The 55,429-nt window shown below is 33.8% G+C and carries 67 protein-coding genes and 4 pseudogenes (1 of these 71 cut by a window edge); 55 read left to right on the top strand and 16 right to left on the bottom strand.

Annotation, left to right across the window (positions count from 1 at the left end; all coding sequences use genetic code 11):
* The 4 genes from ACFWDE_RS12680 to ACFWDE_RS12665 all read right to left on the bottom strand — a co-directional run.
* Positions 1-151, bottom strand: the start of a protein-coding gene (locus ACFWDE_RS12680; protein WP_002200237.1) for a hypothetical protein. Its footprint begins 302 nt before the window's first position; 151 of the gene's 453 nt are visible here — the first part of the coding sequence; it begins with the start codon at positions 149-151; the stop codon falls past the left edge of the window.
* 136 nt (positions 152-287) lie between these two features.
* A complete protein-coding gene (locus ACFWDE_RS12675) occupies positions 288-644 on the bottom strand; it encodes a hypothetical protein (protein WP_000606233.1) in 357 nt (118 codons plus the stop codon).
* Between the two features lie 129 nt (positions 645-773).
* Entirely contained in the window at positions 774-1,397 is a 624-nt protein-coding gene (locus ACFWDE_RS12670) for a hypothetical protein (RefSeq protein ID WP_002085083.1), read from the bottom strand.
* Positions 1,398-2,094: 697 nt separating this feature from the next.
* Positions 2,095-2,256: a hypothetical protein gene (locus ACFWDE_RS12665; protein WP_087947399.1), complete on the bottom strand. Its 162-nt coding sequence runs from the start codon at positions 2,254-2,256 to the stop codon at positions 2,095-2,097.
* A 315-nt stretch (positions 2,257-2,571) separates the two neighbouring features.
* Between ACFWDE_RS12665 and recQ the strand changes: the two genes are divergently transcribed.
* The 5 genes and pseudogenes from recQ (at position 2,572) to ACFWDE_RS12640 (ending at position 8,611) form a co-directional block, all read left to right on the top strand.
* Positions 2,572-4,689 (top strand): DNA helicase RecQ, encoded by a 2,118-nt coding sequence (gene recQ, locus ACFWDE_RS12660; protein WP_377892668.1) that lies wholly within the window; start codon positions 2,572-2,574, stop codon positions 4,687-4,689.
* A 25-nt stretch (positions 4,690-4,714) separates the two neighbouring features.
* A complete protein-coding gene (locus ACFWDE_RS12655) occupies positions 4,715-5,098 on the top strand; it encodes a gamma-glutamylcyclotransferase family protein (RefSeq protein ID WP_377892667.1) in 384 nt (127 codons plus the stop codon).
* A gap of 133 nt (positions 5,099-5,231) precedes the next feature.
* Positions 5,232-5,543 (top strand): annotated as a pseudogene (locus ACFWDE_RS12650) (methyltransferase); the annotation flags it as partial.
* Positions 5,544-6,019: 476 nt separating this feature from the next.
* Positions 6,020-6,295 (top strand): hypothetical protein, encoded by a 276-nt coding sequence (locus tag ACFWDE_RS12645; protein WP_377892665.1) that lies wholly within the window; start codon positions 6,020-6,022, stop codon positions 6,293-6,295.
* A gap of 240 nt (positions 6,296-6,535) precedes the next feature.
* A complete protein-coding gene (locus ACFWDE_RS12640) occupies positions 6,536-8,611 on the top strand; it encodes a HelD family protein (RefSeq protein WP_377892664.1) in 2,076 nt (691 codons plus the stop codon).
* 66 nt (positions 8,612-8,677) lie between these two features.
* Here the strand turns inward: ACFWDE_RS12640 and ACFWDE_RS12635 are convergent, their stop codons facing one another.
* The gene (locus tag ACFWDE_RS12635) at positions 8,678-9,364 is read right to left on the bottom strand and encodes a hypothetical protein (RefSeq protein WP_377892692.1); all 687 of its coding nucleotides are present in this window, start codon (positions 9,362-9,364) and stop codon (positions 8,678-8,680) included.
* 120 nt (positions 9,365-9,484) lie between these two features.
* The gene (locus ACFWDE_RS12630; protein WP_377892663.1) at positions 9,485-9,901 is read right to left on the bottom strand and encodes a hypothetical protein; all 417 of its coding nucleotides are present in this window, start codon (positions 9,899-9,901) and stop codon (positions 9,485-9,487) included.
* 82 nt (positions 9,902-9,983) lie between these two features.
* On the opposite strand from ACFWDE_RS12630, the gene ACFWDE_RS12625 reads away from it, so the two are divergent.
* From ACFWDE_RS12625 to ACFWDE_RS12560, 14 genes are all read left to right on the top strand, one after another.
* Positions 9,984-10,316 carry a DUF952 domain-containing protein gene (locus tag ACFWDE_RS12625; protein ID WP_377892662.1) on the top strand — a complete coding sequence of 111 codons (333 nt, stop codon included), beginning with the start codon at positions 9,984-9,986 and terminating at the stop codon, positions 10,314-10,316.
* Positions 10,317-10,451: 135 nt separating this feature from the next.
* A complete protein-coding gene (locus tag ACFWDE_RS12620) occupies positions 10,452-10,799 on the top strand; it encodes a PadR family transcriptional regulator (RefSeq protein WP_377892661.1) in 348 nt (115 codons plus the stop codon).
* Positions 10,786-11,787: an HAAS signaling domain-containing protein gene (locus tag ACFWDE_RS12615; protein WP_377892659.1), complete on the top strand. Its 1,002-nt coding sequence runs from the start codon at positions 10,786-10,788 to the stop codon at positions 11,785-11,787. The genes ACFWDE_RS12620 and ACFWDE_RS12615 overlap by 14 nt, the downstream gene beginning before the upstream one ends.
* A gap of 80 nt (positions 11,788-11,867) precedes the next feature.
* The gene (locus ACFWDE_RS12610) at positions 11,868-12,380 is read left to right on the top strand and encodes a GNAT family N-acetyltransferase (RefSeq protein WP_377892658.1); all 513 of its coding nucleotides are present in this window, start codon (positions 11,868-11,870) and stop codon (positions 12,378-12,380) included.
* A gap of 156 nt (positions 12,381-12,536) precedes the next feature.
* Positions 12,537-13,313 (top strand): serine hydrolase, encoded by a 777-nt coding sequence (locus tag ACFWDE_RS12605; RefSeq protein ID WP_377892656.1) that lies wholly within the window; start codon positions 12,537-12,539, stop codon positions 13,311-13,313.
* Positions 13,310-13,681, top strand: a complete 372-nt coding sequence (locus ACFWDE_RS12600) for a hypothetical protein (protein ID WP_377892655.1) — start codon at positions 13,310-13,312, stop codon at positions 13,679-13,681. The genes ACFWDE_RS12605 and ACFWDE_RS12600 overlap by 4 nt, the downstream gene beginning before the upstream one ends.
* Positions 13,682-13,715: 34 nt before the next feature.
* Entirely contained in the window at positions 13,716-14,132 is a 417-nt protein-coding gene (locus ACFWDE_RS12595) for a GNAT family N-acetyltransferase (protein ID WP_016095582.1), read from the top strand.
* A gap of 36 nt (positions 14,133-14,168) precedes the next feature.
* Positions 14,169-14,573 (top strand): GNAT family N-acetyltransferase, encoded by a 405-nt coding sequence (locus tag ACFWDE_RS12590; RefSeq protein ID WP_377892654.1) that lies wholly within the window; start codon positions 14,169-14,171, stop codon positions 14,571-14,573.
* A 14-nt stretch (positions 14,574-14,587) separates the two neighbouring features.
* A complete protein-coding gene (locus ACFWDE_RS12585; RefSeq protein ID WP_377892653.1) occupies positions 14,588-14,941 on the top strand; it encodes an MmcQ/YjbR family DNA-binding protein in 354 nt (117 codons plus the stop codon).
* Between the two features lie 92 nt (positions 14,942-15,033).
* Positions 15,034-15,420, top strand: a complete 387-nt coding sequence (locus ACFWDE_RS12580; RefSeq protein WP_377892652.1) for a ribosomal maturation YjgA family protein — start codon at positions 15,034-15,036, stop codon at positions 15,418-15,420.
* Positions 15,421-15,444: 24 nt separating this feature from the next.
* Positions 15,445-16,374, top strand: coding sequence for a phosphotransferase enzyme family protein (locus ACFWDE_RS12575; RefSeq protein WP_377892651.1), 930 nt, complete (start codon positions 15,445-15,447; stop codon positions 16,372-16,374).
* Positions 16,371-16,868 (top strand): DNA topology modulation protein, encoded by a 498-nt coding sequence (locus ACFWDE_RS12570; protein ID WP_377892650.1) that lies wholly within the window; start codon positions 16,371-16,373, stop codon positions 16,866-16,868. The genes ACFWDE_RS12575 and ACFWDE_RS12570 overlap by 4 nt, the downstream gene beginning before the upstream one ends.
* Before the next feature lie 101 nt (positions 16,869-16,969).
* Positions 16,970-17,614 (top strand): formylglycine-generating enzyme family protein, encoded by a 645-nt coding sequence (locus ACFWDE_RS12565; protein ID WP_377892690.1) that lies wholly within the window; start codon positions 16,970-16,972, stop codon positions 17,612-17,614.
* A gap of 92 nt (positions 17,615-17,706) precedes the next feature.
* Positions 17,707-18,903, top strand: a complete 1,197-nt coding sequence (locus ACFWDE_RS12560; RefSeq protein ID WP_377892649.1) for a macrolide family glycosyltransferase — start codon at positions 17,707-17,709, stop codon at positions 18,901-18,903.
* Positions 18,904-19,889: 986 nt separating this feature from the next.
* On the opposite strand, the gene ACFWDE_RS12555 is transcribed toward ACFWDE_RS12560, so the two are convergent.
* From ACFWDE_RS12555 to ACFWDE_RS12545, 3 genes are all read right to left on the bottom strand, one after another.
* Positions 19,890-20,324 (bottom strand): GNAT family N-acetyltransferase, encoded by a 435-nt coding sequence (locus ACFWDE_RS12555; protein WP_377892647.1) that lies wholly within the window; start codon positions 20,322-20,324, stop codon positions 19,890-19,892.
* Between the two features lie 105 nt (positions 20,325-20,429).
* Positions 20,430-21,092, bottom strand: coding sequence for a ribose 5-phosphate isomerase A (gene rpiA / locus ACFWDE_RS12550; protein ID WP_377892645.1), 663 nt, complete (start codon positions 21,090-21,092; stop codon positions 20,430-20,432).
* Positions 21,093-21,096: 4 nt separating this feature from the next.
* The gene (locus ACFWDE_RS12545; protein WP_002147392.1) at positions 21,097-21,417 is read right to left on the bottom strand and encodes a 2Fe-2S iron-sulfur cluster-binding protein; all 321 of its coding nucleotides are present in this window, start codon (positions 21,415-21,417) and stop codon (positions 21,097-21,099) included.
* 143 nt (positions 21,418-21,560) lie between these two features.
* Here ACFWDE_RS12545 and ACFWDE_RS12540 point away from each other — a divergent pair, with 143 nt between their 5' ends.
* Both ACFWDE_RS12540 and clpP read left to right on the top strand, forming a co-directional pair.
* Positions 21,561-22,247, top strand: a complete 687-nt coding sequence (locus ACFWDE_RS12540; protein WP_377892643.1) for an RNA polymerase subunit sigma-70 — start codon at positions 21,561-21,563, stop codon at positions 22,245-22,247.
* Positions 22,248-22,267: 20 nt separating this feature from the next.
* Complete coding sequence (gene clpP, locus ACFWDE_RS12535; protein ID WP_002147396.1) at positions 22,268-22,849, top strand: ATP-dependent Clp endopeptidase proteolytic subunit ClpP; 582 nt, start codon at positions 22,268-22,270, stop codon at positions 22,847-22,849.
* A gap of 46 nt (positions 22,850-22,895) precedes the next feature.
* On the opposite strand, the gene ACFWDE_RS12530 is transcribed toward clpP, so the two are convergent.
* Complete coding sequence (locus ACFWDE_RS12530) at positions 22,896-23,753, bottom strand: glycine betaine ABC transporter substrate-binding protein (RefSeq protein ID WP_377865454.1); 858 nt, start codon at positions 23,751-23,753, stop codon at positions 22,896-22,898.
* A 171-nt stretch (positions 23,754-23,924) separates the two neighbouring features.
* Between ACFWDE_RS12530 and ACFWDE_RS12525 the strand changes: the two are divergent.
* Positions 23,925-25,130: pseudogene (locus tag ACFWDE_RS12525) on the top strand (quaternary amine ABC transporter ATP-binding protein).
* Positions 25,123-25,959, top strand: coding sequence for an ABC transporter permease (locus ACFWDE_RS12520; RefSeq protein WP_377892642.1), 837 nt, complete (start codon positions 25,123-25,125; stop codon positions 25,957-25,959). Before ACFWDE_RS12525 ends, ACFWDE_RS12520 begins: the two are co-directional and overlap by 8 nt.
* A gap of 49 nt (positions 25,960-26,008) precedes the next feature.
* On the opposite strand, the pseudogene ACFWDE_RS12515 reads toward ACFWDE_RS12520, so the two are convergent.
* Positions 26,009-26,176 (bottom strand): annotated as a pseudogene (locus ACFWDE_RS12515) (hypothetical protein); the annotation flags it as partial.
* A 195-nt stretch (positions 26,177-26,371) separates the two neighbouring features.
* Here ACFWDE_RS12515 and ACFWDE_RS12510 point away from each other — a divergent pair.
* From ACFWDE_RS12510 to ACFWDE_RS12485, 6 genes are all read left to right on the top strand, one after another.
* Positions 26,372-26,542: a glycine zipper domain-containing protein gene (locus ACFWDE_RS12510; protein WP_377892641.1), complete on the top strand. Its 171-nt coding sequence runs from the start codon at positions 26,372-26,374 to the stop codon at positions 26,540-26,542.
* A 97-nt stretch (positions 26,543-26,639) separates the two neighbouring features.
* Entirely contained in the window at positions 26,640-27,131 is a 492-nt protein-coding gene (locus ACFWDE_RS12505) for an HIT family protein (RefSeq protein WP_377892640.1), read from the top strand.
* Complete coding sequence (locus ACFWDE_RS12500; RefSeq protein ID WP_377892639.1) at positions 27,115-27,951, top strand: PP2C family serine/threonine-protein phosphatase; 837 nt, start codon at positions 27,115-27,117, stop codon at positions 27,949-27,951. Before ACFWDE_RS12505 ends, ACFWDE_RS12500 begins: the two co-directional genes overlap by 17 nt.
* Before the next feature lie 14 nt (positions 27,952-27,965).
* Positions 27,966-28,331: a DUF4181 domain-containing protein gene (locus ACFWDE_RS12495; protein ID WP_377892689.1), complete on the top strand. Its 366-nt coding sequence runs from the start codon at positions 27,966-27,968 to the stop codon at positions 28,329-28,331.
* A gap of 61 nt (positions 28,332-28,392) precedes the next feature.
* Positions 28,393-28,830 carry an NUDIX domain-containing protein gene (locus ACFWDE_RS12490; protein ID WP_377892688.1) on the top strand — a complete coding sequence of 146 codons (438 nt, stop codon included), beginning with the start codon at positions 28,393-28,395 and terminating at the stop codon, positions 28,828-28,830.
* Positions 28,831-28,853: 23 nt separating this feature from the next.
* Positions 28,854-29,237, top strand: a complete 384-nt coding sequence (locus ACFWDE_RS12485; RefSeq protein ID WP_377892638.1) for a DUF4181 domain-containing protein — start codon at positions 28,854-28,856, stop codon at positions 29,235-29,237.
* A gap of 94 nt (positions 29,238-29,331) precedes the next feature.
* Here the strand turns inward: ACFWDE_RS12485 and ACFWDE_RS12480 are convergent, their stop codons facing one another.
* Positions 29,332-30,177 (bottom strand): oxidoreductase, encoded by an 846-nt coding sequence (locus tag ACFWDE_RS12480; RefSeq protein ID WP_377892637.1) that lies wholly within the window; start codon positions 30,175-30,177, stop codon positions 29,332-29,334.
* A 136-nt stretch (positions 30,178-30,313) separates the two neighbouring features.
* On the opposite strand from ACFWDE_RS12480, the gene ACFWDE_RS12475 reads away from it, so the two are divergent.
* The 8 genes and pseudogenes from ACFWDE_RS12475 to ACFWDE_RS12440 all read left to right on the top strand — a co-directional run.
* Positions 30,314-31,273 carry a helix-turn-helix domain-containing protein gene (locus ACFWDE_RS12475; RefSeq protein ID WP_377892636.1) on the top strand — a complete coding sequence of 320 codons (960 nt, stop codon included), beginning with the start codon at positions 30,314-30,316 and terminating at the stop codon, positions 31,271-31,273.
* 123 nt (positions 31,274-31,396) lie between these two features.
* Positions 31,397-32,593, top strand: coding sequence for an MFS transporter (locus ACFWDE_RS12470; RefSeq protein WP_377892635.1), 1,197 nt, complete (start codon positions 31,397-31,399; stop codon positions 32,591-32,593).
* 41 nt (positions 32,594-32,634) lie between these two features.
* Positions 32,635-33,114, top strand: coding sequence for a DinB family protein (locus tag ACFWDE_RS12465; protein ID WP_377892633.1), 480 nt, complete (start codon positions 32,635-32,637; stop codon positions 33,112-33,114).
* A gap of 169 nt (positions 33,115-33,283) precedes the next feature.
* Positions 33,284-34,282, top strand: a complete 999-nt coding sequence (gene acoA / locus ACFWDE_RS12460; RefSeq protein WP_289403999.1) for an acetoin:2,6-dichlorophenolindophenol oxidoreductase subunit alpha — start codon at positions 33,284-33,286, stop codon at positions 34,280-34,282.
* A 17-nt stretch (positions 34,283-34,299) separates the two neighbouring features.
* Entirely contained in the window at positions 34,300-35,334 is a 1,035-nt protein-coding gene (gene acoB, locus ACFWDE_RS12455) for an acetoin:2,6-dichlorophenolindophenol oxidoreductase subunit beta (RefSeq protein ID WP_377892632.1), read from the top strand.
* 27 nt (positions 35,335-35,361) lie between these two features.
* On the top strand, positions 35,362-36,561 hold the full coding sequence (locus tag ACFWDE_RS12450; protein WP_377892630.1) for a dihydrolipoamide acetyltransferase family protein: 1,200 nt from the start codon (positions 35,362-35,364) through the stop codon (positions 36,559-36,561).
* A 15-nt stretch (positions 36,562-36,576) separates the two neighbouring features.
* Complete coding sequence (gene lpdA, locus ACFWDE_RS12445; protein WP_377892628.1) at positions 36,577-37,956, top strand: dihydrolipoyl dehydrogenase; 1,380 nt, start codon at positions 36,577-36,579, stop codon at positions 37,954-37,956.
* Positions 37,957-38,026: 70 nt separating this feature from the next.
* Positions 38,027-38,227 (top strand): annotated as a pseudogene (locus ACFWDE_RS12440) (DUF4085 family protein); the annotation flags it as partial.
* Between the two features lie 97 nt (positions 38,228-38,324).
* On the opposite strand, the gene ACFWDE_RS12435 reads toward ACFWDE_RS12440, so the two are convergent.
* Positions 38,325-38,816, bottom strand: coding sequence for a hypothetical protein (locus ACFWDE_RS12435; RefSeq protein WP_377892627.1), 492 nt, complete (start codon positions 38,814-38,816; stop codon positions 38,325-38,327).
* Positions 38,817-39,067: 251 nt separating this feature from the next.
* Here ACFWDE_RS12435 and ACFWDE_RS12430 point away from each other — a divergent pair, with 251 nt between their 5' ends.
* The 7 genes from ACFWDE_RS12430 (at position 39,068) to ACFWDE_RS12400 (ending at position 44,245) form a co-directional block, all read left to right on the top strand.
* Complete coding sequence (locus tag ACFWDE_RS12430) at positions 39,068-39,835, top strand: DeoR/GlpR family DNA-binding transcription regulator (RefSeq protein WP_377892625.1); 768 nt, start codon at positions 39,068-39,070, stop codon at positions 39,833-39,835.
* A 15-nt stretch (positions 39,836-39,850) separates the two neighbouring features.
* The gene (locus tag ACFWDE_RS12425; protein WP_377892623.1) at positions 39,851-40,447 is read left to right on the top strand and encodes a GNAT family N-acetyltransferase; all 597 of its coding nucleotides are present in this window, start codon (positions 39,851-39,853) and stop codon (positions 40,445-40,447) included.
* Positions 40,420-40,761, top strand: a complete 342-nt coding sequence (locus ACFWDE_RS12420; RefSeq protein WP_377892622.1) for an NIPSNAP family protein — start codon at positions 40,420-40,422, stop codon at positions 40,759-40,761. The genes ACFWDE_RS12425 and ACFWDE_RS12420 overlap by 28 nt, the downstream gene beginning before the upstream one ends.
* A gap of 310 nt (positions 40,762-41,071) precedes the next feature.
* On the top strand, positions 41,072-42,922 hold the full coding sequence (locus ACFWDE_RS12415) for a sigma-54-dependent Fis family transcriptional regulator (protein WP_377892620.1): 1,851 nt from the start codon (positions 41,072-41,074) through the stop codon (positions 42,920-42,922).
* A 115-nt stretch (positions 42,923-43,037) separates the two neighbouring features.
* A complete protein-coding gene (locus ACFWDE_RS12410) occupies positions 43,038-43,283 on the top strand; it encodes a DUF3977 family protein (protein WP_377892618.1) in 246 nt (81 codons plus the stop codon).
* A 21-nt stretch (positions 43,284-43,304) separates the two neighbouring features.
* Positions 43,305-43,544, top strand: a complete 240-nt coding sequence (locus ACFWDE_RS12405) for a DUF3953 domain-containing protein (protein WP_377892617.1) — start codon at positions 43,305-43,307, stop codon at positions 43,542-43,544.
* Positions 43,545-43,807: 263 nt separating this feature from the next.
* The gene (locus ACFWDE_RS12400) at positions 43,808-44,245 is read left to right on the top strand and encodes an NUDIX domain-containing protein (protein ID WP_377892615.1); all 438 of its coding nucleotides are present in this window, start codon (positions 43,808-43,810) and stop codon (positions 44,243-44,245) included.
* A 36-nt stretch (positions 44,246-44,281) separates the two neighbouring features.
* Here ACFWDE_RS12400 and ACFWDE_RS12395 read toward each other — a convergent pair whose 3' ends face one another.
* Positions 44,282-44,893: a TetR/AcrR family transcriptional regulator gene (locus ACFWDE_RS12395; protein WP_377892614.1), complete on the bottom strand. Its 612-nt coding sequence runs from the start codon at positions 44,891-44,893 to the stop codon at positions 44,282-44,284.
* Positions 44,894-45,052: 159 nt separating this feature from the next.
* Between ACFWDE_RS12395 and kynU the strand changes: the two genes are divergently transcribed.
* Genes kynU through kynA form a run of 3 tightly spaced genes read left to right on the top strand, consistent with a single transcriptional unit; the run spans position 45,053 to position 47,842 of the window.
* Positions 45,053-46,339 (top strand): kynureninase, encoded by a 1,287-nt coding sequence (gene kynU, locus ACFWDE_RS12390; RefSeq protein WP_377892612.1) that lies wholly within the window; start codon positions 45,053-45,055, stop codon positions 46,337-46,339.
* 2 nt (positions 46,340-46,341) lie between these two features.
* Positions 46,342-46,971, top strand: coding sequence for an arylformamidase (gene kynB, locus ACFWDE_RS12385; RefSeq protein WP_377892610.1), 630 nt, complete (start codon positions 46,342-46,344; stop codon positions 46,969-46,971).
* A gap of 31 nt (positions 46,972-47,002) precedes the next feature.
* Positions 47,003-47,842, top strand: a complete 840-nt coding sequence (kynA, locus tag ACFWDE_RS12380; protein WP_377892608.1) for a tryptophan 2,3-dioxygenase — start codon at positions 47,003-47,005, stop codon at positions 47,840-47,842.
* 32 nt (positions 47,843-47,874) lie between these two features.
* On the opposite strand, the gene ACFWDE_RS12375 is transcribed toward kynA, so the two are convergent.
* Positions 47,875-48,546: a hypothetical protein gene (locus ACFWDE_RS12375; RefSeq protein ID WP_377892606.1), complete on the bottom strand. Its 672-nt coding sequence runs from the start codon at positions 48,544-48,546 to the stop codon at positions 47,875-47,877.
* 129 nt (positions 48,547-48,675) lie between these two features.
* Between ACFWDE_RS12375 and ACFWDE_RS12370 the strand changes: the two genes are divergently transcribed.
* Positions 48,676-49,593, top strand: coding sequence for a serine hydrolase domain-containing protein (locus ACFWDE_RS12370; protein ID WP_377892604.1), 918 nt, complete (start codon positions 48,676-48,678; stop codon positions 49,591-49,593).
* 20 nt (positions 49,594-49,613) lie between these two features.
* Positions 49,614-50,237 carry a Pr6Pr family membrane protein gene (locus ACFWDE_RS12365; protein ID WP_377892602.1) on the top strand — a complete coding sequence of 208 codons (624 nt, stop codon included), beginning with the start codon at positions 49,614-49,616 and terminating at the stop codon, positions 50,235-50,237.
* 66 nt (positions 50,238-50,303) lie between these two features.
* Here ACFWDE_RS12365 and ACFWDE_RS12360 read toward each other — a convergent pair whose 3' ends face one another.
* Positions 50,304-50,636 carry a DUF3889 domain-containing protein gene (locus tag ACFWDE_RS12360; RefSeq protein WP_377892600.1) on the bottom strand — a complete coding sequence of 111 codons (333 nt, stop codon included), beginning with the start codon at positions 50,634-50,636 and terminating at the stop codon, positions 50,304-50,306.
* Positions 50,637-50,780: 144 nt separating this feature from the next.
* On the opposite strand from ACFWDE_RS12360, the gene sleB reads away from it, so the two are divergent.
* The 6 genes from sleB to ACFWDE_RS12330 all read left to right on the top strand — a co-directional run bounded on the left by sleB (position 50,781) and on the right by ACFWDE_RS12330 (position 55,219).
* Positions 50,781-51,560: a spore cortex-lytic enzyme gene (gene sleB, locus ACFWDE_RS12355; protein ID WP_377892599.1), complete on the top strand. Its 780-nt coding sequence runs from the start codon at positions 50,781-50,783 to the stop codon at positions 51,558-51,560.
* Between the two features lie 15 nt (positions 51,561-51,575).
* The gene (gene ypeB / locus ACFWDE_RS12350) at positions 51,576-52,916 is read left to right on the top strand and encodes a germination protein YpeB (RefSeq protein ID WP_377892598.1); all 1,341 of its coding nucleotides are present in this window, start codon (positions 51,576-51,578) and stop codon (positions 52,914-52,916) included.
* Positions 52,917-52,942: 26 nt separating this feature from the next.
* Positions 52,943-53,539: a YhcN/YlaJ family sporulation lipoprotein gene (locus tag ACFWDE_RS12345; RefSeq protein WP_002085166.1), complete on the top strand. Its 597-nt coding sequence runs from the start codon at positions 52,943-52,945 to the stop codon at positions 53,537-53,539.
* 104 nt (positions 53,540-53,643) lie between these two features.
* Positions 53,644-54,000 (top strand): hypothetical protein, encoded by a 357-nt coding sequence (locus ACFWDE_RS12340; RefSeq protein ID WP_105584878.1) that lies wholly within the window; start codon positions 53,644-53,646, stop codon positions 53,998-54,000.
* Positions 54,001-54,027: 27 nt separating this feature from the next.
* Complete coding sequence (locus ACFWDE_RS12335) at positions 54,028-54,525, top strand: GNAT family N-acetyltransferase (protein WP_377892596.1); 498 nt, start codon at positions 54,028-54,030, stop codon at positions 54,523-54,525.
* 157 nt (positions 54,526-54,682) lie between these two features.
* On the top strand, positions 54,683-55,219 hold the full coding sequence (locus ACFWDE_RS12330; protein WP_377892594.1) for a DUF1697 domain-containing protein: 537 nt from the start codon (positions 54,683-54,685) through the stop codon (positions 55,217-55,219).
* Positions 55,220-55,429 lie beyond the last annotated feature (210 nt).

The raw sequence follows: 55,429 nt of genomic DNA, 5'->3' as shown, positions 1-55,429 counted from the left end.
CTTCAACTGAATTTTTCTTTTCTTGAAGAAATCCGTTTTCATAAAGTAATTTTGTATATCCAAGCCATGCGATTAAAACTAGCATGAAAAACATACCAGACATTTTTAGTGTTCGAAGCCGTTTACTAACAATTGTTTCTGAGTATTTCATTCGGTCTAATCCTCCAATGTTTTTAATTTAAATTATGCCTGGGTACATACATTTAGAAGAGGATGAAAGGTAACGAGTTCTTGATTCAAAAAAGAAAACATCAAAAATTAGATGCTTTCTTTTTGAATGATTATTGTTATCTGTTAGTTACTTGTTTCATAAGAGGTCTTATTTCTTTAACAGGTGGTTTTTTATCATAGGCATCAACGTAAGAAAAGTAATAATTTAAGTTTCTAAGAAGTCCTTTTCCTATTTTAGCGCTTAAGAAGGGGAATACTTGTCCAGTATAATCATCGAGAGATTTACAGTAGTATTTTTCGTCTAAATATATACTGTATTTACATGTTAGTTCTACTAATGAGTTACCTTCATCATCAAATACTTCCTTAGAATCAATAATGTCTATTAATGCGAATTTTTCATTCAGATAAACTTTCTTCTTTTTCTCGTGTTTATTTGTGAGGATAAATACGAGACCAATGGCGTTAATCAAACTATTTCCTCCTATAAAAAACGGATATTAATAAAATATATCGATATACGTTAAATGTAAAGAGGAGTGGTGAAATATCATTGACAGAAAACTAAATAAGCCGATTTGTTTTTTCAAATCGGCTTATTTTTATTGAAATACTTGCGGAAATTGTTTTACGATTGCGTCTGTTATCATGTCGGCCATTTCTAATGCTTCTTTTTCAATTTTATCGTATAGTTTTACACTGGCATCATAATCTTTATTTAGGAAGGCAAGTGCTTCCGCTTTCGTTAACGCTAAATGCTCATAAAACATTTTTCTAAATTCTTCTTTTTCTATATATGGATTGATACTAGTTAGAAACTCAACAATTTCGTCTCCATTAGCGTACCATTTCTTTTCTATAGCGGCCGCTGCGTTTTGATCACCAGCTTTTGCGGCTTTAACAAGATCAGCAGCGATTGTTAAGTGGTCTTTAATTAATGCACTATATTTTTTTACTGCATTTTCTCCGTAGAATGGTTCAAGTGATAGCCCCATGTGTGTTGCATTTTGTAGAAGACGTCCAACGGTAACGTTTACGTCCGGCAAGTTAAAGATGATGCCTATAATGGCTAATCGTGTCCAAGCAACGTGTTGTTCCCATAAAGAACGCATATATCCTTTTAGAAAGTTTTCGTTTTTACTAACTCGGTAATTTCTTACAAATGAATCGAAGTTTCCATTAGTGATATGATAAGGGGAGTAATACGATTGCCAATAAGTATACATAAATAGTTACACTCCTTTGAACATGTATATCTCACAATATGATAAACGTTATTTTTAAGTTACGTGTCCAAGAGTTTTTTTGAGAGTTGGAAAAGGAGAAAGTTGAAGGGGAATGAAAAATATACTTATGATATATATAAATCAAAAGAATTTTAAAATAATAGAGGTCCTGCAAGGGAAATTGCAGGACCTCTAAAGGGTATTGCCGAGATGTCGGACTCGACTACGTAATATTAACATAAAATTCTTTCGAAAAAACCTGGTAAATGTGTCCAAATGAGAAGGGTACTTTTTAATAAAGTTAAAGGGATCTGCTTCCCGCGGCAGACCCCTTTAACTAGATAATGTTGATGAGCAAAAACTCATCTAGAGTACTTTTATAGTAACAAATGAAATTCACTTTGTGTATTGAGAAAAAATGAATTGCTTGTATGAATGTAGCGGATTTATATTTTTCCTTTTGGAATTATAATCATTTGTGAAGAGCGGAATAGGGTTCTAAAATAGAGAAAAGACTTTTCAGCCAGGATACCATAGATTGCAATATGTAAGGATAAAAAAGACCTGCTAATTTAAGCAGGTCAACATAAGGGGTTTATCTAACAGATTATTATATATGGTAACAACTGTATTGTAGTAAGTCTATAAGTTATATGTTGAGAAAATTTGTTTGAATGATGTATATTTGGCACATGTATTAACGTTTAAAAAGTTGAGAAAGGAAATTCATAAGCTTGCTATAAGAAAATAAGGGCTGATACTTATAAAATGATTCATATTTCCACGCATCATTATTAGAAAATTGGAGTTTTTCATTTGACTCTTTAGGCTTGATGGAACTATTGTAACTACGTTTCATAATTTAACCTCCTCAAATTCACATGTATACGATTAGTAATATTCTATGAAGGTAAATAAAATGAATATCTATATTGAAATTCTTTCTTTATGGGTACTAGATTTGTGTTTTAAATGTTGTAAAACATAGAAAGTAACTTAAAACATCGATATTAATTAATATCCAAAATGAAGAGAAACTTAGAATAATGAAAAAGGATGGTGAGAATCAGTTTGAGGATAGATTATATAACTCTGTCATTCAGCACTTTCATGACGCAAAAGTGATGATATAATAGGAATAGATGAAAGATAAAGAAAAGCAGGTGACTCTTTTTTGTTTACAAAAGCACAAGAACTTTTAGCGTCTTATTTCGGTTATTCGTCATTCCGAAGAGGACAAGATGAAACAATTAAAAATGTATTAGATGGGAAAGATACAGTTTGTATTATGCCAACGGGCGGTGGTAAGTCAATTTGCTATCAAATTCCCGCATTAGTATTCGAAGGAACGACATTAGTTATATCACCTTTGATTTCACTTATGAAAGATCAAGTAGATACATTAATACAAAACGGTATTTCCGCTACATATATTAATAGTTCTATTTCTATTACAGAAGCGAATCAACGAATTCAATTGGCGAAACAAGGACATTACAAATTGCTTTACGTGGCGCCTGAGCGTCTTGATTCTATGGAGTTTGTTGACCAACTTATCGATATGAAAATTCCAATGATTGCGATTGATGAGGCGCACTGTATTTCGCAGTGGGGTCATGATTTCCGTCCAAGTTATTTACATATACATCGCATATTAGATTATCTTCCAGAAAAACCGCTCGTTTTAGCTTTAACGGCAACGGCAACACCACAAGTACGTGATGATATTTGTAGCACGCTTGAAATTAATCAAGAAAATACAATTATGACAACGTTCGAGCGCGAGAACTTATCATTTTCAGTAATTAAAGGACAGGATCGTAATGCGTATTTAGCAGATTATATTCGTCAAAATCAGAAGGAATCTGGGATTATATATGCAGCTACAAGAAAAGTAGTCGATCAGTTATATGAAGATCTAGGGAAAGCAGGAGTTTCAGTATCGAAATATCATGCAGGTATGAGCGATCACGATCGAAATGAACAGCAAGAACTCTTTTTACGAGATGAAATCAGTGTTATGGTAGCGACATCAGCGTTTGGAATGGGGATTGATAAATCAAATATTCGTTACGTTATTCATTATCAACTTCCAAAAAATATGGAAAGTTACTATCAAGAGGCAGGACGTGCTGGTCGTGACGGATTAGATAGTGAATGTATTTTGTTATATTCTTCTCAAGATGTGCAAGTACAACGCTTTTTAATCGATCAATCAACTGGAGAATCACGTTTTTCAAATGAACTAGAAAAATTGCAAAATATGACCGATTACTGTCATACAGAACAATGTTTACAATCATTTATTTTGCAATACTTTGGAGAAGAACCGAAGGAAGATTGCGGCCGTTGTGGTAATTGTACGGACGACCGTGAAAGTATTGATGTAACGAGAGAATCACAAATGGTTCTATCTTGTATGATCAGGACAAACCAACGATTCGGAAAACAAATGATTGCACAAGTATTAACTGGATCGAAAAATAAGAAAGTCATTGAATTTAATTTTCATACTTTGCCAACGTATGGTCTTTTATCAAACCGTAGTGTAAAAGAAGTCAGTGAGTTTATTGAGTTTTTAATTTCAGACGAGTTGATTGCAGTTGAACATGGTACATATCCGACATTAAAAGTAACGGAAAAAGGGAAAGAAGCACTACTTGGTAAAGTGAATGTTTTACGCAAAGAACGAGTAGAAACGAGACAAATTGTTCAAGACCATCCTTTATTTGAAGTGCTTCGTGAAGTGCGTAAAGAAATTGCGCAAGGAGAAGGTGTACCACCGTTTGTTATTTTCTCTGACCAAACGTTAAAAGATATGTGTGCAAAAATGCCACAAAGTGACTCCGAACTCCTAACTGTAAAAGGAATCGGAGAACACAAACTTGTGAAGTACGGGTCTCACTTCTTACAAGCAGTTCAGCACTTCATTGATGATAATCCAAACTATGCTGAAACAATTAAGACAGAAGTTGTTTCAGAGCGTAAAAAATCAGGAAAAGCTTCAGCGAATTCTCATATAGAAACGTATGAAATGTATAAACAAGGCATTGATCTAAATGAGATTGCGAAAGATAGAGGTCTATCAAGACAAACGATTGAAAACCACTTAATCCGTTGCCATGAAGATGGTATGGAAGTAGAGTGGCAAAGCTTTGTTCCAACAGAGTATGAAGCTCTTATTGAAACTGCCGTACAAAATGCAGAAGGTGGTTTGAAATCTATTAAAGAACAGCTTCCAGATGAAGTGAGTTACTTTATGATTCGTGCATATTTACAAATAAGAAAGTAGAGACATATAAAGGGGATAGGGATATATGTATCATGTTTTCGTGTATGGCACGTTAAGAAAAGAGCAAACGAATGCTCATTATATGCGAGGTGCAACATGCATCGCAGACGGAGCATGGACGTATGGCAAATTATTTGATACAAACGAAGGGTATCCTGCAATGATTTGTTCAAACGAGGAAAAAGTATACGGGGAAGTTTATGAAGTAAATAGTGATGTTCTGCAAAAATTAGATGAACTTGAAGAATATACAGGTAATGCAGAGAGTGATTTATATGACCGGATTACCCAAACTATTTATTTTGGGGATATAGAAACACATGCATATGTGTATGTTGCTCAAGATAGAGAAATGTTAAAGAAAGTTATTATTTCTGGTGATTGGGTGGAGTATCAAAAGGGAAAATAAAAAAAGCTATAGAATGATGTGAAAGCAGATAGTGGAATAATCCATTATCTGCTTTTTGAATTTATACTTTTAAAATTTTTATTATTTTGATAAATTGTAAATGTAGGGAAATAATAAGGGGGATTTCTATCAAATTGATATCTATCAACCATTGTATTGGAAAGCAGTGAATGGGAGAGAGATGTCACTTGGTACAGCGATGCGAAAGTATGAGTATGACAGTATAAATGAAAGAATGCTAGATCATTGGTGGAATCCTAATTATCCAAATAATATTGTGACACAGTCTTTACGTTGCTATACAGTTGAAGAGATTAGCAATTTATGTGCTGAAGCAGGTTTAAGTATTGTAGGATTCTTCCCAGGCGGAGCATTTGATTTTGAACAATCGCGATATAAAGAGCAAGCTTCACTATATGATTGCTTATCTTATCGTATCGTATAAAAGTAAAAAAGAAATAAAGAAATAAAGAAAAGGCAGGGCTTATCCTTCATACACATTAAGATAAGTTTATGTGTATGAGGGGTATTTCAAATTTGTAGAATCTAATAAACAAATACGACGAAAATAGTTGATATTCACTTGTTTGTTAAACGAATCAGATCTTTTTAACTAATCACTCCAAATTATTAGGCAGCATATATCGTTGTGATTATTTGAAAACTAATACTAGTTCATTAAAAATAGATAAATTCATATTAAAAACGCCATCCTTTTTGTATATTTCTATAAAAAGAATAGCGTTTTTTTCGTTATACGGATACAAATTTACATTATCTTGATAATAGTAATAGGGCGAGAATCTATTATGTTTAACCAATAATAAAATGACACAATTGACAAAACATGCATCGATGTTATAATGATACATTATTATCAAGGTAACAAAATAGCATTTTTTACATTAAGGATGTGAAATTATGAAACAAATAAATGAAAAAAACACAAAAATTAAAGTTGAACGTGTGCAAACTGGTATTAGGATGGAAAAAAGAATGGTAAAAGTTTTGAAAGCGATGGCAGAATATCATGATATTTCGCTAGGCGTTCTTCTTGAAAGAATCGTTCTACATTCTTTTGAAAATAAACCTGTATTTAGCGATGCAAGTCTTGAAAAAGTTAAAGCTATAAAAGAAGTTTACGATATGGATTATGGCCTAGAAATAAGTCGTCAGTGGAATGATTCGGATAACTAGAATGATTATTTTCACACACAGTGCCATCTAGATTTTTTGTAAGCAATCTATGAAGTAAAGAAAATAAAGAGAGAGAAAATTTTGTTTTAAGGATACTTCAAAATCTGAGATAAAGAGGCATGTTTTTGTATTTTTATTTATTTCGGAAAATTCTCAATCAAACTATTGACTTTATAAATGGATTTTTAATACAATTGTATCTCGACTGAAAAATTAGAACGGACAGGAGGGAATCATCAAATGAACAACATTTTTGACGAAGAGTTACAAAAAATGAAAGATACATTAAGTACGATGGATGATCAATTAGAACAGCTTGAAAAAATCCCAGTTTATTATGGAGAAGATTTTAAAGAGCAAATTCTTGAAAGTATGAGGGAGTCTAATAGACAAAATTTACGTATAGGTGTACATGAGCCGTATTTTGGAAGATTAGACTTTCAGGAGGATGGCAAGGAAGAAGTTATGCCGATTTACATCGGTAAAGTAGGTGTTTCAGATAAAGATACGATGAAACCAATTGTAATTGATTGGCGTGCACCTGTCGCAAGTATGTTTTATTCATTTACCGGTGGTGATGAATTAGCATTTTATCATTCACCAGACGGATTAGTAGAAGGCCATGTTTATTTAAAGCGAAACATTTCTATTCGAAAGAGAGAACTAGAACGTGTTGTTGATACATATGTGAAAGGAAATGAAGATGTCTCGCATGCTGATGATTTTCTTCTATATCGATTAGGTGAGAATAAAGATAATAAATTAAAAGATATCGTTTCGACTATACAATCGGAGCAAAATGATATTATTCGTGCGGAAAGAAACTTACCATTATTAATTCAAGGGGTTGCAGGGAGCGGAAAAACAACGATCGCTTTACATCGCCTTGCTTTTTTAATTTATGAATATCGTGAACAACTTGAAGCGGAGAGAATGATCGTATTTGCTCCAAACAGTTTGTTTTTAGACTATATTTCGAGTGTACTTCCTGAGTTAGGGGTAGGAAATATTAGCCAAACAACGTTTCCAGATTGGGCATTACGTACGTTAGATGGTTCGGTGAAACTGAAGCAAACAGAAGAAAAATTGAAAGAAGCTTTTTCAATTAATCGCGATGAAAAAAAGGTTATGCTTGGTAAATTAAAAGGCACGCTGGAATTTAAGTCGTTTATTGAAGAAAGAATGATTCAATTTGAAAAAGAATTAGTGCCAACAAAAGATTTTGAGGCATGGGATAAAGCAGTTATTCCAGTGGAAGACGTTAAAAAATGGATGCAAGTCGAATATAAACATTATCCATTAAAGAAAAGAAGAGAACGTTTAGTCGGCCGTATGAAGCGCTGGATTGAAATTGAACTTAAAAAGTTTGGAGAAACAAACGAGAAAAAGTTACTAAAAAAAGAAGCGACAAAGAGATTGAACACATATATGAATTTTTGGCCGAAAATGAGCCCGCTTTCACTGTATAGTTCAATGTTGAAGAGTAAAGAAATACTCGAGGTTTTACCTGAAGAGCTTGTTCAAGAAACAGAAAAGAATTGTCGTAAAAAAGAAGTGTATGTAGAAGACTTGCCAGCTTTAATTTACATACATCATCGCATAACAGGCATTGAAATCGGACAGAAGTTCCATCACGTCGTTATTGATGAAGCCCAAGATTTTTCACCATTCCAAGTTTATGTATTAAAAGAAATTACACTAGGTAATTCTTTCACTATATTAGGTGATTTATCTCAAGCGATTTATGATTATCAAGGAATTGAAGACTGGGGTGCTTTTAAGGAAGTATTCCAAGAAACAGGTTATTATGAACTGACGAGAAGTTATCGTTCTACAAGAGAAATTATTGAATTCGCGAATGAAATAATTAAAAATGCAGAGATTCCAGTAGGACTCGCAACACCAGTTTTCCGTAGTGGGGAAGACGTGAAAGTAATCCGGGCAGAGGACCAATTTACTGAAGTTTTAAAGACATTACAGCATTTGCAAAATGAAGATGTGAAAACAATCGCGGTAATTGGAAGAACAGATGATGAATGCCGTGATATATATGAGAAGTTAACAGATGCAGGGTTGACTGTTAACTTCATTGAAGCAGATCAAAGTAAGTATGAAGGTGGTATTTCGGTAGTACCTGTATATTTGGCGAAAGGGTTAGAATTTGATGCTGTACTTCTAATCGACGTTGATGGAGAACATTACAAAAACACAAAACATGATGCGAAATTATTGTATGTCGGATGTACGAGATCGCTTCATGATTTATGGATTTTCCATAGCGGTGAAGCGTCGCCTTTAATTAAAGGATTAAAATAAATGTAAAAAGAGGATTTTCTAGTAGGGCATGAAAATCCTCTTTTTTATATTTAAAAGCTAGATGAATTAACGACCTGAGCGGTTGTTTAAATAATACAATATGATATTCTCTAATTCCTTAATCTGTTCTTTTTCCCATAGACGAATAGCATCTGCCGGATTTTGTGTATGCTTTAGCCAATCTAGAACTAATTTTAGTTGTTCTTGCATTTGCCCAATTTTTTGTCCTTTTATGTTCTCATCCTGAATTTTATCAATTAATTGAACCATAAAGGGAAGTTTTTCAATACATTCGCTTAAATCCCCGCAATACCCTGATGGGAATTCATGTGTCCCAAACTCTAAGCAATTAATATAGTAAGAAACAAGACGTATCATCGCCTTTTGTTCTGTATCGCCACCTATTTCAATTGCTTTTCGGAAAAGTGTTTCTAAATCATTGTCTGTTATTGCAGAATACATATAAAGTCCCATCCATCTAAAAGGTCTTGAATCATAAGGGTCTTTTTCCATCCATTGACTTAGTATGTCTATTAGAAAACGATTTAGTGGGAAAGTTAACGCTTCATTTTTTTCGTTTGATGTATCTAAAATAGTAAACAGCGTAATAGCAAACTCTTCTTGATTTTTAGATTCCCATTTCTTTGCATTTGTAATAAATGTATCTAAATGTTTAAATGCTAATTTTCGAAGTCCTGCTTCGAGCTGCTGACAGTAAGAAATAAAATCGTACCAGTTCTTATTTGTATTCATATGTATAATAATGCTTTGTAATGTAGTGTGATTTTTATTTTTCAATATTGTATCTCCATCCTGTTAAAATGAAATTTTAATTGGGTAATGTAATAAAAAAGCTCAATGGAGTTATATGCATTAATATGTGCGTTTAAGTATAAATCTTGGTGATGGAAGTGTTTCTTGTTCTGCTTCAAAATACGCAACTTGATTTGTAATTGAGTATAGAATAGAAGGCATTCCCATTCCAACAGCAGCCTCTAATGCGTCCAGCAAAGGGAGTGTTTTCCCATCGATTTTAGTGTCCCATGATATGGCGTAGCAAGAATCATCAGCCCCATGTTTTTTTAACAGACGACCTATATCAATTGGACACGAATTAGGTTTAGGAATTTTAATCATATATTCTTCACGTAGCGTAGTTCTGTAATTATGGCAAAGGCGACCGATCGCATCTTTACGTTTTTTTGAAGAAGAAAGCTCAAATAGTACTCTATCTTGAAGGCGCTTAGTAAAAAATGATTTTACAATGATCTCTTCTAATTTTTTATCCATTAAGATTCTCCAATCAACTAATCATTTGTTGGAAATTTTAGTATTATTATATCATTACATATATTAAAAAAGGGGAAAAGCTATGATTACAAAAGTAATAACAAAAAGAAATTGGGAAATCGCAAAAACAATTGGAGAGATTAATGAAGCCTCACTTAAAGAAGAGGGATTTATTCATTGTTCATTATTAGACCAAGCTTTAAAAGTGGCTCAAAAACATTTCAGTCATGAAGAAGATGCTTTATTACTTACAATTGATCCATCCCTTGTAAAAGCAGAAATAAAATATGAACTTGCTTCAAACGGTCAAGAATACCCGCATGTATATGGAGTAATCAATGTTGAGGCGATTGTAGAGGTTGTCCCATTTTCTAAAGAAAAAGGAGAGTTTATATTACCAGAGGTACATAGTTAAAAGTATTATTGGTATTTAAGTTTCTTATTTTCTGATTTTTATAAAAATCGGTTGTTTTTGTCACAACTATACTGTACGATACATAGTATAAAACACATACTGTATGACATATAGTAATAAAAATGAGGTGAGTGAATGGATACTTTATTAAATTCATTAATTACTGAGCTAAGAAGAGGGACATTGACATTAGCGGTTTTAAGCCAACTAAGAACGCCGCAGTATGGATATTCACTTGTCCAATTGTTGGAACAATCAGGAATCATGATAGATCAAAGTACTTTATATCCGCTACTTCGCCGATTAGAAAAGCAGGAGCTAGTGACGAGTAGTTGGGATAAAACGGAGAGTAGACCTCGTAAGTATTATGTTTTAAGTGAATATGGATTAGAGATATTTTTGCAATTGAAAAAGGAATGGATAAAGGATTCGAAAGAACTTTATAACCTATTAAAGGAGGAGGACAAGAATGAGTTTGATTGATATGTACGTCCATGAAGTTGAGAAGCGATTACCTGAAAAAAATCGTGAAGATATTACGCTTGAATTACGGTCGACAATAGAGGATATGTTACCTGATGATTATAATGAGGAAGATGTAAAGAGCGTTCTCGAAAAATTGGGGAGCCCAGTTTCATTGGCTAGTGGGTATTTGGATAGACCGATGCATTTAATTGGACCACGTTATTTTGATGTATATACGACATTATTAAAAATGATTATACCAATTGCAGCTGTTATCGCACTCATTTCAATGGTTGCAGAAAATTTTATAGGCTATACTGGTGATCAAGCAGTATTAAATGTTATTTTACAATTGATAGGTAAAGGCATTGGCGAAATTGTCGAAGTAGGCCTCCATGTATTTTTCTGGTTGACACTTGTATTTGCTATTTTAGAAAGAACAGATAAAGACAGAGGTACCCAACCGTTGACGACAAGTTTAAAAAAATGGACTCCTGATGATTTGAAAAATATCTCGTATGTTCCAAAGAAAAAGTCGATCTCAAAGTTTGAAGTTTTTGGAGGTTTGATGTGGACAGCAGTTTGGGCTACACTTTACTTTTATGCGAATCATCTTGTTGGCGTATATAATGGCACAGCAAATGGACTGAAGTTTGTCGCGCCAACTTTTAATCAAGATGTTTTACTCCAGTACTGGCCAATCGTTGTAATTATGATCGTTTTCGAAATAGGTATATCACTTTATAAGTTAGTACAAGGACAATGGACGCAAAGGTTGGCAATTGGGAATGCTATTCTTCAAGTAGCCGGAACGATAGTATTCATTGTAATTGTAGTAAATCCGTATTTATTTAACGAAGGATTTATTACGTATGTGGCAAATGTGTTTACTATTTCCCTAGAGGGATTTAAAACGTGGTTAGTTGGCGGTGGAATTATCTTTTATACGTTGTCCGCGGCGATTAATATATTTGATGGTTTCCGAAAAGCTAGTATTCGTATGTAGAAATAAAACAGAAATTTCGGTAAAATAAAATTGTTAAAAAAATAGTGAAAGAAGATTAACATTATGAAAGGAAGAAAACAATGATAAGGGAAGCAACTAAAAGAGATGTAGCATATATTTTAGATATTTATAATGATGCAATACTTTATACAACAGCTGTATATGCGTATAAACCTGTAACCCTTGAAAATAGAATAGATTGGTATGAACAAAAAAAGGCTGATGGCTATCCAATTTTCGTATACGAACTAGATAATAAAGTAGTAGGATTTGCGACATTCGGCCCATTTAGAGCGTGGCCTGCCTACAAATATTCAATTGAACATTCTGTGTATGTTGATAAGGAATATAGAAAAAATGGTATTGGGTCCTCTTTGATGGAAGAATTAATCGCAACTGCAAAAGAAAGAGAATATATGACCTTAATTGCTGGAATTGATGCGGAAAACGAGAAAAGTATTGCCTTGCATCAAAATTATGGATTTGTTCGTGCCGGAACAATACAAAAAGCTGGTTATAAGTTTAATAGATGGCTGGATTTAGCCTTTTATCAATTGGAGCTTAACGGGCCTGAAAATCCTATAGAAGAATAGAAGTTTTTCGTGAAAATTTATATTTTTAGGTAGCAAGGAGTAATTCATGCTACCTCTTTTTATTGTAGTAACAAATATAATCTGTCAAAAAAGGTTTTTTATATTCTATATTGAATTATTAGAAGGTGATATAACGATGTGAAAAGAGGAATGGAAATGGAAACTGTCATTCGAAAAATGAAAGAGATACAATCTGGTCATGTAGGAGTAGTTATTTATTCTACAAAAAACGAACGTATAGTTGCTTCATATAATGGTGAATTATATATTCCTTTAGCATCGGCAGCCAAAGTAGTAATTGGATTTGTAGCAGCACAAATGGTGAAGGAAAATAAACGTAATTGGAATGATATACTTCGTCACATTAAATTTAATCCACATGAAGATAGCGCACAGTTATATCCGCATCTACAAGGAAGAAGTACTTTAACACTTAGTAAAGCAGTAGAAGTGATGATAGCTTGTCACGACAGTTATATTGCTCACTCGGTTGTAAAGCACTGCGGTGGATGGGATGCTGTGAAAATAAATGCCCAAACGTACTTTTCAAAAATTTATATACAAGAGAATGCTAGAGATGAGAAAAATGTTGGAGAATTAAATCAAGTTCTTTCGCTTTTAGTACATATTTTTCAAGGTTATAAATCAGAACCAGCAGTATGGGAACCAATTATTAATGGAATGGTAAGACAACAAAGTGATTATGAAAGTATACCGTATTATCATTTAGCTCATATGACAGGTGGATTGCCCACAGCTACAATAAATATTGGTATAATGGGAATGTTTAATGAACTCCCGTTTCTTTATGTAATTGGAGGAAAAGATTTACCCGAGCGAGTTCATAATATAGAGGTTGATGAAACTATTACAACAGCTTTGAAATACATATACAAAGAATATAGTGAAAGCATGCTAGGAGTGAGTGATTGAAACGAAACTTAAAGACTTCAACAATCATTATTTTAATTATAACAATTATTGCTCTTGAAGTTGGAATCGCACTATACGATCACAATTTTTCATTAGATACAATTTACTTTGCAGCGATTCTTATTTGTATTGTATTGCTTTTTGGTACACGTGTTTCTGAAGAGAGAGAAAGTACATCGAAACAGAGACGAAGACAAACAGCTCTTATATTTTGGCCATCTATTTTATTATTAATTGTTAGTTTTGCAGTTATTAGTTATGTAAGAATAGGCTATGTCTCTGTACCAGGGATAATTGGTTTCTCATGTTTTGTTACATATGGCGGATTTATATTTATTAGTATTTTAAAGAAAAGAAATAAAAATTAAATGTAGCCTACTAAGTTGAAAGGAAGAAATATATATGAAACACATAGAGAATGGTACTCGTATTGAAGGAGAATACATTAAAAATAAAGTAATTCAATATAACATGTCTATTTTAACAGATGAAGTAAAGCAACCGATGGAACAAGTAAGTTTTGTAGTAAAAGATGAGGAAGGGAAAATTTTTGGCGGCGTAACAGGAACGATGTATTTTTATCACCTACATATCGATTTTTTATGGGTTGATGAATCAGTTCGCCATGATGGATACGGCAGTCAATTGTTGCATAAAATCGAAGAAATTGCGAAGGAAAAAGGGTGTAGACTAATATTACTAGATTCATTTAGTTTCCAAGCACCAGAATTTTATAAAAAGCACGGATACCGAGAATATGGTGTTGTTGAAGATCATCCGAAGGGGCATAGTCAACATTTCTTAGAAAAGAGATTATAATAATATTATGTATACTAACTAATAGGAGAAAGAAAAATGTACACGTATAAATTTCAGCATGAACAACTGATTTGTGCAGGGAAAATAAAGCAGCTTTTTGATTCTGTCGGCTGGTGGCCAGAAAGAAAAGAAATCGATATTGAAAAAATGTTAAAGAATAGTATAGCAATTGGAGTATGGGAAGAAAATAAATTAATTGGATTTGCTAGAGTTGTTACTGATGGTGTTTTTCGGGCGTATATTGAAGATGTTGTCGTACATGAAAGTGTAAGAAACAAAGGAATTGGTGAGAAGATGCTAACATTGTTACTGAAAGAGATTTCTCATATTGATATTGTTAGTCTATTTTGCGGAGAGAAACTCATAAAGTTTTATGGTGAACAGCAATTTAAAGCGACGAAGCAAATTGTGATGCATCGTAATCAAATAGTGGAAGAATAAGAGGTGCCAGAAGAATGAATGCAACGAGAGAGTATTGTTTATCGAAAAGAAAAGCGACAGAAGATTCTCCGGATGGCTGGAGTACAACATGTATGAGGCTCAATAATAAAATATTTGCGATAGTGAACCATGAAGAAGGTGAAAAAGCTGCGATTACATTAAAATGTGATCCAGAACTTGCCTTGCGAATAAGAGAAGATTATCCGGAAACAATTATTCCTGGATATCATATGAACAAAAAGCATTGGAATACAGTGTACATACATAAAGATGTAGGACAAGAACAAATTAATAAGATGATAGATTGGTCTTATGATTTAGTACTACAATCATTTTCAAAGAAAAAGCAGCAAGAGTTATTGGATTAAATACAAAGTGAAGTCGACCATAAATAGCTAGTAAAATGATTATATTTTACTAGCTATTTGCAGTTTTAAATTATGAATTAGGAGCTTTTGAAATGAATACGAAACGAAATAGATTACTATATGTAATGTTTACTATAGTTGTTATTATTTTAGGTCTCAGCTCCAGAAAGTTTGCTTTTGCGTTACCTGATTTGTTAAATGATTACTTAGGTGATGCTTTATGGGCATTAATGATTTTCACTGGATTCGGATTTTTGTTTCCTAAAATAGAAACGAAGAAATTAGCTTTTATTAGTTTGATATTTTGCTACGGGATTGAAATTAGCCAATTGTACCATGCACCTTGGATTGATAATATTCGTGCCACGACTTTAGGTGGACTCGTTTTAGGTTACGGATTTTTATGGAGTGATTTAGTGGCTTACACAATTGGTGTTGGAGTAGGGATGCTTGGTGAGTTTATGCTACCAAAGAAATAAGAACTTAAAAAGGGGTATTTGTATATGGAGGATATTTTAGAAATTGCAAAGTTTTGGTTTCAAGATAAAAATCTCACAGCTACTGTAATTCAACCTAAAGTAACGAATATTCATTGTAATAATAAAGTGTATATTTTAAAGGAAAAGGGATTCATCAAGCAGATTCTAAATGAATTAAATGTATTAGAACAGCTTGATGAGAAAGGAATTAAAGTACAAAAATTAGTGAAAACGAGAGATGATGAAAGGTACGTATTTTATAAAGAGAAGTATTATTGTTTGTACGAATATGTTGCCGGAAGTGTACTAGAAATAAAAGATACAGAAAAGCTGAAAGAGGTAGGAAGCACAATTGGAGAGGAAATAGCTAATCTACATCACGCACTAAAGTCAGTGAATAGTGCTAATGAGCTAATAAAAAGAGATTTATATAAAGTAGTATACGGATGGGCTTTACCAATTTTAGAAAAGAATGAACATGTTCATCAGGATGTAATTCAAATAATGGATCAAATACATATAGCTTTCAAGGAAACGGTTCACTCATTACCGAAACAAATTATTCACCGGGATATGCACTTATCGAATGTAATCTTTAAAGAAAGTGATGTTCAGGGGTTTATAGATTTTGAACTTTTAGAAAGCAATGTAAGGGTGTTCGATTTATGCTACTGCTGTACAAGTATATTAAGTGAGCTATTTAGTGATGAAACAGTAAGAGGGAAATGGTTACATATTGTCAGCAAAATCTTTGAAGGATATTATAAACAAAGCATTTTAACGAGAGAAGAACTACAATCCATTTGGTATGTCATGCTTTCTATTCAGGTTATCTTTATTACTTATTTTGTTCAGTTACCAAATTTATTAAAGTTGAATGAAGAGATGTTCTTCTGGATTTTTGCAAATAAGGAAGATATTGAAGAATCTATAGTAAGGACCGTATTAATATGAAAAAAATAATATTAATTGGTTCTGGTGGTTCAGGAAAATCTACATTAGCAAAGCAGTTAGGAAATAAACTAAAAATACAGGTGTATCATCTTGATGCGTTATTTTGGAAACCGAATTGGGTAGGTGTTCCGAGGGAGGAACAAAGAACAGTTCAAAATAACTTAATTCAAGATGAGAAGTGGATTATTGATGGGAATTACGGCGGGACAATGGATATAAGACTGAATGCAGCTGACACAATTATCTTTCTTGATATTCATAGAACGATTTGTGTTTATCGTGCTTTTAAAAGAATTATGCAATATCGGAATAAAACAAGACCGGATATGGGTGCTGGATGTGAAGAAAGGTTTGACTTACAATTTTTCAAATGGATATGGGAATATCCTAAGACGAAAAGACCTGCAATTTTAAAAAGACTCGATCAATTAAATAAGGATAAAAGAGTTATTATTTTAAAAACACCAAGTGAGGTTCAACGATTCTTAAAGTAAGTACGGTAAGTATAAGTTGATGCATTAAAAGAATTAAATTATGTTCCATTTTGAATGGAGGGGTAATATTGAATGAAATCATTCGCTCGACTGATTCTTATATGGTAAAAGTTCCAACAGGAGAGGTAGTATTAAGAGATGATCGAATAAAAAAAGAATGGAAAGTTCAAGTTAAACCGTTTCTTCTTGCGAAATATGCTGTAACGATGGGATTATATGATGCTATTACGAATAATACACCAAATATATTCAAAGATAATAATAAACCAGTTGTAAGTATCTCATGGAATGATGCGATTGTGTTTTGTAATTTAATTTCAAAAAAAGCGGGATTAAAAGAGTATTATTCTATTAGTGATAGCGGTCAAATTGTTAGTTGTAATTTAGATTCAAATGGCTACCGATTACCTTCTGAAGCAGAGTGGCAATATGCGTGTAAGGCAGGAACTACTGGATACATATATGGAGAGCTTAAAGAGATTGCTTGGTATAATGAAAACTCAGATGGACATATTCATGAGGTCGGTAAAAAAGAACCGAATGCATGGGGATTATATGATATGTTAGGGAACGTTTGGGAATGGTGTTATGATCTGTATGATGAAAAGGTGTATGGATCGTACCGAATTTTCCGGGGTGGTAGCTGGGCTGAAGGAGCGAGAGGTTGCGGCGCTACTTGTCGCCGCCGTAGCCATCCTACATTTCATATAGATGATCTTGGTTTTAGGCTTGCTAGGTCAATTTAGTAGTAAAATGATCCAAATAACAAAGCAAAGAGTATGGGGAGTATCCATACTCTTAACAACATAGAAATGATTTAACTTAAGGAGTGTTTATAATGGCTAGAGTTTTGCTCATTAATGCTGGATCAGAAGGTCATATTAATCCAACAATTAAAGTTGTAGAAGAACTTATTTCACGCGGCGAAGAGGTAGTTTATTTTTCAATAGAAGCTTTCAGGGAGCGTATTGAGAAGACAGGTGCTATTGTACGAACAATTGATGATCAAAAATTTTTACAAGCTTTTCTTTCCGGTGGCCGAAATTATTTACATGAAAGAATAAATGGTCTATTACATACAGCGGATGTTGTAATACCTAGTGTTTTAGAACAAATAGAAGGTGAACATTTTGATTACATCATTCACGATTCTATGTTTGGCTCGGGCCGTTTAATTGCTCAAATTCTAAAGCTTCCAGCAATTAATTCGTGTACATCTTTTGCACAGGATGAAAAATCGTTTACAAGAATGTTAGAACATCTTTCGAAAAATATCCCAGAGGAATCTATTGAAAAAATAAAAAATGATTATCAAAACTTAACAATAGGAATTAAAGAAAAATATGGTGTTGAAATTAAATCTCCTTATGAAATTTTCTATAATCCTGCACCACTTACAATTGTTTATACAACTAGGGAGTTCCAACCTTTTGGAGAAAATTTTGATGAAACGTATAAATTTGTAGGACCATCTATTTCTACGCAGTTAATAAAAGAAAACTTCGATTTTACTGCAATCGAAGGAAAAAGACCGATTTATATTTCACTAGGTACGGTTTTTAACGAGGCCATTACTTTCTATAAACTTTGTTTTAAAGCGTTTGAGAATACCGATTATACTATTGTTATGTCTATCGGTGAAAAGACTAAAATAAGTGATTTAGGTGAGATTCCTAAAAACTTCATTGTGAAAAATTATGTTCCACAAACTAAGGTGCTTACATATACAAAATTATTTATTACACACGGTGGGATGAACAGTACACATGAAGGACTTTATAATGGAGTGCCACTAATTGTAATTCCGCAAAGTGCGGATCAGCCAGTAATCGCAAGGCAAGTTGAGAATCTCGGAGCGGGAGTTACATTACAAATGCAAGGATTAACGGAGAGTCAACTACGTGAGAGTGTAGATCTATTATTAAATAACTCTTCATTCAAAGAAACTGTTTTGAATATGAAGGAGTCTTTCCGAAAATCAGGTGGGTATAAGCAAGCTGCAGATGAAATTTTAAAATTTACAGGTCGGCATTAACTCTATACATGTAAAAAGTGTCTATATTAAAATATATAGACACTTTAATGTTATATGAAGCGAGGAATTGATTAAATGGAAAGAATGAATTTTGTTAGGTTTAATATGTATTGTATATGGTAACTGTATGGTTATGGGCGACAATATTATTTAGAAAATGAAAGTAAAACATCTAAATAGAATACTTTTTATTTTTTATATCTAATAAACTTAATACCAAGCCACATAACATTGCTAGTGCGAGAATAAAACTCAGCCAGTTAAATGTATTTTCTGTAATATATATTGAAATACATATTGTAGAAAAATAAATTAATCCTGCAATAAATAGGTATACGTCACGCTTTAAAGATTTTAATGTCCCCATTCTTTTCACCTCTGCTTTGTTTGAGTTATGTTATAAAAAAGAACCTGCACACCTGCAGATTCTCTTGGTGATGATTTCTAAGTATGTAACTCAGTTCTAATAATAGGATATATTGAGTCGCAAGAAATATCAATTATTAAAATGCGAATGTCTTTTTCCAAGAATCTATTGTTTTAAAAAACACCGCTTGGATCATTCATTCATTTATTTATTTATGAACATGCTAATGAGTAGGGGCGTATACTTGGACTTATAAATACTTGTGCAGTCTATAATTTGACGAATTACAGTATGGGTGATGGATTTAGAATGTGGAATAATGTAGCCTCTTCTACAATTGTAAAATCAAATTAAACGTTATACAAATAAAAAACGATGATTCCTGAGTGTGCAAGGATCATCATTTTTTTATTTGTAAGAAGCGTAAATTTAGCGGTATAAGAGTATGTATCGAATACATCTCTATTCATAGTATTGTTGGGATAGCACTAAATTGCCATTAAGTTAAATGCTTACAAATCTCCGTCTAGAATATTCATCAAAGAGGCTTTCAAACGAATAAGATACAGAAAGGGTATTATATGAATCCATAATGCAGATTCATATAATACCCTTTTTATCACACCAATGCTTTCATCATAAGTATGTGCGGAATTCCATCTTCCATAAATACATCAGAAGAAGTTTGATAGCCTAATTTTTCATAAAACCCTTCAGCTTGTGTTTGACCGTGTAGTTTCACTTTGTTTGCTTCTTTGTTACGAGCAATCTCTTCTAATGCTTGGATTATTACTTTTCCTAATCCGTATTTGCGATAGTCTTTTAAAATACAAATTCTTTCTAGTTTACCCATTCCGTCCACAAAACGTATACGGCCAGTTCCTACAGGAAGTTCATTATAATAAACTAATATATGTCGGCATGCCTCGCCAATTTGGTCATATGTATCGAATTCATCCTCAAGAGGTACACCTTGTTCTTTTACAAATACTTTTTTTCGAATGTGAAAGGCAGTTTCTAAATCAGTAAGTTCTGTTATGAGTTTGGATTGCAAATTGTTCAGCCCTTTCAAGTGTGATATGAATGTGTTTTCATAGTATATCATACTGTAATGCTATAAAAGAAAAAACTGACTTGAAAAAGTCAGCCTTTAAAATGATTAATATTCTTTTATACCGTTTTCTGTTCCGATGATCGCTTTGCTCGTCATATTGATAAATAATCCTGTTTCAACTACACCGGTAATCATCTTTAACTCTTTATTTGTATCATTTGGATTCAATATTTTGTTTGTAAAAATACAATCAATAATGAAATTACCGTTATCGGTTATAAATGGTCCACCATCTTTCATACGTAAACGTGTTTCGCATCCTATAGATTGAACTTTCTTTTCAGTTTGTTTCCAAGAGAAGGGGATGATTTCAATAGGAAGTGGAAAAGTGCCTAAATGTGAAACGATTTTGGATTCATCTGCAATAATTATAAGCTTTTCAGAGGAGGTAGCGACAATTTTTTCGCGAAGTAATGCACCACCGCCACCTTTTATTAATTGTAAATCATTATTGATTTCATCTGCACCATCGATTGTAAGATCGAGTATGTCGGTTTCATTTAAAGAGATTAAAGGAATAGCTAGTTGTTTTGCTAATACTTCAGTTTCTTTTGATGTCGGTACAGCTTGAATGGATAACCCTTCTTGCACACGTTCACCTAACTTTTGTATTGTCCAATATACAGTTGAACCCGTACCAAGTCCAACCTTCATTCCATCTTTTACAAAGTCAGCAGCATATTCACCGGCTAGCTGTTTTAAATTCATCCTTTTACTCCGCCGGACGTGGTCCAGCATCTAAACCGGAACTTTCAACTGTAAGTATTGGGCGCACAGTAATATCTTTATGTACACGCATTTGGCACGATAATCGTAAGTGGTCTTCAATTCCTTTTTCCGTAATAGCTTGTTTTTCATCATTTGTAGCTTCACAAAAATCACCTGCAATGACTTCAACTCTACAAGTTGTACATCTTGCTTTGCCACCGCAACGATGAAGAATGTGTACACCGTTATCTTCAAGTGCTAATACTAGTTTTGTCCCTTCTTCAACATCAAAAGTTCCAGTACCTTCAACTGTTAATTTTGGCAAATTGATTCCTCCTCATGTAAAATGCTATATAACATATTTATGACCCGTATTCATGAACATAAACATAAAATTAATTATAAGCCCCGTAACTTTTTTATTTGTTCAATCGTTTAATAAGTAAGCGCTGAAAAGGAGTGGTTATTTTGTGCACAAAAGTAACTCCAGTTTTAAAGGATCATATCGATATGAATCATTCAAATATAAATTTTTTAATTGAACATTATGCAGAGGTAAAAAGATACTGTACGTTTTTGACGAAAAACAAATGGGATGGGGAAGACCTTGCCCAAGAAGCAATTTGCAAAGTTCTTCAAAAGTATAGTGAGAAGGAAATTTGTATAACGCTTCTGTATAAAATTGCTCGAAATCAATGGTTAGATCAAATGAAATCAAAATCCGTTCAAGAAAAGTTAGAACAGCAAAATACATTTGAAGAACCACATGGGAAAATTGCAGATCTGCATGAAATGGTAGGGAAAGTATTGTCTTCGTTAAATGTGCAACAATCTGTAATTTTATTATTGAAAGATGTTTTTCAGTATAGTATCGCGGATATTGCTAAAGTATGTTCGGTATCAGAAGGTGCAGTGAAAGCATCGTTATTTAGGAGTAGAAATAGGCTGAAAACTGTAAGTGAAGAAGGCATTGAAATAGTGGAGTACACGGATGATGTTGAGATCGTTGTAACTTCTATTCGTGAAGAAAGACCTGAATTGTTGACGAAACTTCTCCCAACAATAGACTTTACTAAGTTACCATCAATACAACCGGTGTTATTATTCAGTATGAAAAAACCTTCTTCTTACAGTTGTATGCTTAGTGCGGCATAAAATAGATGGAGGGATTTAATATGAATGCAATTCCTTACGTAGTAGAACAAACGAAATTAGGAGAACGCTCCTATGATATATATTCAAGATTATTAAAAGACCGAATTATTATGATTGGTTCAGAAATTAACGATCAAGTTGCAAGCAGTGTAGTAGCACAATTATTATTTTTAGAAGCGGAAGATGCAGAAAAAGATATATTCCTGTATATCAATAGTCCGGGCGGTTCAACGACAGCGGGATTTGCAATATTAGATACGATGAACCTTATTAAACCAGATGTGCAAACACTTTGTATGGGTTTTGCGGCATCATTTGGTGCGCTTTTACTATTAGCTGGCGCAAAGGGAAAAAGATTTGCGCTCCCTAACAGTGAAATCATGATTCATCAACCTCTCGGCGGTGTAAAAGGGCAAGCAACGGAGATTGAAATTACTGCAAAAAGAATATTAAAGTTAAAACATGATATTAACAAAATCATATCTGATCGAACAGGGCAACCAGTAGAAAAGGTAGCTCATGATACAGAAAGAGATTATTTTATGACGGCAGTAGAAGCGAAGGAATATGGAATTGTTGATGCAGTTATTGAGAAAAAATAACATGAAACAGGCTAGAGAATATGATAAATTCCCTAGCCTGTTTTTGTCATTCTTTTACCCATTCATCAACTAAAGCTTGATTTTTTTTAATCCATTTTCGCGCGGCTTCTTCCGGATCTTTCGTTTTATTTAGCATGACCATTAAAGTACCTAGTTGTTCATCGTTCATTTTCCATTGATCAAAGTATTTTACAATATCCGGATGATCTTTTTCGAAACCTTTACGAACTGAGTAATAAATGTCATCTTTTTCACCATATACTTTCTTAGGGTCTTTTAAATATTTTAAGTCAAATTCTGAAAATCCCCAATGCGGATTCCAAAGCGTAACAGCGATTGGTTTCTTTTTCGTATACGCCTTCTTTAGTTCGCTCATCATCGCAGCTTCTGAAGATTGGACAAGTTTTAATTTTATATCATATGCCTTCATTGCTTTATCCGTTAAATTCATAAGGCTACTACCTGGTTCAATCCCAACAATTTTATTATCTAGCTCATCTTTATGTGCGTTTAAATCTTCTATGCTGTTTATGTTTTTCATATAAGAAGGGACGACTAAACCTAGTCCAGTGCCTTCATACCATTTTGATTTTAAGACAATATCATCTTTATAACGAGCATTTAGCGGTTTATCCGTAACAGGCAGCCATACTTCTAAATTTGCATCGACATCACCACGAGCAACACCAGTCCAAATCGCAGCTTTTTCTAAATACATGAGCTCAACTTTATAGCCTTTTTCTTCTAATAAAACTTTCCACATGTTTGCAGTTGCAATATTTTCTTTCCAACTTGTTACACCAAGTTTAATTTTCCCTTTCGAATTTGCATTTGTTGCATTACATGAAGTGAAAATCATAGTAATAAATAATGCAAGGCATATAAGCCATATTTTCTTTCTCATTGAAACCCTCCTAAGAAACGTTTGCCTCTTTAAATAAATGTATAAGTAAGCATTCTTATTATGAACGGAAACGAAAATTTTAAAGAAAGCTTATGAATGTCATTTTTATGTAATATTTCTTTGTAAAATCGCAACACTATGTAAATAGATGGGTAGAAAAGGAGTAGTGACATGGATAATACAAAGGTACGTGTTGAAAATGTAACAAAAGTATTTGGGAAACATCCGCAAAGAGCGCTTACCTTATTAAAAGAAGGAAAAAGCAAATCCGAAATTTTAAAAGAGACAGGAATGAACGTTGGTGTGAAAAAGGCAACGTTTGAAGTATACACCGGAGAAATTTTCGTTATTATGGGTTTATCCGGTAGCGGGAAATCAACGCTAGTTCGAATGCTAAATCAATTAATCAAACCGACAGCGGGGCATATATACATAGATGGTGAAGACATCGCAACGATGGGAAAAGAAGAGTTACGAAGAGTGAGAAGAACGAAGATGAGCATGGTGTTTCAAAAATTCGCTTTATTTCCGCACCGTACAGTGATACAAAACGTTGCGTACGGGTTAGAAATTCAAGGAGTTCCAGTAGAGGAACGAGAAAATAAGGCGTTAGAATCGCTACAGTTAGTAGGGCTAGATCATCATAAAGATAATTACCCAAGTCAACTTAGTGGTGGTATGCAGCAGCGTGTTGGAATCGCAAGGGCACTAACGAATAATCCAGATGTATTACTAATGGACGAGTCATTTAGTGCATTAGATCCATTAATTCGAAAAGAAATGCAAGATGAATTGTTAGAGCTACAAGATAAAATGGAAAAAACAATTATATTTATTACACACGATTTAGATGAAGCGCTTCGCATTGGAGATCGTATCGCATTAATGAAAGATGGAGAAATCGTTCAAATTGGAACGCCGGAAGAAATTATGATGAGCCCTGCCAATGAATTTGTAGAGAAGTTCGTGGCGGACGTGAATTTAGGAAAAGTAATTACGGCGTAATCTATATTAAAACGACCGGAGACTTTATTAATTGACCGTGGACCTCGTGTCGCACTTCAAATTATGAGGAATGCGGGTGTTTCTACAGTATATGTTGTAAACAAAAAGTATGAGTTCTTAGGTATATTAACCGCAGATGATGCGAGTAAAGCAATGCAAAAACAGTGGCCAATTGCTGATTTATTACTTAACGATATTCCGCACGTTTATTTAGATACTTTACTTGAGGAAACGTATGCAAAAATGGCGGAGATGAAATATCCGTTACCAGTAATTGATGAGAAGAAAAGGCTAAGAGGAATTATTAAACGTGAAAGTGTCATTCAAGCTCTTGCAGGTAACATTGAGGAAGAGGTGAAAGACGATGAATAGTATACCGCGTATTCCATTAGGGGAATGGGTTGATTCATTTGTTGCGAGTTTATATGAGCACTTTGAAGGCTTGTTCCGAGGATTTTCTTATATTATCGGTGGATTCGTTGATTTACTCACTAATTTTTTAATAATAATACCAGCCATATTGATGATTATCATCCTATGCTTCCTCATTTGGTACACAACGAGGAAATTATCTTTAGTCATTTTTACGCTCATTGGATTATTATTTATTTTAAATATTAACTACTGGGCACAAACGATGCAAACATTAGCACTCGTACTTACGTCTGTTATTATTTCAATTATTGTCGGAATTCCAATTGGCATTTTAGCATCTCAAAATGAACGTTTCTCAAAATTTTCAAAACCGACATTAGATTTTATGCAAACAATGCCAGCATTCGTTTATTTAATACCAGCCATTACGTTTTTTGGTGTAGGAGTTGTTCCTGGTATTATTGCTTCCGTTATTTTTGCTATGCCGCCGACAATTCGCTTTACAGACCTAGGGATTAGACAAGTTCCAGAAGATTTAATTGAAGCAGCGAATGCATTTGGATCCACAGCATCACAAAAACTATTTAAAGTACAATTACCGCTGGCAACCGGAACGATTATGGCTGGCGTGAACCAAAGTATTATGCTTTCGTTATCAATGGTTGTAACGGCTTCACTTGTAGGGGCACCAGGACTTGGAGTTGATGTATACCGCTCCGTCACACAAGTAAATATCGGAATGGGATTTGAAGCGGGACTAGCCATTGTTGTCATTGCGATTATATTGGACCGCATTACACAAGGATTTCATCAAAAAAGAAGATAACAAAAAAACACACTTTAGTATACAAAGTGTGTTTTTTTGTTTGAAAAGATCACATACGTACAATAACAGAACCGCCAGCTGGTGCACAAACCTGGTTTTGCTGTTGTTCCATTGATTTAATTAAATGATTATTTTCTTCTATTAATGAGATTAATTTCGCTAATTGGCTTTCAAGACTTGCGATACGCTGCATCATATATTGTGAATCATGATGCATTTGAATCGTTCCTCCTTAAATAAATTACTGATCTTTCTTATAGTAAATGCCTATGTATAATTAATGGTTACTTGAAATTTTTTCATTATAAAAGGAGTATGTACAGAAAATGGAAAATGTTATATGTAAAGTTAAAGTACATTTTTTGGAAATATTCAAATGAGATAGTGAATGTATGTAATTTAGGGAGAAATGATGAGAGGAGATGCAATTTTGGCTAAAAATAAAAAAAGAAATGATGCTTTGGCAATAGGTGTCGGTATAGGGATTGTAATCGGTGTATTTCAGGGGTATTTTACAAAAAATTTAGTAATCGGAATTGTGATTGGGATCATAATTGGGATTGCATTTTTGAAGAAAGAATGAGGTGTAAATTTATTTCAAAAATTGCCGTATTAAAAGAAAGAATTTTCGGAATACAAATCCTGTTTTTCCTTTTTTTATGATATTATAAATAAAAAGGATGGTGATGGATATGTCAACTAACAATCAAGTAGAACAAAATTGCTTTATTTGCGAAAAGCATAGAGGAAACATTACAGTTCCAGGTGGAGCTATTTACGAAGATGAACTCATTTACGTTGGACATGTCCATTGGGATGCAGAAGAAACATATCTTGGTTATGTAATGATTGATATAAAGAGACATGTACCTGGTCTCGCTGAATTAACTGAAGATGAGGCAAAGGCATTCGGACTGATAACAAGTAGAGTAAGTAAAGCGCTAAAAGAAAGCGAAGGAGCAGAACATATTTATACTTTCGTTTCAGGTAATGGTGTACCACATATGCATATGCACATTATACCGCGTTATCCAAATACACCCAAAGAGTTTTGGTCACCGACTGAAATAGCAAATTGGACTGGTGCACCCTATGGAGATTCAGAGAAAATAAAAAAACTATGCGAAAGAATACGAAAGTATATGGTGAATGAGTATGCATACAACAAATAATACACAATATTCATGGGTTGGAAGTAGAGAAATGTGTTTAGACGAAGTTTCAGTCAAGCAATATGGTGATATTGTACTTGGTAAATACGGCGGAAATATAAGTGCCGGAGCAAAAAAGAATGAAGACGGTGCATTAGTTTGGTCGAATGGTGATTGGGAATTCGCCGTTATATTAGACGGGCATAATAGTGCAGAAAGTGTTGAATTAGTAGTAAATACAATCCAAAAAGAATATGAAAATATAAAAGCGATTATGAAAGAATCAATTAAAACAGTATTTCGATCTGTTGAAAATCATATACTTACAATTTTTCAATCCTCCTCATTTAAAGAAAACTGTAAAAGAGTAAAAGGTGAAACTGCTTGCTTAATATGCGTAAGAAAAGAAAATTACATATGGTGGCTTTCCATAGGTGATTGCTTAGTTTATGTATTTCATGATGAATTACATAAATTAGGACAATATACATTGAATCAACGCCACTTTTACGAATGGATTGGAAATGTAAACACATTTGATTTACCCGTTCCTTGCTATTCGTCAGGAATTCGTGAATTACGTACTGGGAAAAATCGAATTGTAATGGTGACAGATGGGGTATTAGAATGCGGAGAAAGACGATATGAGACTTCTGAAAATCTATATAGTGACATGAATAGAAATAATAAAAGTCTTAAAGAGAGTGTTGTTAACATTTTAGAACACGTTCATCATCAATTCGGACGAGATAGTGCGACAATTATTAGTTGGGACGTTGAAAATAAAAGGAATGCTACGTATCCGAGTGATCAGCCGGAGAAAATCCAAACGATTAAGTAAAGGAGGGTACCTCTCTGTTTCATGTGAAAGTAATTGTATTAGTTTTATGGATCTTATTCTTAGTTGTTTTAGAAAATATAGTGAGAAAAAAGCTGAATATACCGAAACAAAAAGGATGGAATAATAAATATGTGAACAAGTCTCATAAATGGGGAAACAGAATTATTATTTTTTCTTATATAGTGGTTATTATTATATGTTCTTCTCTTTCAAACCCCCTATACATGGGCTTTCTACCTTTTCTGTTTTTAATTACGTTATATAGTTTTGATGCATATATGGAATGGAAATATGACAGGGAATCGAGGGAGTTTTTGATGTCCTTAGGTGGGGCTGTATCGTTAATGATAACGGGGATTATTGTATATTTTCTTCTTTAATACGTATTGATTACAGCCCTATAGCAATGTCATATAATGAGCAATTAAAGTGAGAGAAGAAATGAAAAGCCCTCGATTACGTGCAGAAGCAATGGTTTTAAATGAAGATCATTCTAAAGTACTTGTTCAATGTGATGAGAACGAATCATTTTATCGTTTTCCAGGTGGCTCTATTGAATTTGGTGAAACAGCAAAAGAAGCAATAATTCGAGAGTTAATGGAAGAATACGATTTGAAAGTTGATGTTCAAGAGTTAGCAATTGTAAATGAGCAAATTTTTGAGTGGAACAACGAAAAAGGTCATCATTTTACATTGATACATTGGGGGACTGTTGAAGAGATCATTACAAATGAAATAAGGCATAAAGAGCATGAGGATATTATTTTAATATGGAAAAGTCTAGAGGCATTAAAGGAGAAGCCCAAATTTCCTGAAGGAATCGTAAGTTATTTAGAAGAGGATAACCGTAATGTAGTCCACTTTATTTCAAATAATTAAATGAAGTAATAGGAGGGATGATAATGGGAACTTCTACTTTTTGGATTATAACTATTATTTTTTGTATAGCTGTCTATTTGTTTGATAAGTTTTTAAGAAAAAAATTGAATATGCCAAAGAGTGGTTTTTGGGGATATAAGAAGCATGTAAATAGTTTACATAAAAAATTGGAAATAGGACTACTTTTTATTTATTTAATAACTAGTTTTATTTTTATCTTTAAATTCGAAAGTGTTAATATTGCTTATGTCATTTTCACTTATTTAGGGGGTACGTTAATCTTAAGAGCATTGATGGAATGGAAGTATGATAGAGAATCGAAAGAGTATATATTTTCGATAATTGGAGTATTTACATTTATTTTTATGACTTCGATGCTATTTTACTTCGTTCCACCTGCGACATAATAAAATGATTATTGATGGTACAAATAATGAAATGATGAAGTAAATAATAACCATTTATCTGTTCGATGATAAATGGTTATTATTTACGTTAAAGTTACATCTTCTTAAAACTCCTCAAAACAAGAAATTCCCACAATCTCCAAGGCAGAATCTTCTTCGCAAAGATCATAAATTTTACACCTTTCCCAATTGGGTATCGTAATGTAGTTCGCTTGGATTCTGCAATTTCAACGATTTTATTAGCAACATCTATCGGGTTTCCTAATGTATCGCTTCCGCTATTAATATGTTTTTGAATTTTATCCATATATTCTTTGTAAGGGGAAGTTGTTTCAAATTTGTTTTCAGCTAGTTGTTTACCAATTTCCCATATGTTCGTGTTATAAGAACCAGGTTCAAGTAAGGTAACGTCTATTCCGAAAGGCTTTACTTCTAAGCGAAGGGATTCACTCCAGCCTTCTAATGCATATTTTGAAGAAACGTAAGGAGATAGACCAGGGAATCCTACTTGCCCGCTAATACTGCTTATATTAATGATTTTTCCACTTTTCTGCTTTCTCATATATGGTAAGACAAGTTGCGTGATGGATATAGCTCCAAAAAGATTTGTTTCAAATTGTTTACGGTAGTCCTCCACTGGGATTTCTTCGATAAAGCCCCCATTTGCATATCCTGCATTATTTATGAGAATGTCTATTCTGTTTATTTCGTTTAAAAATAATTGGAAGTTATGTATAGAACCTTGATCTGTTACATCTAATTGTTGCACTTTAATATTTTGTTGTAAGTCGAGTTTAGTAGCTTGAGATATTAAGTCTATTTGTTTCTCAAGATTGCGCATTGTAGCAATGACAAAATAGTCTTTTTTTGCAAGCTCAAGTGTCGTTAAAAGTCCGAATCCACTTGATGCTCCTGTAATAATCGCGATTTTTTTATTCATTGTTCGCTCGCTTTCTTTTTCTTTTATCATAACGAGTTATAAAGAGAAAATCTATTTATTGTATAAAGATATTTGATATAATTGAAAATAATTATCAATTAAATTTTGATTTTCACATAAAAGGAGTGTGGGTTTCATGGAGACTAACGGTTTTCATGATATTTTTCATAAATATTTTTATGGTTTACAAGTTGTAGAGGAAAGACATATGAATGTTCCAAAAACAATAGGTATGGGTGAAATACGAAGATGGACTTCATTTTCAGGTATGGAAATTGTGTTATCAAATTATCAATTTCATAATAACCATCGCATCCAGTTTGCATCTGATGCAGCAATGGTGGAGCTTAATTTTTGTTTACAAGGGTTCGGAGGAGTGCAAGTTGGTCATTCTTCGTATGAATTAATGACTGGAAATAGCTATTTATATTTTATGAATGATTTTGATGTAGTATTTGAATATGAAAAAGAAACGCCTCTATATTCATTAGCGATTGGGATTCCTGTACAATTGTTTAATCATTTCATGATGAATAATGCTATTGAAAAAAGTCTTGATTTTCATTCTATATTAGGAAATCAATCTTTTAAAAAATTTCAAAATCCAATTGATTCTATAACATCTAATCTTATTAAGAGAATGATAGAGCATCCCCCAAAGGATCGTATTAGTCAACTAGAATTAGAAAGTAAAGCGCTCGAATTGCTTTCTATACATTTGGGGAGAGTGTTGCTTAATGATTGTGACGCAAATAAAAGGAGTCAATTATCAAAACAGGATTTGAATAAAATAAAACAGGCTGAAGAAATTTTACTTCAACGAATGGAATCACCCCCATCATTATTAGAATTAGCTAAAATAGTAGAGTTAAATGATTATAAATTAAAAATTGGGTTTAAAGAATTATTTGGGATGTCCACATTTGCATATTTACGAGAAAAGCGTATGGAACATGCGATAGATTTACTGCGTTCGGGAAATAGTAATGTGACCGAAACGGCATTTGCAGTTGGATACAATAATGTCAGTCATTTTTCAGAGTTATTTCGTAAAAAGTATGGAATGAATCCATCAGAACTTTTACGTATTTATTAACGTAAAACAGGAATAATCCGCTATACCGTAAATTCCTCCGTCATTTGGTAGTTGCTTTTTGTAATGGTCATTATAATTATAAACAACATCCAATTGGAAATAACTTTTTATGGAGGAATTTAAATGAAAGAACGGAATGAAAGTCATTTTTGGATATTTGTATTAACAGGAATGTTTCTTATTATAACAACGACGGGTTTTGCACGTATGGCATATGGAATTATATTGCCGTTTATGCAAGAAGGACTCCATTTATCTACAGCTCAAGCAGGTATGTTAGGAACTATACTCTTTTTAGGGTATTTATTAACAGTCGGAACATCTGGAATACTTACTATCCGTTTTGGAGCAAAATCAGTTTTATTAATAGGAAGTTGGCTCGTCGTTATAAGTTTAATAGGATTAGCATTTGTTTCCTCATTTTGGATAGCCTCTATTTGTATGCTATGTTCTGGAGCTGGAAGTGCTCTTGTATATACACCACTCATGTCAATAACGGTAGGATGGTTTCCAGAAAAAAGAGGAACTGCAATGGGGCTGTTATTAAGCGGTGCTGGCATAGGCATGCTATTTAGTGGAATAATTGTTCCTTATATAGTACGTACATTTCCAGAGTATAGTTGGCGTGGTTCATGGCTCTTGTTTGGAGTTATTACATGTATTGTTGTATTCGTTGCCTCAATTGTTTTGAAAAATCCAGAAGTTACTGAAGATGAGGGGGAAAGGAATAATAAGTCGTTTTTATGGAAAACGAAAGAGCTATACATCATTGCATGGATGTATTTTATTGTGGGCGTTGTTTATTTAATTCCAAATTTATATCAAACTAGTTTTATGATTAATAATGGTATTGCGGCATCAATTTCGGGAACTGTTTATGCGATTGCAGGAATGTTTTCAATCGTAGGAGCTCCTGTCTGGGGATTGATTTCGGATCGGATTGGTATAAAGAAGACGTTATGTATTGCACTTTTATTAGCTGTAATAGGTGATATGATTCCAATTATATTTGGACATATCATTGGCTTTATCATATCGGCAATTATTTGGGGTTCCAGCCTCGGAGGTATCCTTTTATTAATTCAAGTTGCTGCTTCAAAGCAAGTATCTCCGAAATATGTCTCAATGGCAATTAGTTTTATATCCGTTTTCTATGCAGTTGGTCAAATGATCGGACCAGGACTTGCGGGATGGATTATTGGGGAAATTGGTTATACAGCAGCGTATGGATTAGGTGCTTTCGGTTTCTTTATGTGCATATGTATGGGATTGAGACTAAAAAGAGGGGATCTTGCAAACTCAGCGTATATAGAGAAGTGAGTATTGTCATGAAATGAATCTTTTTAACGGGGGGAAGCAAAGTGTGCCATGTTAAAGACGTATTAGCAGATCAGTTATTAGCAAATGCGAATGATCCTAGTTGGTATATTCCATTTTCAGATGCAGTTAAGGATTTATCTGAGAGAGAAGCTTTTTGGAAACCGAATGAAGAGTGTAATAGTATAGCTGAAATTGTACAACATTTACTGTATTGGAATACGACGTGGCAAACTAGGTACAAAGAATCAAATGTTAATGCTGTGCCCGCTATTGGTGATAATAACAAAAGTTTTATGCTATCAGATAATCAAACATTTGAAGAGTTAAGAGAAAAACTATTAGAGAAACTGTTACAATGGCAAAGTCTCATAAATGAAGACAAGGTTGAAAGTGATGTAATTGGATTTCCTGTATCTGCGAAGTGGTGGGAAGTATTAGCTAATGTAACGACTCATAACGCGTATCACATTGGTCAAATTATTTACATTCGGAAATTACAGAAGAGTTTTGATAATGAATAAGATAATAATTCTCAAATTAGGTGAACAAAAGTGGACAAAACGAGACAGATGTCTCATTTTGTCCACTTTTTTATTATGAAAGAAAAGAGAAAACCTATTAAATCAGGGATTAGAATTTGGCACAGTACTTGCAATATAAAAGATGAACAAGAAAATAGGAGGGCTGGACATGTTAAAAACAACTGAAAGTAAAGGGAATGAAATTACGAAAGAACAAGCTCGTTGGATGTATGAAAAAATGTTAGAGATTCGTAAGTTTGAAGACAAGGTGCATGAATTGTTCGCGCAAGGCGTTCTGCCAGGTTTCGTTCATTTATACGCTGGTGAAGAAGCAGTAGCAGTTGGTGTATGTGCCCACTTAACAGATAGTGACAGTATTACAAGTACGCATAGAGGTCACGGCCATTGTATCGCAAAAGGTTGTGATTTAAATGGCATGATGGCCGAACTTTTTGGGAAAGCGACAGGGTTATGTAAAGGTAAAGGTGGTTCAATGCATATTGCCGATTTAGATAAAGGAATGCTTGGTGCGAATGGGATTGTAGGCGGAGGTTTTCCACTTGCTTGCGGTTCAGCATTAACAGCTAAATATAAAGGAACGAAAGATGTAAGTGTTTGCTTCTTCGGTGACGGAGCAAATAATGAAGGAACATTCCATGAAGGGGTTAATTTAGCAGCGATTTGGAAGTTACCAGTTATTTTTATCGCAGAAAATAACTGTTACGGTGAAGCAACGACATTTGAATATGCGTCAAGTTGTGATTCCATTGCAGATCGAGCGAAAGCTTACAATATTCCAGGTGTTCAAGTAGATGGAAAAGATTTACTTGCAGTGTATAAAGCGGCGGAAGAAGCAGTAGAACGTGCGCGTAATGGCGGTGGTCCAACAATAATTGAATGTATGACATATCGTAATTACGGTCATTTCGAAGGTGAAGCGCAAACGTATAAAACTTCAGAAGAAAAAGAAGAACATTTAAATGAAAAAGATGCGATTGTGAATTTCCGTAAGCATTTAATTCATGAAGCTTTATTAACAGAATCTGAACTTGTGGATATGGAAAAGGCAGTAGATGAAGCAGTGCAACAATCAATTGAATTTAGTGAAAACAGTCCATATCCGGAAGATGAAGAATTATTAAAAGATGTATACGTTTCTTACAAATAAGAGGAGGGTGAAAAATAATGACTAGAACAGTAAGTATGTCAACGGCAATTAATGAAGCGATGAAAATATCAATGCGTCGTGATGAAAATGTAATTTTAATCGGAGAAGATGTTGCAGGCGGTGCACAAGTGGATCACTTGCAAGATGATGAAGCATGGGGCGGTGTACTCGGTGTTACGAAAGGACTTGTACAAGAATTTGGCCGAAATCGTATTTTAGATACTCCAATTTCAGAAGCGGGTTATATGGGAGCGGCGATGGCAGCGGCGGCAACAGGTTTACGTCCGATAGCTGAATTAATGTTTAATGATTTTATCGGAAGTTGTCTTGATCAAGTATTAAACCAAGGTGCAAAGTTCCGCTATATGTTCGGTGGTAAAGCGAAAGTGCCAGTTACAGTACGTACGATGCACGGTGCTGGATTTAGCGCAGCGGCACAGCATTCACAAAGTTTATATGCGTTATTTACGAGCATTCCAGGTATAAAAGTTGTCGTTCCTTCCACTCCTTATGACGCAAAAGGCTTATTATTAGCGGCAATTGAAGATGACGACCCAGTAATCTTCTTTGAAGATAAAACACTTTACAATATGAAAGGCGAAGTACCAGAAGGGTACTATACAATTCCTTTAGGAAAAGCAGATATTAAACGTGAAGGTTCTGATGTAACAATCGTTGCAATTGGAAAACAAGTTCATACAGCACTTGCAGCTGCAAAGCAATTATCGGAAAAAGGACTCGAAGTAGAAGTAATCGATCCACGTTCTTTATCACCGCTGGATGAAGATACGATTTTAGCATCTATTGAAAAGACGAATCGCCTGATTGTTATTGACGAAGCAAATCCAAGATGTAGTATCGCAACAGATATTGCGGCAATTGTAGCGGATAAAGGATTCGATTTGTTAGATGCACCTATTAAACGAATTACAGCACCACATACACCAGTTCCGTTTTCGCCACCACTTGAAAAGTTATATTTACCAACGCCGGAGAAAGTAATTGAAACTGTATCAGAAATGATCGGAGACCAATCTTTATTACATGTGTAATAAAACGATGAGAAGGGAGAGAGAAACATGGCTGTAGAAGTTGTAATGCCGAAGTTAGGTATGGCGATGAAAGAAGGTATTATTACGAGCTGGAATATTAAAGCAGGTGATAATGTAGAAAAAGGTGAACTAATTGCTAGTATTAACTCGGAAAAAATCGAAACTGAAATAGAAGCACCAGCTGATGGAACTGTTCTTGATATAGCTGTAAGTGAAGATGAGGGAGTGCCGCCGGGTACTGTAATTTGCTACATCGGTAAACCGGACGAAAAAGTAGAAGTTCATGAAAACATACATGTTGTAGAAGAAAAAACATCTAATCCAGAACCTAAAAAGGTACAACATCCAGAACCATATGCGATAGATGTGACGAAGCAAAGAGTTAAAATATCTCCAGTAGCAAAGAAAATTGCAAAAACTGAAAATCTCGATATTAGATCATTAATTGGTACAGGACCTGGCGGAAGAATTACAAAGGTAGATGTATTAAAGGCGCTTGAAGAAAGAGTAGCAATTCCAGAAGTACTTGAACAAGAAGAAAGTAAAGTCATTCCTATTACTGGTATGCGAAAAGCAATTGCGAACCGTATGCATGCAAGCTTACAAAATAGTGCGCAATTAACATTAACGATGAAAGTAGATGTTACAGATTTAGTTGCTTTACATAAAAATATGGCTGAAGTTGTGCAAAAACGCTATGAAAATAAATTAACAATTACAGATTTTGTTTCTCGTGCTGTTGTATTAGCACTTCAGGAGCATAAAGAAATGAATAGTGCTTATATAAATGATACAATTCATCAATTTGAGCATGTGCATTTAGGAATGGCAGTAGCGTTAGAAAATGGATTAGTCGTTCCAGCTATTGGCTTTGCAAATAATTTATCTTTAGTAGAGTTATCTAAAGAAATTAAAAAAGCTGCACAAAAAGCAAGAGAGGGTAGTTTAAGTAGTGATGATATGCAAGGAACGACATTTACAATTAGTAATTTAGGAAGCTTTGGAATTGAATACTTCACACCGGTATTAAATACACCTGAATCTGGTATTTTAGGTGTCGGCGCAATTGAACACGTTCCAGTATATAAAGGGGAAGAATTGCAAAAAGGAAGCATGTTACCATTAAGTTTAACATTCGATCATCGTGTATTAGATGGTGCACCAGCAGCTGCATTTTTACGCACAATTAAACAATATTTAGAAGAACCTGTAACAATTCTTCTATAAAAAGAAGGTGAGAAAATGAGTAAATTAGTTGTAATCGGGGGCGGACCAGCTGGCTATGTAGCAGCAATCACTGCTGCTCAAAATGGTAAAGAAGTTGTTCTTATTGATGAAGCTGACCTTGGTGGAACGTGTTTAAATGTCGGGTGTATGCCTACGAAATCATTGTTAGAGAGTGCTGAAGTATACGATATTGTTAATTATGCGAATCGTTTTGGAGTATTAGTAGATAAGCAGAATGTATCAATTGATTGGAAACAAATACAGACGAGAAAATCACAAATCGTTACGCAGCTCGTCCAAGGTATACAATATTTAATGAAGAAAAACAAAATTAAAGTAATAAAAGGTAAGGCGGAATTTGAAACGGATCATCGCTTGCACGTATTACAAGGCGGCAAAGAAGAAATAGTAGATGGGGATCAATTTATTATCGCGGCTGGGTCGGAACCGATCGAACTGTCGTTTGCTTCATTTGATAGGAAATGGATTTTAAATAGTAGCCATGTAATATCTCTTGAAAACATACCAGCTTCATTACTTATCGTTGGCGGTGGTGTAATAGGTTGTGAATTTGCAAGTATATATAGTCGCCTTGGAACGAAAGTAACGATTGTTGAAATGGCACCGCAATTACTACCTGGTGAAGATGAAGATATCGCAAGCATTTTAAGAGAAAAACTAGAAAATGACGGCGTAGAAATTTTCACAGGGGCAGCTTTAAAAGGATTAAATAATCATAAAAAGCAAGTGATGTTTGAATATAAAGATAGTATTCATGAAATATCTCCAGAGTATGTTCTTGTATCTGTCGGCAGAAAACCACGTGTGCAACAATTAGGTTTAGAAAAGGCAGGAGTTCAATTTTCAAATAAAGGGATTACTGTAAATGAGCATATGCAAACGAATGTACCACATATTTATGCTGCGGGTGATATTATTGGAGGTATTCAACTTGCTCACGTGGCTTTCCATGAAGGAACGACGGCAGCATTACACGCGTGCGGAGAAGCTGCGAAAGTAAATTATCATGCTGTACCACGTTGTATTTATACAAGTCCAGAAATTGCAAGTGTCGGTTTAACCGAAAAAGGAGCAAGTGAGCAATATGGTGATATCCTCATAGGAGAATTCCCATTTACAGCTAATGGAAAAGCTCTTATTATAGGAGAACAAACGGGTAAAGTAAAGGTCATTGTGGAGTCTAAATATCAAGAAATTGTAGGAATCTCTATTATTGGTCCTCGTGCAACGGAATTAATTGGACAAGGAACGGTTATGATTCATACAGAAGTAACTGCTGATATAATGAGAGATTATATTGCAGCACATCCAACTTTATCTGAAGCAATTCATGAAGCATTACTTCAGGCAGTAGGACATGCTGTGCATGCTTGAATGTGAAAAGACCAGTCTTAAATTGACTGGTCTTTCTAGTGTTCAATGCAATATTTATAAAAGAACTATAACTTTTAGTGCTTTCGATAAACTTCAAGTAACTTTTACAGGAGTGACGAAATGTTCTATACCGGAAAATTTTGAAGGTGCTTGGTGGCTATACCATGAAATAGAGCTTACTGAAGATGGTCTCGAACTGGGTGTTTTATTTGATTGTCCATTTAGAGAAGTGAAGATTTGTGCAAAGGATGTATTGCTTGAGAAAAAATGACTTAGATACATGTATATTAACTAATAATAAAGAGAGTCTCTGTAGATGATATTTACAAGTTCGATAATAAAAAAAACAGTCATTAAAGACTGTTTTTTTATTTTGATGCTAGATTATCAAGTTTCCAGTATGTATTTGTTAATGGAGCAACTTTACTATCTATGTACAAATACATATTATTTAAATCTTTTGGTAAAGTTTTCATATTAAATAAAATGTCAGTAGTTAAAGAGAACTCAGATGGAACCTTTTCAGCGTTCTCATTGTGTATAACTTCGCCTTCGTATTTATTACCAGTTTTTTCATCTTTAATGAAATATTTTATTTCTGAAAGATCTATAGTTTCCTTATCGGCTCGAGCGTTATTAATTGTAACACGAGCTGTAAGGCGCCACTCTTTATCAATTTTTTCAATTTTTGCATTTTCGACTGTTGCTCTATAGTATTCGTTTTTAAAGATTTCCCCATAGTGCATTGCATTCTTTTCGAGAGCGCTCTTCTCTTGTTTTTGTGTACCACTTCCATTACATCCTGCCATTATCCCTGTAAATAATAATGCTGTACAAGTTACTTTGATTAAAGATTTCATAGTAATTCCTTTCTGTATTAAAAAGTAAAACATAGGAATAATTTTACATCAGCAGGAAAATAAATAGAAGTCTTTTTATGGAATATACAAATATACATTTATTTGGTATTAAAAGTAATGAAGTAAAAAGAGAGAAAAAACTCGCATAAAGCTGGAAAAATAAGAATTGAAAATATTGTAAAACGGAAGAAACGTGCATATAATTAACATAAAGTTTAAATTTCTGAATCTTCAATAACGGTGGTGAAAACATGTTTACTGAAGAACGTCGAGAGAACATTTTAGAATTGCTTAAGAAAGATGGAAGAGTAATCGCAAAGGATCTTGCGGAAAGGTTCGATATGTCTATCGATTCTATAAGAAGAGATCTGTCAATAATGGAGAAAGATGGTTTATTAAAAAGAACGCACGGAGGTGCCATTGAACTTGCTCGAGTGAGAAACTTAGCTGCGGAACCATCTAAACGTTATAGTGAAGGTACAATATACGAGGAAGCAATTGCAAAAATGGCTGCTTCGTATATAAAAGAAGGTGATTCAATTTTTATTGGCGGGGCTTCTATCCATTATGCAATGCTAAAATATTTACCTGAAATATCATTTACAGTTATCACGAATTCTATAGAAATAGCTAGTCAACTACGGGAAGATAAAGATGTTGATACGTATTTAATAGGTGGTAAGGTAAAGCCTTCTGGGAATATTACAGATACACTTGCTTCCGAATCGATTAGTAGTTTTACTATTGATATTTATTTTTCTACAGGTGGTGGCATTTCATTAAATGGTATAAGTACCTCAACACCGGAAGTTGCTCATTTCGGAAAAACAGTAAGCAAAATTGCTCGAAGAAATATTTGTTTAGCACCCCATAATAAACTTGGAATTGATTGTTTTATAAAAGGGGAATCCCTTAAAGAAATTGATCTTATTATAACAGATGAAGAAGCTCATAAAGAAGTAATTCAAGAGTTTGAGAAGCAGGATAAAAAATTGGTAATAGCCCAATCTACTGAATAACAAAAGGAGTTTGCAATGATTATAAAAGAGCAAGAGTTTCATATAAATGGACTAGATTATACAATTCGATCTGCAACTTTCCAAGATGCAGATCAGTTATCGGAAATACGAGTACAGATTGATGGAGAAACTGAAAATATGGATAGAGAGGCCGGAGAGGGATTAATAGATACGGAGGGGTTTCAAAAAATAATCAAAACTGATAGTGAAAAAATGAAAAATCTATTTTTAGTTGCAGAAGTGCACAATCGAATCGTTGGATTTTCAAGATGTGAAGGATCTGATTTAAAGAGATTGTCCCATAAGGTTGAGTTTGGCGTTTGTATTTTAAAAGAGTTTTGGGGATATGGAATTGGTAAGAGTCTATTACAACAATCTATCAATTGGGCTGACGAAAATGAAGTGAAAAAGATAGCGTTACAAGTGTTAGAAACAAACGAGAAAGCAATTCAGCTTTATAAAAAATTAGAATTTGAAGTAGAGGGCGTTCTGAAAAATGATAAGAGGCTGTCGGATGGTAAGTATTACGATACGGTTATCATGGGCAGATTTAACGATACTTCTCATAAAAGAGGTGAAGAAATATGTTTTACAGAAGGAAGTACTATATAGTAAAAAATGAATTCGTAGAAATATTTAATGATCATTTCAATAACACGAATTTACCTAACCAATTAAAGCATGGTTCTCGTTTAATAGGACGCTGGATGAAAGATAATAATGATGGTACAACTGAAGTATTTACAATATGGGAATATGATAGTTATGAAGATTATATAGAAATTGAAACGAAAATTAGAAATGATAAAATGCACGTTAAAAGAATACGTGATTGGTATGATAAATATGGCGGGAGGGAATACGTTTTACGAGAGTACATAATGGAGATGGAAAATGAAGAGTTGCTATGTACTGTAAAGCGATAGAGGAGTGAAATTTAATGGAAATAAGAACGAAATTATTTATTAGTTTAGCATCTACTATTTTATTTATCGTTGCGGTGGTAATATTCTTTTTTAATAATAATCCGATAAAGTGGTTTTGGTTCTGTATTTTACTAGGATCAGTTATACAAAATATAGTTTTATTTAAAAAATATAAAAAAAATCATTAAGATATTCAAGTTAATAACATATTTGTGTCATCTTCTCAATGTTATTGAAAACGCTTTTACCCGGTTTTATAATAAAAGTATGTTTTTTAAATCTCCAAAACAATTAAAAGGGAGATGATACAATGTTAGTTTCACCGTTTTACTTACATACATGGAAAAAATTTGTGGATGAAGGTGTTCTTGATTCAAACCGTATAAATGAAAGAATTTCAGAATCCTGGCATCGTTGTAAACAAGCGAATGTAAATCCTCATATGAACAAAGGTCAGAATATTTTGACTCATAATATTTTTCAAGATCAAAAACTAAAGAGTGAGATTTTCCTCGATATAGCATTACCTCACTTACAAAATATGAATAAAACAATAGATGAACTACAGATGATGGCACTATTAATTGATCCAGATGGATATGTACTTTCATTAAGTGGCAATAAACAAACGTTAAAACGAGCGAAACACATTAATTTCATTGAAGGTGTGAAATGGACTGAAGCTGCGGTTGGGACAAATGCTATTGGTACAGCGTTAGAAATTGAAGAGGCAATTATGATAAGTGGTACAGAACATTATTCTGTCGCTTCTCATAGCTGGAGTTGCGCGGCTGCTCCAATTCACAATGATGATGGGAAATTAATTGGCGTTCTTGATTTTTCATGTCCGATTGAGTTTTCGCATCCGTATATGCTTGGCATGGTAACTTCAATTGCGCATGCAATTGAACGTGAATGTAGCATTCGTGTACATCAAAACGAACTACATTTAATTCACCGTTTTCTAGATGTAATTGATAGTGATGAACAAGTTGTTATTTGTAATCATCGTGATGTTGTTGTATCTGCAAGTAAACGAGTACGTGAGCAAGTTTCAAATTGGTCGCGGATGAGACTAGTGGACTTATTGCAGAATGGAATGATGTCAAAATTAGAAGTACCTGTATATAGTAATGATAGAATGATAGGGAAATGTATTTATTTAAAAGAAAATAGAAGTTCAAACATATATGGTTCTTTACGAATAAATGGCAAAGTACATTTTTCAGGTGTCATTGGGACGAGCCCTTCTTTTAATAACACGTTAAAAGAAATCCAGCTTGTTTCACCGACTGATGCTAGTGTATACGTATGTGGTGAAACAGGTGTAGGAAAAGAGTATGTTGCTAGAGCAATTCATGAAAATAGCCCAAGAAAAGATGGCCCTTTTATAGCTGTTAATTGTGGTTCATTGCCGAAAGAATTAATGGAAAGTGAACTGTTCGGCTATGCTGAAGGAGCGTTTACAGGGGCACGACGTCAAGGTTATAAAGGAAAGTTTGAACAAGCGGACGGAGGAACAATCTTTTTAGATGAAATTGGAGAAGTTCCACCAGAAATGCAAGTGGCATTATTACGTGTTTTACAAGAACGAACAGTAACGCCGATAGGAAGTTCAAAAGAAATCCCGATAAATATTCGTGTTATTACAGCAACACATAAAGATTTATTACGATTAGTAGAAGAAGGGAAATTCCGTCAAGATTTATATTATCGTTTACACGTTTATCCGATATACGTTCCATCATTATCAGAAAGAAATGAAGACATCCCGTATTTTATACAAGATTTTTGTGAGCGAAAGCATTGGAATGTTCAATTCCCTACTAGCATTTGCAAGCAATTTTCACAACATAAATGGCCAGGAAATATAAGAGAATTATTAAATGTACTAGAACGTATTTACATTTTGTCGCAAGGACGGGAAATATGCGAAAAACAAATCTCATTTTTATTACAGACGATGATGGGAAAGCAAAAACAACTTGAGTTGCAAACTGAAAATGAAGAGGAACATACGTTGAATTTTCGTGAAAAAATACAGTGCGATAGCATGATTGAAGCATTGCATAAGACGAATGGGAATGTATCTTTAGCTGCAAAGTTATTAGATGTGCCTCGGAGTACGTTTTATAAGAGAATGCAAAAATTCAGGCTATAAAAGTAGATTTTTGTAATCTACTTTTTCTTTATGAGCTCACGTTCTGTCGGAATGTGCGCTTGCCGGGGAAATAATAGAATAGTTAGAAAAAAGATTTCCTGAAGGAGAGTTGTAAGTGAAGTATATTGAAATTGGTATCGGAAATCGGTGGTTCGTTCGGACGGAAACGGAGAATAAGGATGGGACTGAATTTGAGGAACGAGGAATTGTAAAACCCATTTACTTTGAGTCTTTATATGTACGAGTCTGGTTTCGGAAAACGTGTTTTATTTTTGACACGAAAGAAGGGTTTAAGAAAGTAAGAAAAAGTAGAGATGAGTATAAATTTATTGTTGGAATTGTGAGTAGATTAAAACAATAAAATAAAACAGGGGGTGTTCTTATGATTAGAATTACCACATTCATACTCGCAATTATTGTATTAGGCTATTCCATTTATAGTTGGAATGATGGTTCGAAGCAAAGTATGCTCATTTTACAATTACTGTTAGGTTTCATGCTTGCTGGTATGGGGATACAAAACTTTAAGAACGATGAAAAAGAGAATAAAAATATGGGGCTTTTGCTTTTACTTACATCACTATTTTGTATCATTATATCGCTTATAAAATATTTTAAATAAACCATTACTTAACATATTGAGTAATGGTTTATTTTTTTGAAGTTTTCTCATTAAAAATTTCAGTAGCTGCTTGGTACATTTTTTTATCAATACAAAATTTTTCCGTTATCCAATAAGTAAGTTCAGAAGAGGTAAGGATATGTTCTCTTTTCTTACCTTGGAAATACTGTTTTAAAACAATATCATTAATAGAAGTTGATTTTAATAATATTATATAAAAATTGTTAGAAAATATAGTTGTTTATAAGAGGGGAGAAAATTAAATGCCGATGTCATTGTATTATAAAAGACTTCGTAAAAATGTAGGATCTGAGCTTATTTTTATGCCAAGTGTAGCTGCTATTATTAAAAATGAGCAAGGAGAGATCTTATTTCAATACCCTGGAGGAGAATATTGGAGTTTGCCAGCTGGAGCAATTGAACCAGGAGAAACACCAGAGGACGCGATTGTTAGGGAAGTATGGGAGGAAACCGGATTAAAAGTAGAAGTGAAAAAAGAAAAAGGAGTGTTTGGAGGGGAAGAATTCAGACATACATATTCGAATGGAGATCAAGTAGAGTATATTGTAGTTGTATTTGAATGTGAAGTTGTCGGTGGAGAGTTGAAAGCGATAGATGGAGAATCTTTAAAACTACAGTATTTTCCCTTATTTGAAAGACCACCATTGGCATTACCATACCCAGATAGAATATTTTTATAAATGATAAAATAGCACACTTTAAATATATGAAGTGTGCTATATATATAACCCCGTGGTGTACATCTCCGTTAACGTATATACAATTTCTTCTAAATCTATCTCTTTATCATTTTGCACGATTGTCCAAAGGAACATTTCATTCATAGAGAACCAGCCGCATGCGACAATCTCTTTATTTAACTTAGTTCGTACTAATTCATTTTCCAGGGAATGAGTAATGTCTTGTATAATCCGTGTTACAAAGCGTTCGCGAATCTCATCCCATTTTTGACGTATTTCTTTTGAGGTTCTTATTGCTTCTTCAACAACTTGTAATATAGCTCTTTCTTCTTGTGCTAACTGTAAAAAAGCGCGCACTTGATTCTGAATCATATCTCGTGCTTCGGCCTTTGTTTGAGGGGAAAAAGAGCGATCAGCAATATCATAAAAGCGATTCATCACACCTTCCATCAAAACGACGAGGAGAGCATCTTTGTTTTTAAAGTATACATATGCTGTTCCATAACCAGTTTCTGCATGTTTAATAATTTGCGTGATTGTAGTTTTCTGAAATCCGTTTTTTATAAAAATAGTATAACCGGAATGTAATAGTTTCTTTTTCGTTTCTAAGGAGCGGTGTTTTCTTGTTGAAAGAGTAGTGTTTTTCAAAGAATCACCTCTTTATACTGAAATATCTGAAAATATAATTGTATTGTAAAAGAAGTTAGTATATAAAGTCAACTGACATAATATCATTGACGTCATATCAATTTAAGTGATATATTTCAATTAGTTAGAATAAAAAGAAAATTAAAAGAAGGTGACACCATGTATAAAGAACCATTTCAACCAACTTATGAGTATGCGCTTGAATGTGATAAACATGATGAACTGAAAGATTTTCAAACTGAATTTTATAAAAAAGAAGAAACAATATATTTAGATGGTAACTCTTTAGGGTTGCTTTCAAAAAGAGCAGAGAAATCGTTACTTACTTTGCTAGATTCATGGAAAGAGTTTGGAATTGATGGATGGACTGAAGGTGAGCATCCGTGGTTTTTCCTTTCGGAGAAATTAGGTGAATTGACAGCACCTCTTATTGGAGCTTTGCCGGAAGAAACAATTGTAACCGGTTCCACGACTGCGAATATACATCAAGTTATTGCGACGTTTTATGAGCCGAAAGGAATACGTACAAAAATTCTTGCGGATGAATTAACGTTCCCGTCAGATATATATGCGCTCCAAAGTCAAATTCGTTTAAAAGGATTAGATCCAGATGAGCACCTAATGAGAGTAAAGAGCAGAGATGGTAGAACATTAAATGAGGAAGATATCATTCATGCGATGACTGATGATATCGCTTTAATTTTATTGCCTTCTGTACTATATAGAAGCGGACAGATTCTTGATATGAAGCGATTAACAACTGAAGCTCATAAACGTGGTATTCATATTGGATTTGATTTATGTCATTCAATTGGATCTATTCCACATCATTTCAAAGAGTGGGATGTTGATTTCGCTATATGGTGTAATTATAAATATTTAAATGCAGGACCTGGTGGTGTTGGGGGCCTTTATGTAAATAAAAAGCACTTTAATAGAATTCCAGGATTGTCTGGGTGGTTTAGTTCTAGAAAAGATAAGCAGTTTGATATGGAACATTCATTAACTGCAGCTGATCATGCTGGGGCCTATCAAATAGGGACACCTCACGTATTAAGTATTGCACCATTAATCGGTTCTCTTGAAATTTTTAAAGATGCCCGTATTGAGAGATTACGTGAAAAGTCATTACATATAACAAGATATATGCTCGATTTAATTCAATTGGAGTTAAATGATATGGGATTTACAATCGGAAATCCGCTAGAGGATGAAAAACGAGGCGGGCATATTTATTTAGAACATGCTGAGGCGGCACGTATATGTAAAGCGTTAAAAGCAAATGGAGTGATTCCAGACTTTAGAGCTCCAAATGGAGTTAGACTTGCGCCTGTTGCTTTATACAATACGTATGAGGAAGTATGGAACTCTGTACAAATCTTAAAGGAAATTATGAAAAATGAAGAATATAAAAACTTTGAAAATAAGCGAGAGGTTGTGGCATAAGCATGAAAACATCGCAGTGGATTGATATTTCACAACCGCTAAATAATGATATCGCGACGTGGCCAGGGGATACACCGTTCTCGTATGAAGTTTCATGGTCAAAAGAAGACAGTGGTTCGGTAAATGTCGGAAAGTTAACGATGAGTATCCATACAGGTACTCATATTGATGCACCTTTTCATTTCGATAATGACGGCAAGAAGGTGTTAGATTTAGATATACAAGTATACGTAGGCGCAGCACGAGTTATCGATGTTTCAGGGCTGGAGAGTATCGGTAAAAAGGAATTAGAACGTTTTAACTTAGAAGGTGTAGAGCGATTATTATTACGTACATCTTCACATGGTAAAGCGCAAGAATTTCCAGAAAAAACCCCGTATTTACGTGCTGATATTGCACCATTTCTTGCAGATAAGGGCATTCGTTTAATCGGGGTAGATGTACCATCAGTTGATCCGTTAGATGATAAAGAACTAGCAGCACATCATCAATTATTTAAACACGGAATTCACATTTTAGAAAATGTCGTACTAGATCACGTAGCAGACGGCGATTACGAACTTATTGCCTTACCACTTGCATTAACAGATGCAGATGGAAGTCCAGTTCGAGCTGTTATTAGACCAATATAAATAGAAATGTTAAAAGGGGCGTTTGACTAATATGAAAGAAAACGAAAAGGTAATTATGGAAAAAGGGATTCACACTGATTTTAAGGAAAATATGACGTACGGAGAGTATTTACAGCTAGATAGCTTATTATCTAGTCAACAAAGATTATCAGATCATCATGATGAAATGTTATTTATCGTTATTCACCAAGCGAGTGAGCTTTGGATGAAACTAATTTTACATGAACTGAATGCAGCAATTGAATCTATTAAACAAGATAAATTAGCACCTGCATTTAAAATGTTAGCACGTGTATCAAAAATTCAGTCGCAAATTATTCAATCTTGGGATATTCTTGCGACATTAACGCCATCAGAATATATTGAGTTCCGTGATTCACTTGGTCAGGCTTCAGGTTTTCAGTCGTATCAATATCGAATGATTGAGTATGCACTTGGTTATAAAACAACACATGCATTAAAGATTTATGAAAAAGACCCAGAATTACATGCTCGTCTTCATAAAGCACTTCATGCACCAAGTTTGTATGATGTGGCGATACAAGCGCTTGTTAAAGAAGGATTCCAAATTCATAAAGATGTGTTAAATCGTGATATTACGCAGCCTTACGAAGAGGATGCAACTGTAGAAGCAGCTTGGTTAGAAGTATATGCAGACGTGAAAAAATATTGGGATTTATATCAACTTGCAGAAAAGTTAATTGATATTGAAGATTGGTTACAACAATGGCGCTTCCGTCATATGAAAACGGTAGAGAGAATTATTGGTTTTAAGATGGGAACTGGTGGTTCTTCTGGTGTATCCTATTTAAAACGTGTGCTTGATCAGCGTTTCTTCCCTGAACTTTGGAATGTGCGAACTAAGTTATAAAAATAAAACCTGACAGCTATAGCTGTCAGGTTTTATTTTTTAGAGTTAATTTCGTTTATTAGACGTTTTTGAAATTGTTGATAAGATTGGTTTTCAATTCGGCTTAAATGGCGGTAAGGTATGATTGTACAGAATTTATTTGAGTTTGGATAAAGGAATTTAAATGTATATTGCTTATGAAAAATGAAATCTTTTGAAAGGAAATTTAAGTTTTGTAAGATTGAAATCAGGTTTAAAAGTGCTCTTTTTCCGTGTACAACGATTATAGAAGGTTGTATTGTATGTAACATCTCAATAAATGGTTGCTTTACTTCTTCTAAGATATCTTTAGGTAATGCTCGTAATTCTTTTTCTTTTGATGTTGGATAAGAGAAAATATTAGTTTCGAACATTACTTCATTTGGATCTGTAAAAACTTTTGTAACCAAATCATTAATTCTTTTTCGAGTTGAAGATAGTTTTCTTTTACCTTTCTTTATTCGTAGCGCTTCATAATAAGAAATGAATTTTTTATGGGATAAAATTAAGTTTTGATATTCGCTTTGCTTCAAATCGTTTTTATGAATTGGAGTTGCTGGATTATATCCGACTAGAAATATGTTTGGGTTTGTGTCATGGTTTAAATATAGTCCAGGGCGTAAATACACGCCATTTAAACTAGGATAACTATAACTCACAATAATGCCCTTTAAATTATTGGTCATCGTATAAAAACTCCTTTCTAAATTCAAACATACAATAAAAGGATGTGTTTTAATAGAGAAAGAGAGATAAAATTACATAAACAACAAATACTATATAGTCAAATAAACATTAAAACGGAGGAAGATTTCTTGAATTTCGAGCAATTACAAAATAAATTTGAAAAGAAAAAGGTTAATACATTTCTTGTTTATCAAAAGGGGGAATTAACGACTGAGTACTATAAAACGATAGACTGTGCAAATGACTTGTTTAAAATAAATTCGATTACAAAAAGTATCGTATCTATATTAATTGGTATCGCAATTGATAAAGGATTTATAAATAATATACATACACCAATCACAACATGGATTCCCAATGTACCGGAGGAAAAGAGGGAACTAACGCTGTATCATTTATTAACGATGACAACAGGAGAAGATTGGCAAGAGTTCGGAAATGGGGTTGTTTTCCCAAATGATTTTGTGGAATCAGACAATTGGGTGCAATACATTTTAGAAAAGCCGCTCATTGAAGAAATGGGTACGAAAATGAATTATAATTCAGGTTCTTCTCATTTACTTAGTTACATCATTCAAGAAGCAACTGGAATGTCGACGGAGCAGTTCGCGAAAAATTATTTATTTGAGCCATTAAACATTACAGAATATGAATGGCAACAAGACCCGCAAGGTATATATGTCGGCGGATTCGGTATGAAAATGAAATCTATAGATTTATTAAAGCTAGGAAAATTATGTTTGCATAATGGATATTGGAAGGGAAATGATATTGTATCATCGAAATGGTTAGAAGAATCAAGTACAGCTCTATTTGAAACGTATGAACATGTCGGGGCATATGGATATCACTGGTGGGTATTAAATAACGAAAGATTTCACATACCGTATTGTATATATTTTGCTATGGGATACGGAGGGCAATACATTATTATCATTCCGCAGTTAGAGCTCGTAGCTGTTATTAGTAGTCACATGCCCAAACGTGGCCTCGTACCATTAAAGTTATTTATAGAGCATGTACAAGAGAATTCTAATTCTATATAAGGACAGGAGAAAGATGTGTTATGAGAAGTGCTAAAACGATAGCGATATTTAGATTGTTTTTAAGTCTTTTAGCGTTTAGTGCACTTATTACTCAATTTGTTACAAGAGCACAAGTGAAACCGTTCAATCCAGTTAATTTTTTTAGTTACTTCACAATTGAAAGCAACATTTTAGTGGCGGTAATTCTTCTATTAAGTAGTTTAGGGTCAGCCCTATTTGGACGTTCGGAGCAGTTTGGAGTTCTTCGAGGTGCAGCTACAGTATACATACTGACTACAGGGCTTATTTATTTTTTGTTATTAAGGGGATTAGAAGAGTCACTTCAAACACCGATACCGTGGGTAAATACTGTGCTTCATTACATCATGCCATTAGCGATGATTTTAGATTGGGTTATAAATCCACCTACGAAGACCATTACATGGAAACAGGCTGCGAGTTGGCTTGTTTTCCCGCTTTTATATGTTGTCTATAGCTTAATACGAGGTCCATTCGTTAATTGGTACCCATATCCGTTTCTAGATCCAAGAATAGGTGGATATGGTAGAGTATTTATATATAGTATCGGAATAGCAGTTGTAATTGGAGTTATTTGTGGATTGGTGAAAATGTTAGGGAATCGATCTTTAAGTTTAAAACAATAACTTTCATTATTAAATGTATATGAATAAACCCCTCTGTTTAACTTAAAACAGAGGGGTTTATTTGTTCTATCGATTTGTTTTCTGAAATGACATCTTTAAAAACTTATCTGTTTTCGTATCGAATTCTACATCAACAAAAACACCATATTCTTTTCCATTCTCACGAAGCCATAATTTAAACTTTTCAACTGTTATTTGAACAGTTTTTGGTTTTCTACCTATATGAAGATAATCAATAATCTCTGCTTTCGGATATTGTTCTTTCGTTTTTTCAACGGCTAGTTTACCCCATTTTGCATAGGGCGGCTGTGCGTGAACTATAGATGGACCAGTATATATATTTGAACATGCTGTTAGTAAAAAAATCGCGAATGCTATACGTGTGAAGAAATACTTCATAATAAGCTCCTTTTACTCTTTTTTATATTGTGTGCATATATCTTCAAGCATATAAGTTTGGGTTTTTTTGTCTTCTTTACATAAAAGCTTCATATTTACAAAACATAACCATGAATTCATTACTGTAATTAAGGAGGGAAATATATGCTTCAAAAAGGTTTTTTGAAGATAGCGGTTTTACTTACCTTTATTGGCTTATCTTTAATGGTAAGTAGTATACAAACCAAGAATGTAGAAGCCTTTTCTAATCAAGTGATTCAAAGGGGAGCTTCTGGAGAAGATGTCATTGAACTGCAAACTCGTTTGAAATATAACGGATTTTATACGGGGAAAGTTGATGGTGTTTTCGGATGGAGTACATATTGGGCACTTCGAAACTTTCAGCAAAAATTCGGATTACCAGTTGATGGTTTAGCGGGTGCTAAAACGAAGCAAATGCTTGTAAAGGCGACGAAGTATGATAAGTCAACCGCTAATAAAGGTACTACAACTAATAAAGGGAATAGCGGTGGAGGTACGCAAGAAAATAAACCACCACAAAGCAAAGGGACAAATGTTCCAAACGGTTATTCTCAAAATGATATTCAGCTAATGGCAAACGCTGTATACGGAGAATCCCGTGGTGAGCCGTATTTAGGACAAGTTGCAGTAGCTGCGGTTATTTTAAACCGTGTTACAAGTGCATCCTTCCCAAATACCGTTTCAGGTGTCATCTTTGAACCGAGAGCTTTTACAGCAGTAGCAGATGGACAAATATATTTAACGCCAAATGAAAATGCGAAAAAAGCCGTATTAGATGCAATCAATGGATGGGACCCAACTGGGAATGCATTATATTATTTCAATCCAGATACTGCGACAAGTAAATGGATTTGGACTCGTCCACAAATTAAAAAAATTGGTAAACATATTTTCTGTAAATAGAGCGGAGGTGGAAACATGTTACGAGGTATTATCATTGTATTGTTAACAGTAGGTGTAGTCGGAACAGGGTATTGGGGCTATAAAGAGCATCAAGAAAAAAATGCAGTATTAATTCGAGCGGAAAATAGTTATCAGCGTGCGTTTCATGATTTAGCATATGAAGTTGATTTATTACACGATAAAATTGGAACAGCACTGGCGATGAATTCACGTTCCTCATTATCGCCAGCTTTAGTAGATGTATGGCGTTTAACATCAGAGGCTCGTTCTGATGTAGGACAATTACCTTTAACATTAATGCCATTTAATAAAACGGAAGAGTTCCTTGCGAATATTGGTGATTTTAGTTATCGTGCAGCGGTTCGTGATTTAGAAAAAGAACCGTTAAATGATCAAGAATATAAAACGTTGCAAGGTTTATATTCAAATGCAGGAAATATACAAGATGAACTGAGAAAAGTGCAGCATCTTGTATTGAAAAATAATCTTCGCTGGATGGATGTAGAAATGGCTCTTGCGTCAAACCAAGATCCAGCAGATAACACAATTATCGATGGATTAAAGACGGTAGAAAAGAATGTAACATCATATTCGTCCACAAACTTTGGACCGACTTTTACAAGTGCACAAAAGAATAAAAAAGGCGGATTTGAGGCAGAAGGAAAAGCGATTTCGAAAGAGGAAGCGGAAAAAATCGCGAAATCATTTTTAAACTTAAAAGGGAATGAAAAAGTAGAAGTTGAGAAAAGTGGAAAAGGTGCAAAAGAATCATTCTACAGTGTAAAAATTCAAGATCCAGCAACGAACAATGAGTATTATATGGATATTACCGGAAAAGGTGGATATCCAATTTGGGTAATGAATAACCGAGAAATTAAAGAGCAAAAAATTAGTTTAAATGATGCAGGAAGTAAAGGATTAACATTTTTAAAGGATCATAAGTTTACAAATATGGAGCTATTTGATAGTTCTCAATATGATAATATCGGTGTGTTTACGTACGTTGTAAATGAAAATGGAGTGCGTATTTATCCAGAAGCAATTCAAATGAAAATTGCTTTAGATGATGGATCGATTGTTGGTTTTTCTGCGAAAGAATATTTAGCATCGCATCAAAAACGAACAATTCCGAGTGCGAAACTAACTGCTGCTGAGGCGAGAAAGAAAATAAACCCCGATGTAAAAGTTATGGAGGAACGTAAAGCTGTAGTAGTAAATGACTTGCATAATGAAGTACTTTGTTATGAATTTATTGGTACTTTAGGGAAAGATACGTACCAAATCTTCATTAACGCAAATAGTGGTGCAGAAGAAAAAGTGAAGAAGATGCAAGCTGTTGAAAAAATTTATGATTAAACATCAATGATAAAGTGGTGAAAATAATGAAAATCATTATATATATGTTAATGCTTTGTTTCGTCATTACTGGATGTAGCATTGGAAAAAAAGACAATCCTAATGAAAAGCCAGAACAAAAAAATGTCTCGATGAAAAATGTTACGTATACAAATAAATCAAATAAGCCAAATGAAAAAGCAGCTGATCATCTGGCATCTTTAGCTGCAAGTATACCTGGCGTAAACGATGCGACAGCAGTAGTAGTTGGGAAATATGCTGTTGTAGGTATTGATGTAAAAGCAAAACTTGATCGAACTCGTGTTGAGTCAATTAAGTACTCCGTAGCAGAAAGTTTGAAGAATGACCCAAATGGTGCTAATGCAGTCGTTGTAGCAGATGTTGATACGTATGAAAGATTAAAACAAATAGGTAAGCAAATTAAAAAAGGTAAAACTGGTGAAGGTATACTTGATGAATTAGCAGCAATTGTTGGCCGAGTAATGCCGCAAGTTCCAAATGATATGATTGAAAATAGAGAAACGAATCCGATTAAAGATAATGATAAACAATTACCAAAAGATGAAGAACAAGAACTACGAAAAGAACAAGAAGATCAGTCAAATAACCATTTGAAAAAATAGTGAAAATCCCGTGCTAAATTGTACGGGATTTTTCTGTAAGATTAAATATTCAGTTTATTTTTAAGGGAATATATGGTTTAATAATGAGGGGAGGGACAACCGTTATGATGAAAAAAAGCGCACTCATATTAGGTGTTTTATGCATAGGTTTTAGTATGACAGCGTGTGAACAGAAGAAAGAAGTGAAGAAGAAAACAGCTACGTCTTCTACTATAACGGAAAATAAAAAGCAAGAGTCCATTAATATAAATCATTTCTCAAATATTAATGAAGGAATGACTTATACAGAAGTGAAAGATTTAATCGGTTTTGAAGGGGATTTACTCATAGAAGAAGGGGAAGAGCATTCTACACAAATTAAACAAATTTTTGCTTGGAAAGGCAGCGATCCAAAATCATTTGCTGAGATTACATTTTTGGATGGAAAAGTGCATTCTAAAACACAGCAAGGTTTAAGTTAATGACTTGAAGGAATGGGAGAGTTAAGCATGAACATACATACAGGGGAAATACAATTAGTTCCGTATAAGGAGCAGTATAAAGAGATACTACAATCATTTACTTTACCAAGTGAACAAGTTCAATTTACGGCGAATCCAGGTGAATTACTGGAGAAAGCGAAAAATGATCGAACGAAAAATGTAGTTGTTATTTTAGACTATAACGGAGTACCTGTAGGTGTATTTATATTACAAACAGGTGATAGAGTACAGGAGTTTACAGAAAATAAGGATGCCATACTTTTAACTTCTTTTTCTGTTAATCATAATAAACAAGGGAAAGGATATACTAAAAAATCCTTGGCGTTATTACAAGACTTTGTAAAATATTATTATCCAATAAAAAATGAAGTAATTCTTGCTGTAAATGAAAAAAATATTCCGGCACAAAAGTTATATGAAAAAGTTGGGTTTCAAGATAAAGGGTATAGAAGAATGGGACCGATTGGACAACAATTAATATTACATTTATCGATAACCAAATAATTTAAAAAGCTTACTCTTGAAAAATCATGAAGTAAGCTTTTTTATTTGAGATATTGTCCATGCATGATATGTTAGAAGAATTAAAGCCAGTATCCGAGAAATATGAAGGTGCAAAACAAATCGATTGTTGAGCACTTAAATACGTGAGGAGTATTATATGACAATTTATATTGCACTACTACGGGGAATTAATGTAGGTGGGCATAAAGTAATCAAAATGGCGGATTTGAAAAAAGTCTTTGAATCAATAGGTTTAAAAAAAGTGAAAACATATATTCAAAGTGGAAATGTAGTGTTTGAGTCAGAAGAAGAGATAAGTTTTTTAAAGGAACGAATTGAATGTGAAATTAAGAATGTTTTTGATTTCGATGTTCCAGTCATGTTAAGAACAAATGATGAATTTATTAATATTATTAAAAAGTGTCCTTACGAGACCCATTCGTTATTAGAAGGAGAAAGTGTACATGTGGCCTTTTTAGCTAATCCACTTTCTGAAGAAGCCAGTAAGGGGTTACTTATGTACAATAGTGAACTTGAAGAATGCTATATTTATGAGAAAGTTGTATATTTGTTATTCAAAAGTAGCATTCGGAATTCTAAACTAATGAACCAGTTTCAAAAATTACATACGCCAGCTACAGTAAGGAACTGGCGTACTGTGAATAAGCTGAAAGCAATAGCAAAAGAGATGTAAATAAAAAAGTGGTTTTCTATTTACAGAAAACCACTTTTTTTATTTATATTGTTTGGCGACAATGAGCTCAACGATAGGATAAATAAAGAATGAAGAACAAAGTGCCATAAATAAAGGTAGGTTCTTTATTTCATCGAGTAATAGGGATGAAAATCCTTCAGAAAATATTAAAATAAGAAACATCACACACATAAGTACAAAATAAGATAT

The sequence above is a fragment of the Bacillus sp. NPDC060175 genome, assembly GCF_042728695.1.
Lineage (GTDB): Bacteria > Bacillota > Bacilli > Bacillales > Bacillaceae_G > Bacillus_A.
Note: the sequence above shows the minus strand (reverse complement) of the source record. Positions and strands in the feature narration are given on the sequence as shown.

Excerpts from the sequence above, each read along its gene's own strand:
- ACFWDE_RS12670 (WP_002085083.1), bottom strand. The coding sequence starts at position 1,397 with ATGTATACTTATTGGCAATCGTATTACTCCCCTTATCATATCACTAAT.
- ACFWDE_RS12665 (WP_087947399.1), bottom strand. The coding sequence starts at position 2,256 with ATGAAACGTAGTTACAATAGTTCCATCAAGCCTAAAGAGTCAAATGAA.
- ACFWDE_RS12655 (WP_377892667.1), top strand. The coding sequence starts at position 4,715 with ATGTATCATGTTTTCGTGTATGGCACGTTAAGAAAAGAGCAAACGAAT.
- ACFWDE_RS12645 (WP_377892665.1), top strand. The coding sequence starts at position 6,020 with ATGAAACAAATAAATGAAAAAAACACAAAAATTAAAGTTGAACGTGTG.
- ACFWDE_RS12640 (WP_377892664.1), top strand. The coding sequence starts at position 6,536 with ATGAACAACATTTTTGACGAAGAGTTACAAAAAATGAAAGATACATTA.
- ACFWDE_RS12635 (WP_377892692.1), bottom strand. The coding sequence starts at position 9,364 with ATGAATACAAATAAGAACTGGTACGATTTTATTTCTTACTGTCAGCAG.
- ACFWDE_RS12630 (WP_377892663.1), bottom strand. The coding sequence starts at position 9,901 with ATGGATAAAAAATTAGAAGAGATCATTGTAAAATCATTTTTTACTAAG.
- ACFWDE_RS12625 (WP_377892662.1), top strand. The coding sequence starts at position 9,984 with ATGATTACAAAAGTAATAACAAAAAGAAATTGGGAAATCGCAAAAACA.
- ACFWDE_RS12620 (WP_377892661.1), top strand. The coding sequence starts at position 10,452 with ATGGATACTTTATTAAATTCATTAATTACTGAGCTAAGAAGAGGGACA.
- ACFWDE_RS12615 (WP_377892659.1), top strand. The coding sequence starts at position 10,786 with ATGAGTTTGATTGATATGTACGTCCATGAAGTTGAGAAGCGATTACCT.
- ACFWDE_RS12610 (WP_377892658.1), top strand. The coding sequence starts at position 11,868 with ATGATAAGGGAAGCAACTAAAAGAGATGTAGCATATATTTTAGATATT.
- ACFWDE_RS12605 (WP_377892656.1), top strand. The coding sequence starts at position 12,537 with ATGGAAACTGTCATTCGAAAAATGAAAGAGATACAATCTGGTCATGTA.
- ACFWDE_RS12595 (WP_016095582.1), top strand. The coding sequence starts at position 13,716 with ATGAAACACATAGAGAATGGTACTCGTATTGAAGGAGAATACATTAAA.
- ACFWDE_RS12590 (WP_377892654.1), top strand. The coding sequence starts at position 14,169 with ATGTACACGTATAAATTTCAGCATGAACAACTGATTTGTGCAGGGAAA.
- ACFWDE_RS12585 (WP_377892653.1), top strand. The coding sequence starts at position 14,588 with ATGAATGCAACGAGAGAGTATTGTTTATCGAAAAGAAAAGCGACAGAA.
- ACFWDE_RS12580 (WP_377892652.1), top strand. The coding sequence starts at position 15,034 with ATGAATACGAAACGAAATAGATTACTATATGTAATGTTTACTATAGTT.
- ACFWDE_RS12575 (WP_377892651.1), top strand. The coding sequence starts at position 15,445 with ATGGAGGATATTTTAGAAATTGCAAAGTTTTGGTTTCAAGATAAAAAT.
- ACFWDE_RS12570 (WP_377892650.1), top strand. The coding sequence starts at position 16,371 with ATGAAAAAAATAATATTAATTGGTTCTGGTGGTTCAGGAAAATCTACA.
- ACFWDE_RS12565 (WP_377892690.1), top strand. The coding sequence starts at position 16,970 with ATGGTAAAAGTTCCAACAGGAGAGGTAGTATTAAGAGATGATCGAATA.
- ACFWDE_RS12560 (WP_377892649.1), top strand. The coding sequence starts at position 17,707 with ATGGCTAGAGTTTTGCTCATTAATGCTGGATCAGAAGGTCATATTAAT.
- rpiA (WP_377892645.1), bottom strand. The coding sequence starts at position 21,092 with ATGAATTTAAAACAGCTAGCCGGTGAATATGCTGCTGACTTTGTAAAA.
- clpP (WP_002147396.1), top strand. The coding sequence starts at position 22,268 with ATGAATGCAATTCCTTACGTAGTAGAACAAACGAAATTAGGAGAACGC.
- ACFWDE_RS12530 (WP_377865454.1), bottom strand. The coding sequence starts at position 23,753 with ATGAGAAAGAAAATATGGCTTATATGCCTTGCATTATTTATTACTATG.
- ACFWDE_RS12520 (WP_377892642.1), top strand. The coding sequence starts at position 25,123 with ATGAATAGTATACCGCGTATTCCATTAGGGGAATGGGTTGATTCATTT.
- ACFWDE_RS12510 (WP_377892641.1), top strand. The coding sequence starts at position 26,372 with ATGAGAGGAGATGCAATTTTGGCTAAAAATAAAAAAAGAAATGATGCT.
- ACFWDE_RS12505 (WP_377892640.1), top strand. The coding sequence starts at position 26,640 with ATGGTGATGGATATGTCAACTAACAATCAAGTAGAACAAAATTGCTTT.
- ACFWDE_RS12500 (WP_377892639.1), top strand. The coding sequence starts at position 27,115 with ATGCATACAACAAATAATACACAATATTCATGGGTTGGAAGTAGAGAA.
- ACFWDE_RS12490 (WP_377892688.1), top strand. The coding sequence starts at position 28,393 with ATGAAAAGCCCTCGATTACGTGCAGAAGCAATGGTTTTAAATGAAGAT.
- ACFWDE_RS12485 (WP_377892638.1), top strand. The coding sequence starts at position 28,854 with ATGGGAACTTCTACTTTTTGGATTATAACTATTATTTTTTGTATAGCT.
- ACFWDE_RS12480 (WP_377892637.1), bottom strand. The coding sequence starts at position 30,177 with ATGAATAAAAAAATCGCGATTATTACAGGAGCATCAAGTGGATTCGGA.
- ACFWDE_RS12475 (WP_377892636.1), top strand. The coding sequence starts at position 30,314 with ATGGAGACTAACGGTTTTCATGATATTTTTCATAAATATTTTTATGGT.
- ACFWDE_RS12470 (WP_377892635.1), top strand. The coding sequence starts at position 31,397 with ATGAAAGAACGGAATGAAAGTCATTTTTGGATATTTGTATTAACAGGA.
- acoA (WP_289403999.1), top strand. The coding sequence starts at position 33,284 with ATGTTAAAAACAACTGAAAGTAAAGGGAATGAAATTACGAAAGAACAA.
- acoB (WP_377892632.1), top strand. The coding sequence starts at position 34,300 with ATGACTAGAACAGTAAGTATGTCAACGGCAATTAATGAAGCGATGAAA.
- ACFWDE_RS12450 (WP_377892630.1), top strand. The coding sequence starts at position 35,362 with ATGGCTGTAGAAGTTGTAATGCCGAAGTTAGGTATGGCGATGAAAGAA.
- lpdA (WP_377892628.1), top strand. The coding sequence starts at position 36,577 with ATGAGTAAATTAGTTGTAATCGGGGGCGGACCAGCTGGCTATGTAGCA.
- ACFWDE_RS12435 (WP_377892627.1), bottom strand. The coding sequence starts at position 38,816 with ATGAAATCTTTAATCAAAGTAACTTGTACAGCATTATTATTTACAGGG.
- ACFWDE_RS12430 (WP_377892625.1), top strand. The coding sequence starts at position 39,068 with ATGTTTACTGAAGAACGTCGAGAGAACATTTTAGAATTGCTTAAGAAA.
- ACFWDE_RS12425 (WP_377892623.1), top strand. The coding sequence starts at position 39,851 with ATGATTATAAAAGAGCAAGAGTTTCATATAAATGGACTAGATTATACA.
- ACFWDE_RS12420 (WP_377892622.1), top strand. The coding sequence starts at position 40,420 with ATGTTTTACAGAAGGAAGTACTATATAGTAAAAAATGAATTCGTAGAA.
- ACFWDE_RS12415 (WP_377892620.1), top strand. The coding sequence starts at position 41,072 with ATGTTAGTTTCACCGTTTTACTTACATACATGGAAAAAATTTGTGGAT.
- ACFWDE_RS12405 (WP_377892617.1), top strand. The coding sequence starts at position 43,305 with ATGATTAGAATTACCACATTCATACTCGCAATTATTGTATTAGGCTAT.
- ACFWDE_RS12400 (WP_377892615.1), top strand. The coding sequence starts at position 43,808 with ATGCCGATGTCATTGTATTATAAAAGACTTCGTAAAAATGTAGGATCT.
- kynU (WP_377892612.1), top strand. The coding sequence starts at position 45,053 with ATGTATAAAGAACCATTTCAACCAACTTATGAGTATGCGCTTGAATGT.
- kynB (WP_377892610.1), top strand. The coding sequence starts at position 46,342 with ATGAAAACATCGCAGTGGATTGATATTTCACAACCGCTAAATAATGAT.
- kynA (WP_377892608.1), top strand. The coding sequence starts at position 47,003 with ATGAAAGAAAACGAAAAGGTAATTATGGAAAAAGGGATTCACACTGAT.
- ACFWDE_RS12375 (WP_377892606.1), bottom strand. The coding sequence starts at position 48,546 with ATGACCAATAATTTAAAGGGCATTATTGTGAGTTATAGTTATCCTAGT.
- ACFWDE_RS12365 (WP_377892602.1), top strand. The coding sequence starts at position 49,614 with ATGAGAAGTGCTAAAACGATAGCGATATTTAGATTGTTTTTAAGTCTT.
- ACFWDE_RS12360 (WP_377892600.1), bottom strand. The coding sequence starts at position 50,636 with ATGAAGTATTTCTTCACACGTATAGCATTCGCGATTTTTTTACTAACA.
- sleB (WP_377892599.1), top strand. The coding sequence starts at position 50,781 with ATGCTTCAAAAAGGTTTTTTGAAGATAGCGGTTTTACTTACCTTTATT.
- ypeB (WP_377892598.1), top strand. The coding sequence starts at position 51,576 with ATGTTACGAGGTATTATCATTGTATTGTTAACAGTAGGTGTAGTCGGA.
- ACFWDE_RS12345 (WP_002085166.1), top strand. The coding sequence starts at position 52,943 with ATGAAAATCATTATATATATGTTAATGCTTTGTTTCGTCATTACTGGA.
- ACFWDE_RS12340 (WP_105584878.1), top strand. The coding sequence starts at position 53,644 with ATGATGAAAAAAAGCGCACTCATATTAGGTGTTTTATGCATAGGTTTT.
- ACFWDE_RS12335 (WP_377892596.1), top strand. The coding sequence starts at position 54,028 with ATGAACATACATACAGGGGAAATACAATTAGTTCCGTATAAGGAGCAG.
- ACFWDE_RS12330 (WP_377892594.1), top strand. The coding sequence starts at position 54,683 with ATGACAATTTATATTGCACTACTACGGGGAATTAATGTAGGTGGGCAT.